This is a genomic window from Jeotgalicoccus sp. S0W5, from assembly GCF_011634875.1.
Lineage (GTDB): Bacteria > Bacillota > Bacilli > Staphylococcales > Salinicoccaceae > Jeotgalicoccus > Jeotgalicoccus marinus.
Window position 1 is genome coordinate 1 of the sequence record NZ_SIRQ01000013.1, and the last position, 43,527, is coordinate 43,527.

Consider the following 43,527-nt stretch of genomic DNA (forward strand, 5'->3'; position numbering starts at 1 on the left):
CTTTTTATTCGGAATTAAACGTTGACATATTGTCATTCAGTTTTCAATGTTCTCGTTTTTTATTGCTTAATTATCTTAACACGTTCATTTTCTAAATGCAAGAGATTCATTAAATTAATGTTAAGATTGTTATTTTTTGATTACGTCTTGTTTTGACGACTTTTATATTTTATCAAGTTAATTTATAAAGGTCAATACTTTTTCTTATAATTTTTAAAATAAAATATATAAAGCCCGTCAAACATTGTCTTGACGGGCTTTATATAAATCAATTTTTATTTCTTACTGTCACTTTTTGCAGCTCTAGTCTTATTCTTATAACCTAATTTCTTACTTGCTTTAATTTGCTTATTGTCTTTTTCTTCACGTTTTCTTTTCTCTTCCTCTAATTCTTTACGCTTTTGCTCATTAACATCTGCCCTTGTTGTACGTCCGCGTTCTTTTCTTTCACGCTCGGAGTCTTCGATATATTTAGGTAGTCTGATTAATTGATATGCGTTTGTAAGTATTACGGTAAATACTGAACGATAAATCCAATCTGTATTTTCTACTGATATAAATGGAATTAAAGTTAAAGACGTCATAAAGATCATAAAGAATAATGATGGAATAAATACATTTGTCTCTGAAATCTTATTCTTATAGTATGCAAAGAATATTCCAGCAATGACGATAATAATCGGAATCCATACATATGACCAGGTTGACTCGTGACCTGCACCTACTTGTCTAAATCTTAAGTAGAACAAGTCAAAGATTGCATACAGTATCAGTAAAAGTTGAACATATGGCCACAAGCGTCTAAAGATACCTAGACCTAATGGATTAATGAATAGATATATGTAGAAGACTACTTGACTGACTGTGGCAATTAGGAGCCCGTAACCAATTAGGAATAGAAGTCCAACGAAAAAGTCACCGAACTCACCTTGAAATAGGAAGGTTGTCACAGCATCATATTCAGTCACCAAACTAATTAGGGTAGTAATTACTGCCCCAATTAGTAAAGTGACAAAGTAGAACTTAACTAAATATTTGGAAGTCATTCTGCTGATCCTCCAATTACTTTGTCGGCCATTGCACTATAAACTCTACTGATCTCATCATCAATATAAACAGAAGGTGCAAAATCATCCTCATTCCAATTTGGTTGTCCGAGTGGCAACTGTCCTAATAGAGGTGTGTTCAGTTCATCGGCAAGTTTTTGACCACCACCTGAACCAAAAATATATTCCTTATTACCCGTTTCTTTACTTTGGAAGTAACTCATATTTTCAATGACACCAATTATTTCATGATCTGTATGCTGCGCCATGGCACCAGCTCGCGCTGCAACGAAGGCTGCAGTCGGGTGAGGTGTTGTCACAATAATTTCTTTAGAGTGCGGTAACATCTGGTGAATATCTAAAGCGACATCCCCTGTTCCCGGTGGTAAGTCTAATAGTAGGTAATCAAGATCACCCCATCTGACTTCTTCAAAGAAACTTGTTAACATTTGTCCGAGCATTGGGCCACGCCAAATTACTGGTGTGTTTTCTTCAACGAAGAACGCCATAGATATGACTTCAACACCAAAACGGTTCACTGGTATAATTGTTTCACCATCTAAAGCAGGGCGCTCAGTAATACCCATCATATCCGGGACACTAAAGCCGTAAATATCTGCGTCAATGAGACCAACTTTCTTACCTTTTTCAGCTAAGGCAACAGCTAAGTTCACAGCAACCGTAGATTTACCTACGCCGCCCTTACCTGATGCAATTGAGATAAACTCTGTCTTCCCAAGTGTAAAGCCAAGTTCCATTGCTGCGCCGCGAGTTGATCGGAATTTTTCAATTGTTTCATCTGGTAACTCTTGAAAACGTAGTCCGACACTATCTGCACCCGCTTCTTTTAACAGGTTAACAATCTTCATCTGTAAGTCTAATTGCTCTTGGCCACCTTCACGACCGATTGCGACCTTTAGACTGACATGATTTTTTTCTTCTTTTATACTGACCTCCAGCAGCCCTTCTGTGTCACTGATCGGGACATTTAAAATCGGATCATTTAACGCTCCGATAATCTCTCTAACCTTACTTTCAGTTATCATGTAAACGCTCCTAACTTCAACTTGATTCCAATACTTCTAATAATAACATAAGATCGTTACCCCTAATATCACTCAATCTTGAACTTATCGCTACAGCTCAAAGACGACCTCACCATCAATAATTGTCTGTAAGACTTGTACATCTAAAAGTTCATCTGGCTCTATTGTCATCACATCTCTATCCAATACAATGAAGTCCGCAAGAAAGCCCGGTTTAATCTGACCTTGAATATCTTCTCTATAAACAATTTTTGCTGCTTCTGTTGTGTACATTCTAAAGGCATCATAACGGTCAACAATCTCATTCGGATTGTATACTACACCATCTTTTTCACGAGTGATTAAGGCATGAATTCCTAAAAATGGATTTACCTTTTCAATTGGAGCGTCTGATGACCCACCGAGAACGAGTCCTTTATCGAGGAGGGTTTTAAATGGATACAAGTACTTCGCACGACTACTACCAATATAGTCCTCTACCCAAGGCATATCTGAGGTTAAGAATGTCGGTTGAATATCACAGATGACTGGTAGGTTCGCCATACGTTCTATAAGATCTGGACGTAGGAGACTCACATGAATCAGTCTATCGTGCTTACCTTTGGCTACTGGGTATTTTTCTATAGTATCTAGCACCATTTCAATCGCACGGTCACCAATCATGTGAACTGCAATCGCATCTTTATTTTTTCTTGCTGTCTGGACCATTTCTTCTAATTTTTCTCTTGTGTGAATTTGCAGGCCTTGGTCATCGGAATTAACATACGGTTCACTTACTAAGGCAGTTTTTGCACCGAATGCACCATCTGCAAAGATTTTCATGGCATCACGTTCGACGTAGTTCTTCTTATAGGCCTTATTTGCTTTCACGACATCTTCATAAACTTGTTCATGTGTTAGTAAATTCGCACGGAATTTAAGTTCTTTTTCACCAAGTGTTTGAAGGTAAGCGTCAAGCGGCACATTGAAGTCACCATAATAAGCAAGGTCTTCGGTATGAGCGCCAACAATACCTAGGGAATGCATATATTTAACGGCACGAGTAATATCTTCACTAATCGACTCAACTGTATCATCTACCGTTGCTGCTCTCATTTCTTCAAAGGCTTTGTCATAGACCCATCCAGTTAGTTCACCATTTTCGTCTTTTTCAAAGTACCCACCTTCTGGGTTTTTTGTATCTTTTGTAATGCCTAAAGCTTCAAATGCTTTGGAGTTCACTACACCTGCATGAGAACAAATGCGCGTAATTAAGGTTGGTTTTTCAGTTAACTGATCAAGTTCTTCAATATGAATCTTGTATTGATTATCAAAATTATTTTCATCATAACCAAGAATATTATTCCACTTATGATTAGAATCAAAATCCGCAACTTGTTGCTTCATTTCATCTATGTCAGTCACATCATCTAATGCAAGTAATGCTAATTTTTTACCAATCATAATCAGGTGCTGGTGTACATCCGTTAAGGCAGGCATCATCGTCTGGCCTTGTAAATCAATATGTTGATTTGCTAAACTTTTCAATTCTTCAAACGTACCTACAGCTTTCACTGTTGTATCTTCTACTAAGACGGCTTCAACAACTTCGTTTTCACCAGTCATCGTATAAATTTTCCCATTAAAATATAAGTCTGCCATAATTATCATCCTCAGAAAAAAATACTTTCATATATGATTATATATGAAAGTATTCTTAGTTTCATTTATCGTTCACTTAGTTTCTTGCTACGGTCTCTTGCTGAGCCCAAGGTTTTAAAAATCATTTCTTGGAGTTTGAACTCCATTAAAGTATCTAAGCCGGCTTCAGTAGTTCCAGCTTTAGAAGTAATATCTTTTCTTAAACGCTCAAACGATTCATCTCTGTTCAATAACGTTTTACCTGTCCCGATAACAAGTTCACGTGTTAACTCATGCGCATCCTCTTCTGAAAAGCCGAGTTCTACTAAACTATTCGCATATTGTTCGTATATATAGTAGAGAAAAGCAGGACCTGAACCAGTTGCTGCTGTGATGTTATCCATACCATCTTCTTCAACCACTACATTTTTCCCGAAACTTGCCATAAGTTTAATCAGTTCTTCACGTTCTAAAAAGTTATCAGAAAAGGCAATACCATTAACTGAGTGTTGAACCATCGCATTGGTGTTTGGCATAATTCTTGCAACTGGATTACCCGTTGCAAATTCTTCTTGCACAGTTTCAATTCTAATTCCAGCCATGACAGACACTAATTTCGTCTTTTCTGTTAAATGCGGACGAATTCTATCTGCAACATCTGAGAAATTTTGAGGCTTCGATGCCAGCACAATATAATCAGCATCTTCACACAGTTCCTTATCGTCATAAGAGACATTTAAACCTAATGATTCTTTAAAGGCCATAGCAGTAATTCGATTAGATTTACTTGTGATATAAATATCTTTTGCACTGACAATTCCTTTATGAATCATTCCTGTAAAGATTGCGCTGGCCATATTACCAGCCCCGTAAAATACAATTTTCATAAGACCACCCTCGGTTCTTTATTGGTACGTATTTTACCATAGTATCCGCTCATATATAGAACACAATTGCAAAATAGTGACATATTGCAGCAGCAATAATGAAGAAATGCCAAATCATATGGAAGTAGTTACGCGTTTTTTGTGCGTAAAACCATGCACCAACCGTGTAAAATACACCACCTAGTATAATCAGACTCATGAACTGCCATGACGTATCCGTAATAATAGTTGGTATGAATAGAACTGCTGACCAACCCATTACCAGATAAAATGCCAAGCTCACCTTTTCATTAACGACTGGTGCCAATACCTTATATAAGATACCAAGAATTGTCGCCAGCCATTGAATGATTAAAATAACGAGTCCAAAAGTTCCGCCTACTACTGATAAAGCAATCGGGGTATACGTTCCAGCGATAGCAACATAGATAAAACTATGGTCTAGTAAACGCATAACGTACTTGTGATTGGTATTATGCGCCATCGAATGGTAGAGGGTAGACGTCAGAAACATGAGCAACATACTAATGACAAAGATCGAACCCCCAACTGCGTGACTAATCCCACCAAGGACGTACATATAAATCGCAGTAAATGGTAAGAGGAAAATGAAAATCAGTGCTGCCACACCATGACTGACTGCATTGCCAACTTCCTCTCCAAAAGATAAGGGTACAACACTTTTTAAAGTACGTTCGATTCTAGAAGTTACATTCTCTTGGTTGTGTTTTTCTCCCATTTGTTCTGACTCCCCATACATTAAATCAACCCTTCTTCAGAAAGATCGTTAAAGGCAGTCTCAATACTATCCTTGCCCACTTTATTTTTTAGTGGGGAGAACTCACCTTTTCGGTCTACTTGAAGCGTGTTGTGTTTGCCAGCATATCTAAAGGCATCAAAGTAGAATTTTTCAAATTTCAATACTTCTTCCTTAGTCACCTCGAGATGCTGTCCTAGATGCACTAGTTTTTTTAATGCAAGGTGATATGGCATTGCACCGTCTGCAGCTTCATTTAAGAAATTCATGCTATAGACATGAATCCCTATATTCCCATTAGTGAACTGATCTTCGCTACCTTCTGGAAGTTCAGTATATTCAACAACACCTTTATAACCGTCTAAGACAGCCAATCTACCGACAGACTCTCCTTCTTTTGGAGTAATGGATTTAGATGTGACATCATTTTGATCCTGTAAATGTAGACCAATTAAAGCAGGGTCTAATACTTTTACAACAACATTATCAACGTTGTTCATGAACACATTTTTGACGCCTCTATCTACCATATCATCTAGCATGCCACTACTTTTAAGTGAACTGAAGATCCCACCATTACCATTAGGTGTAAGCATGATGTCTTTTTCTTCTGTTAATAACAATTCTCCATCTTTAGATAAAGGTGGGAAATGCTCTTGTTTGAAGAAGTGAATGTTATCTTTTGGCACTTCAAAATACAAGTGGTCTTCAAAGAATTGTAATGTTTCTTCATGATTGATATCACTCGTCATGATATACCAGTGCACAGGTAGACTACCATCTGCTTTTTTATATTTAAGAATTTCTCTTGCTTGTAATTCGAATAAAGAAACACCTTCAAAAGAGAAAGTCCCCTTTGGACCTGAGTGCTCTAAGCGAGTACCTTGTCCACCCGCAAGTAGAACAACTGCGACCTCACCGTTTTCAATCGCTGTTGTTGCAAGTCCAGAAACTGCATCTACATCAAGGTCCTGCTTTAACACGTGAGGGACTTCTTCAACTTTTGTTAAGTCCATTTCATTACTCTTTAAGTACACATCTTCATAGACATGTTTAATTAAATTTAAATCCAAAGTTTCAAATTGCGCTTTAACTTTTTCTTTATAGCTATCTTCTAATAAATTATATTGTGGGATTAATTCTTCAATCATAAGTCCACTCCTTTTATGCAGTAATAATACGTTTAATTAATTTAGTGTGTACTTCATCTTTACCGTAATGATAACTGTCTTGAACACGTTTCACAACATCATCAACACTATCCGTATTTGCTTCTAAAACAGCAAGAACATCGCCCTTATTGACCTTGTCGCCTACTTTTTTCTTATGTATAATGCCGACAGCTAAGTCGATCTCGTCATCTTTAGTCTGACGCCCTGCACCTAGGATAGATGCTGCCACACCAACGTTCTCTGCATCAATTGACTCAATAAAGCCTGACTCAGTTGCTACAACGTCAATATGATATTTCGCTTGAGCGAGGTTTTCTGGATGATCAACTAAGGAATCATCTCCACCTTGGTTTTTAACAAAGGCTTTAAATTTCTCGAGCGCCTTACCATTCTTAATGACTTCTTCTAGCATTGTTCTCGCTTCTTCAATCGTCTCAGCCTTACCGCCAACAACGACCATTTGACTTGCTAGAGTTAATGAGAGTTCTGTTAAATCTTCTGGCCCTTCACCTTTTAGAGTGTCAATTGCTTCACGCACTTCATTTGCATTGCCGACTGCATAACCAAGTGGTTCTTCCATACTTGAAATAATAGCCATCGTACGACGACCAACATTATTACCAATTTGGACCATCGCTTCAGCTAAGGCAACTGCATCCTCCTCGGTCTTCATGAAGGCACCATCGCCCACCTTAACATCTAAAACAATCGCATCTGCACCCGCAGCAATTTTCTTACTCATAATCGAACTTGCAATCAGTGGGATTGAGTTCACAGTTGCAGTCACGTCACGTAGAGCATAGATTTTCTTATCTGCAGGGGTTAAGTTTCCAGACTGCCCAATTACAGCGAGCTTGTCCTTGTTAACTAGATTTACGAAGTCATCCTGTGACAATTCTACGTGGAAGCCATCTAGGGCTTCTAACTTATCAATTGTTCCACCTGTGTGACCCAGGCCACGACCACTCATTTTTGCCACTGGTACATCTAAAGCTGCCACTAGTGGTGCCAATACAAGCGTAGTCGTATCTCCAACACCACCTGTAGAGTGTTTATCCACTTTGATGCCGTCGATATCTGCTAAATTGATTTGATCTCCAGATTCCACCATTGCCATCGTTAAATCAGCAGATTCTTCAGGTGTCATATCATTATAGAAGATTGCCATTAAAAGTGCTGAAGCCTGGTAATCAGGCACCTCACCTTTGGTATATCCATTGACGAAGAATTCAATTTCCTCTTTTGTTAAAGTGTTGCCGTCACGCTTTTTAGCGATAATGTCTACCATTCTCATGTTTAAGTACTCCTTTTACTTGGATGTTTTAGTCCATTCTTTCTTATTTCTATACTTTTTAGTATGGGCATAAATGTTTTCTGCCGCATAGTCTTCATTAGTATAAACCGTAATATCAAAATATGTCCCGTGTTCACTAAAAGTTTCGTTTAAATACGTATCTTTTAAGTGATCAAATAAGTTTTTCATTGCTGTATGATCTAAGCTCGGATATTCACGAAGTATCTTTTTTTGAAGTGCACCGTTGTTATCCATCACTTCTTGTACAACAATCACAAATGATTCATTATCCTTTAGTACATCATCAAAGATATTAGTCTGACCATGCTCTGCCATGATTCCGTCCTCCTTTGTATACAAGCATATGGATATCATGTTCTTAATATCTTTATTATACTTAAAAATAAGTTCATTTCATAATGAGAACTAAAAAATAGGAGGGAAAATTATGCAAGACTTGAATGGTAAAAATGCATTGATTACAGGTGGTTCAAAAGGAATAGGCTTAAAAACTGCTGAAGCGCTTGCCAGAGAAGGCGTCAACATCGCAATTACAGCACGTAATGAAGACACTCTAAAGGAAGCCCTTGCTATTTTAAATGAATATAAAGTGTCAACAATCGCAATTCGCGGTGATGTATCTGTAAAAGAAGAAGTAGATGAAATCGTATCATCGGTAGTCGAAGAATTCGGTACGATTGATATTCTTATCAATAATGCAGGAATCATGGGCGGCGGTAGTTTCTTTGACGACAACGAAGACATGTTCAGGCAGATGTTAGATGTCAACGTGTTCGGTATGTACTACACGATGAAAGCTGTCCTACCGTATATGCAAAAAGAACAGCGTGGGGACGTTGTCAATATCGCTTCCGTTTCTGGTCTAAGAGCATCAGAATCTAGCGCTCTTTACTCTGCTTCAAAACACGCAGTTATCGGTTTGACTGAAGGGGTCATGCGAGAAGTGAGAAAAGACAATATTCGCATGTCTTACCTCACACCATCCGCTGTATTAACAAGAGAACCTAACCTAGATCCAGAAACAATGACACATCCAGAAGACATTGCTGATATCATTGTGAACCAACTGAAAATTAATCCTAGAACCTTTGTTAAAAATAGTGAGATGTGGGCAACAAATCCGCAACCACTGGAATAGATTTGAATTGTAAGAGCTGATTTTTATCAGCTCTTTTTTGTGGTGTTGTTGTATATTGTGGGCTTTGTGCGAAGTCGTTTATTTATCGAGTTCGTGATTTCGCCTTTTCGCGAAGTCGTTTATTTTTCGAAGCCCAATCACACTTAAAAATGCTCAATTATATATTCAATTAATATAACAATCGGATTACCCAAAATGTCATCCAGTATTATCCCTATCACTAAACCCCAAATAAATAGTTTACGCTCCTCCCTTTTAGTTTTTTACTTTCATTCTCCTTGACCATTGAAAATTCCCCTTCTCTTACCAATTCACTAACGCATTCCAACATAAAATCAAACCATTTAGTATCACTTAGCCTTTCAACATTTTTCTCAAACACACTCAACATAACCTCCCTCTCTATTTCGGTTTGACTAATCCAAAAAGTTAGGGTAACCTAATATTTAAATTTATATAATCCAACAAAAGGAGAGTTTATACAGATGAAAAAAATAATAACGATGATAATAGCATTAACTTTAACGATTATCTTAGCCGCTTGTAGTACTGAAGCAAGCTCTGAAACTGACAACAATAAACAAAATCTTGTTGTCACGACGACCTTTATCAATGATATGGTCTCTGTTTTAGATGAAGGTATAGATGGCTACAATGTTGAAATGATTATTCCTGCTGGAGAGGACCCACACGTTTATGAACCTAAGGCAAGTGACCTTAGGGCGTTAGGTGATGCGGATACCGTGCTTTACCACGGTTTAAATTTTGAAGGTCGAATGGCAGATGTGCTTGAGGAAGGTGTATCGATTACTGATGATTTCAATACGGATCATTTAACGACAATGGAAGATGATGAGGGAGGCTCTGAAACTGACCCTCACTTCTGGTTTGATATCGAACTTTACAAACAATCTGTTACAAAAGTGAAGGATACTTTAATCGAGAACAATCCTGAAGCTGTGGATGATTATGAACAAAATTATGATAACTATATTAAAGTGCTTGATGAACTTAAAACTTACGTATCAGATAGAGTCGAAGAAATTCCTAAGGAATCCCGTATTCTTGTGACGCCTCACGATGCTTTCCAATACCTAGAGAAAACTCAAGATATAGATGTTCACGCACCTCAAGGTTTCTCTACTGACAGTGAAGTTTCAAATAACCAAATTGAAGAAACTGCAAATTTAATTGCTGACAACAATATTAAAGCAATCTTTGTAGAAACAACGACAAATCCAGACAGAATGACACGCCTTCAGGAAATTGTCGAATCTAAAGGTGGTTCGGTAGAAGTGGTTAACAGCAACGAAGATAAGTTGCTATCTGACTCATTAGCCGTAGAAGGTGATGCTGGCGATACCTTTATTGGTATGTACCGCCATAATATTGATACGATCGTCGATAATCTTAAATAAAGGAGGATAACTATGTCACATTCAATAATTAACGTAAATGATTTAACTGTAGCCTATAACAATAAGGCTGCAGTCCGTCATTTAAATATAGATGTTAAAGCAGGGAGTTTAACTGCGGTTGTCGGTCCAAATGGTGCGGGTAAATCAACATTAATGAAGACAATCATGAAGTTAATCAAACCCACATCAGGGACGACATTAGTTATGGATGACACTAGTAAAAAAGCACTTAAAAATATTGCCTATGTGCCTCAAAAAGGCGACGTTAACTGGGATTTCCCTGCTACTGTCTTAGACGTCGTCACAATGGGACGCTATGTTCATAAAGGTTGGTTTAAAAGACCAAATAACGAGGATAAAAGAATCGCTCTAGAAGCACTGAAAACAATTAAGATGACAGAATATAAAGACCGTCAAATCTCTGAGTTATCAGGCGGTCAACGTCAGCGCGTCTTTTTAGCACGTGCTATTGCACATGATGCGAGTATTTACCTTATGGATGAGCCGCTTCAAGGTATTGACATTACAACCGAAAAGTTAATTATCGACACCATGAAAAATTTACAAAAACAAGGTAAGACTTTTTTAGTTGTCCATCACAATTTAAATACTGTGCCTGAATATTTTGATCATGTCATTATATTAAACAAAACAGTCATTGCAAGCGGCCCGGTAAAAGAAGTCTGGTCAGAAGACAATATTAATGCCGCTTATTATGAAATGATGTGATAAGTAATGGATATTTTAACGTCTTATTCATTTATAATTGTCGCTCTCGGCACGGTCATTTTAGCAATCGCTTCAGGCGTAGTGGGTACTGTAAGCGTCTTAAAGGGACAAAGTTTAATTGGTGATGCAATCGGTCATGCAACTTTTCCAGGTGTTGTCATTGCCTTTATGATTTTTGGCATGATGGAAACCTCAGTCCTCGTGATTGGTGCAGTCATATTTGGAGTTCTTGCCTTTTGGTTTATAAACAAAATCACTTCAGAGTCAAAGACTTCCTTAGACAGTGCCCTTGCCTTAATTCTGTCTAGTTTTTTCGGTTTAGGCATGGTCTTAAAAAGCTACGTTCAAGGCAATTCAAATTTTTCAGGTACCCAAGGGATTGATGACTTTATATTTGGTCAGGCTGCCTATATGTTGAAATCTGATGTCTATATCATCATTGCTGCTGCACTGATCAATCTGCTGATATTTATTATTTCCTATCATCAATTAAGAATCTATATTTTTGATGAAACATACAGCCGTACAATCGGCATTAATAAAAACTTAATGAATGCACTGGTCTTACTCATGACAATTGTCTTAATTTCAGTTGGACTGAAGGCAGTTGGTGCCATTCTTATCGTAAATATTTTAATCATACCTGCTGTCATAGGCAGTTTATGGTCGAACCGTTTCCTTAATGTGCTCATTATCGCTGGTATTTCAGGGGGCGTTTCAGCCTTTATAGGCACCTATGTTTCAACTGCATTCACAGGCATACCGACTGGTCCAGCGATTATTTTATCACTCAGTATTCTATTTATACTATCTCTAATTGTTGCACCAAAAGGGCTCGGTGCTAAAATTATTCAAAGTAAAAAGCGAGGTGCCAACATATGATAGAAGTATTTGCAGTCCTACTCATCACGGCACTTGCAACGAGTTTACTTGGTGTATTTTTAGTCTTAAAAGGACAGGCGATGACAACCGATGCTATCAGTCATACGATTTTACTTGGTATCGTACTCGCTTTTTTCATCACCAATGATTTACGATCACCCCTACTCATCATCGGAGCAACAGTTATCGGCTTATTAACCGTCTATCTAATAGAGCTAATTTCTAACTCTAAGTTAGTCAAAGCCGATGCTTCAATCGGCATTGTCTTTACAGCTTTATTTGCAATTGCCGTCATTTTAGTGTCGAGATATGCAGATGACGTGCACTTAGATATCGACGTCGTCCTTATGGGGCAAGTCTTATTCGCCCCCTTAAATCGCATCGATATTTTAGGTTTCAGCCTACCCTATGCACTTGTTCAATTATCGATTATTTTACTAATTAATATCATCTTCGTTCTCTTGTGTTACAAAGAATTAAAAGTCACAAGTTTTGATCCAATATTCGCTGCTGTTTCTGGCTTTTCGGCAACATTGATCTACTACATTCTGATGTCACTAGTTTCTATTACAGCAGTAACGGCTTTTGATACTGTTGGTTCAATACTCGTCATTAGTTTCTTTACGGCCCCGGCCATGACTGCTTATTTAGTTTCCAAAAGACTATTTAGAATGATTTGGCTCACACTGATTATTGCGGCATTCAATAGTATAGCCGGCGGCATATTTGGGTATTTCACGGACACTTCTATATCAGGTAGTGTTGCAACGGTTTCATTCATCACATTTATACTAGTGTTTATGATTCAAAAATTCACTTTAAGCCATAGAAAACCAGTAAATTAAATTTGCCTGTTTCATAAAGTTTCTTCATAATTAGACATGAAACTTGTGAATGGAGGGTAACGATGAGCCCAACTAAAGAAGATTATTTAAAAGTGTTATTTGAACTTGGTGCTTGGAAAATACAAGTACCTAATAAAGAGATTGCAGAACGGTTAGGCATTTCACCACCGACTGTCACTGAAATGATGAACAGCCTCGTAAAAGCAGGCTGGGTCACATACATTCCATATAAGGGCAGCATGTTGACCGATGAAGGTGCGAAATATGCAAAGAAGCTCATTCGTAAGCACCGTCTTTGGGAAGTGTTTCTCGTGAAAAATCTTAACTTTGAAAAGGACGAAGTTCATGATGAAGCAGAGCTACTAGAGCATTCAACGAGTGATCTCTTAGCAGACCGCTTAGAAGCGTACTTAGATTATCCAAGTCATTGTCCCCATGGCGGTGCAATCCCCTTAGATTTAATGGAGAAACAAGAGAAAGTGTCGATTCGTCTGTCTGATGTTGAACTTAATCAACCAGTCAACATCGCACGAATGCTTAATGAGGAAAAACTCGTTCATTACTTCCAACGTGCCAATCTAAATGTAGGCGATCAGATTAAAATTTATGAGGTGGATAAAACACTCGATCTCCTATTCATTCACAACATAAGTCGTGATGAAAACGTTGAACTCAGTCAAACCATTGCACAATATCTCTTTGTTGTTATTGAGGAACAATAAAAATGACCGGTGCGTTAGAATTCTAACGCACCGGTCTTCTATATCATTTCATTAGAGCATGTACCCTAATAAACATTACTCACCTAAATAAGATTTAAGCATCCAGTTGTTTTTCTCAACATCTTGAGCAATTGCGATGAACATATCTGCTGTACGATCGTCACCAGCATCTTCTGCTGTTTTAACTGATTGATTTAATTCTGCAGATAATACTTCGAAGTCTTCAGTTAACTGTTTAACCATTTGTTTAGCATCAAGACCATATTCGCCTTCTTCAATGCTAGACTCTTCTAGTGATTCTGTAAGTTTAGCAATTGGCTCTCCACCTAGAGTAAGAATTCTCTCTGCTAGATCGTCTACATATACTGCTGTTGCATCGTATAACTCTTCAAATTTAGCGTGTAGTGAGAAGAAATTAGGTCCTTTAACATACCAGTGGTAGTTGTGTAATTTAGTCCATAATACTGTGTTGTTCGCTAATTGCTTGTTTAATACTTCGATTACTGCTGTTTTTTCTGTAACTTGTGCCATTATAAAATCACCTTTCTCTTATATAATAGTATGAGTTTGCGCAACTACTTATTTAGAATCATTATTATTTATAAACTTATTATAGCAACAATAGAATACTTAATCAAGCTCTATTTAGAATTATTATAAATAAGGCTTTAGAAGACTATTCTATCTCGCTAACAATAATCAATACCCCTACTAAATTAATATAAACATTAAAAAAATGACTGATTTATATTAAACCAGCCATCTTCAAACCTTCTACTAAGCCGTTGTCGTCTACGTGACGGGTTTGATATCGACTTACTCTTTTTGCCTCATCAACAGCATTTCCCATAGCAACACTATTTTTAACTAAGCTAAGCATCTCTACATCATTCGGTCCATCTCCAAATGCATATACCTGTTCTAAGTCGACACCCATTTTCTCTATCAACATTTCTATTCCTTTAGCTTTAGAACCGCCTTTAGGTATGACATCTGTAGCAAATTCATGCCATCTTAAGAAGTAAACATCATCATAATTGTTTTCATACGCTTCTTCTTCGCCATCGGTACAAAACAACAGCGCTTGATGAATATCATTATTATGGTAGTATGCCTGATCTTCTGTCACCTCGAAGTTTAACTTCAATGATCCGATGCCACTTTGAACATGTTTATGTTCTCTCGTGCTCACTCGTAGATCGTTCTCATCACAATATGCAATTGGATGATCATTTTTATAAGCTTGTTTAGTCAGTGCATCAAGTGTTTCATCCGAAATTGGATTCTCATAGATAACCTGACCTTCGTAGACAATATATTGACCATTGTAACTAATGTATGTTTCGATACCTAACATTTCTCTTAACTCTTTAAACATAAACGGACCACGACCTGTCGCAATTGCAACAATATGACCTTGTTCTCTGAGTTGTATTACAGCATTTCTAGCATCTTCAGGCACTTCTTTAGAAGTGTTATATAAAGTTCCGTCGATATCAAAGAATATCAATTTCTTATCTGTCATAAGGCACCTCTTTTGATTTAAATAATATACATATTCGATAAAATAATCACTGCAGCAATCAGTACAAGCCAAATTGCAATCATAAACAGATTCGCCTTATCGTAAAAAGCAGTATACAAGAGAAAATCCGTCATGATATTTAAAAGTAATTGTAAGATGATTACTAAAACTAAAGCACTAAGGCCTAAAGTGATATTTCCCGAGAAATATAAGATGATTGAAGTGATATAAACTAGGGTCATTACAATGAAGAATATTCTTTCTTTTTTCACTAGATTTAACCGCATTATCTTCGCAATCGTTTCTTCTTCATCATTAAAGTATCGTCTTTCATCGAATGAAAAATGAATTCTATCTTGGTCAAAAAATGACGTTGTCGCAAATTTAATTAATAGTCCTGCAACTAAAACAAATAAAAGTATATGCATAATTTCTCCTACTGACTTACAGCTTGTTTAGCGAGTTGGTCTGCAAGGTCGTTAAATTCCACACCTGTATGTGCTGCCACCTTATAGAAATGAATATTAATCTTCTTACTATATTCGTGCATCGTTTTAACATAATTTTGAGTGACAGAATTCTTCGCTCTCCACTCTTCATTATACCATTTTTCTAATCCTGCATAATCGTAGTGCACATATATATCACTATAGTCATGTTGAATCGCCCACTCTACTGCATAGAGAATACCTGCTATTTCTGCTGTTACGTTCCAAAGATTGACTTCAGGGTCGACCTCAGTCGGTTCACTCGCTTGGTGAATCACACGATCGTCCACTATAAACACCGCACCAAAGCCTGCCTTTTCACTTCTTTTGTCATAACTACCATCCACATAAGTCACAAGGGCACCTTTAGGAATATCTACTATTTCATTTTTTAAATTATCTATATAATTCTCAGCTTCTTGTCTTGTTTTAAATGATTTGAATTCTGCCCCACTATAACCTTTAACTGCTTTTTGACAGTCCGGCCAATTAGTGAAGATGCCTGTTTGATGTCCTTTACGCACTGCATAATATTTCGCCATAACGATACTCCTTTAAATATATAAAACCACTCATGATTGTACCATGAGTGGCAGTTTCCTTATAATAATTCGTCAGCAAGTGCAATGACGTAACGTAATTTTTCCCACTGTTCTTCCTCAGTTAAAACATTTCCGTGGTGTGTTGAAGAGAATCCACATTGTGGACTCAAACGAATTTGTTCTTTAGGCACATAATTGGTCGCTTCTTCAATACGCGCTTTGATCACTTCTTTATCTTCTAAATCACCACTTTTTGAAGTCAGTAAACCGAGCACAACAGCCGGGCCACCATCAGGAATTTCTTTTAGAGGCTCAAAATCGCCTGAACGATCATCGTCATACTCTAAAAAGAAACCATCAACATTTTCTTTAGCAAATAAGACAGGTGCAATCTTGGCGTATGATCCTTCAAATGCCCAAGTTGAACGGTAGTTTCCTCGACATAAGTGAGTAGTAATTACCATATCTTCTGGTTTCACTTCTAGGGCGCCATTTACAACTCTTAGAGCAAGATCTATAAGTTGTTCGCGGTTATAACCACTCTCTTGATACGGTTCTTCTTCAGTATTTAGTCTTGCAATATAAACATCATCTAACTGTAAGTATCGACAACCGACATCATAGAAGGCCAAGATGGCATCCTGGTAAGCTGCAATAATGTCATCTGCATATTCTTCAATATCCGGATAGATTTCCTTATTACGTACACCATAGTTGAAAAATTGGTTAGGTGAAGGAATCATTTGTTTTGGAACAGCTCTGTCTCCAACGATTTCCTTAAACAGGATAAACTCTTTCACGTGTGGATGGTTTTTATCGAAAGAAATCTTACCGATGTTTCGGATATTATAGGCTTCTGTCTTCATGCCATTGAATGAGTAACCTTCTTCAGGGATATAGCCTTCAAAGCCACCAACATGTTCCATAAAGTCAGTGTGCCAAAAACGTCGGCGGAACTCGCCATCCGTAACAGCCTTGAGTCCGACTTCAATTTGCTTATCCACAACTTTTTCAATTTCTTCTGTTTCTATTTTAAATAATTCGTCCTTACTGATATTACCTGCTTCAAAGTCTTTTCTTGCTTGATGTATTCTGACAGGACGTAATAAACTTCCGACGTGATCTGCTTTAAATGGTGCTGACATGTAATAACCTCTTTCAATATTGTTTTTAAATAAATAAAATCCCCTTCTATCTTGTTTAAGATTTAAAAGAGGAGTGCTTTACATGTCCATCTTCTCATCTTTAAGTTACAAGAACTTCAAGGAATTAGCACAGTACCCCTAAGGGTCCGCTGCTGAGGTATCGACGGGCCTTTTCCCTCCACCTCTCTGGATAAGAATTTTATTTATTTAATTGAATATTATATTAGCACTAGACATAATATTCTGTCAAATAACTTATAAATCACTAAGTGAAAACACTTTCTTTATATATAATATAGACTTTGTTTTTAATGTGTAATAGTATATCTCTTATGCTTTTAGTAAGGAGGTTAATATGAAGAATCAAGCTTCAAGACAACTTGTCATTACAATTTTTATGATCGGTGCCTTTGCAGTCGGCATGACAGAGTATGTCGTTACCGGTTTATTAACACAATTTGCTGCAGATTTAAACGTTGAAGTCTCTACAACCGGTTTACTTCTAAGTGTTTATGCACTCAGTGTTGCTGTGTTTGGTCCGGTGATTCGATTATTAACGTTGAGATTGGCTCCGAAATTACTCTTAATAATTTTAATTTCTATATTTATAGTTTCTAATATTGTTGCCGCGACCGCACCAAATTTTGAAGTACTACTATTATCGCGTTTGTTATCCGCTTCTATGCATGCGCCATTCTTCGGTGTCATGATGAGTTTAGCGATGGTAATTTCTCCACCAAATAAGAAAACCGGCGCGGTTGCCCTAGTGAATGGTGGACTCGTCATCGCAGTGATGCTCGGTGTACCATTTGGTTCATACATTGGTGCCTTGTTAGACTGGAGAATCGTCTTTTGGATCATCGTTACCCTCGGCATAATCAACTTACTTGGTCTAATATTATTTACACCAAACTATAAGACAGGTGAAGCACCGAAAATCTCTAGTGAATTGTCAGCATTAAAAGATAAGAATGTCATCATGTTAATGGTTACGATTATTTTTGGATACTCAGGTGTATTTACTGCTTATACGTTTTTAGAACCTATGTTAAGAGACATTGCTGGTATGGGAGACTTTGGGGTCACTTTTAGTATGCTAATGTTTGGTACTTTTGCAGTCATTGGCAACTTTTCGTCTGGGCGAATCCAACCCGGAAAACTAACTGGCGCAGTTACTTTGGTTATTCTGTTCTTAGCCATCGTCTTATTCGGTTTAACATTTATGTTAGAAGTTCCATATCTTTCCTACCTTGCCGCTGGACTATTTGGCTTAGGCACATTCGGAATTTCTCCAATGTTGAATTCTAAGATTATTTTTGCAGCCGTTACCGCACCCGCTTTAGCCGGAACTTTGGCCGCTTCAGTTTTCAACCTTTCAAACTCAATCGGTGCATCACTCGGTTCACTTTTATTGACTAACGGATTTTCATACCGTGAGATTACCTTCATTGCCGGTGGTATGTTAGTATTTGGCGCTTTATGCATGGTCGCCACTCACTTCATAGAAGATAAAAGCCGCTTTGAAAATTAATGTTTTATAATATCTCTATAGCTATCGGCTCTCTGTCGTGGTCACAGCGGGCCGTTATTTACTTTTCGGCTCTCTGTGATCACTACAGCGGGCCACCCGCTATCATCAACATCACAAAAAAAGCGTTGAACTCTATAAGGTTCAACGCTTTTCTTAATTATTTTACATCACTTCAGCAATTCTTTTATAACTATTAACCTTATCAGTAAAATCATGTGTAATCGTCACTATCATTAACTCATCAACACCGTAAGTTCTTTGATATGCCATCAACTTATCCCGCACAAAATCAGCATCTCCTATGATGACATTGTCACGGACCTTATTGAGCTCAGCTACTTCTTCCTCGGTCAATTCAATTGCTGAAACTTCATCAAATGAAGGTATGCCAGAAAATTCTCGCCCAGTTGATTTTAAGGCTTGATTGACCAAATAAGGTCTCGCCATTCTTTCTGCTTCCTCATACGTTCCTCCACAAAAAGCGTTGACCGTAACTATGATTTCCCCTTTATTGCTATCTGCTTTATAGGTCGATAGTACTTCGCCTGTTGACTGACCACTCATAAACTCCCCATAGCAGTAATTCAACTGATTGTCTCTTGCAAAGATCGCACTTTTTTCACTGGTACCGAGCATCCACATTTTGACTTTATGCTGGCTATCTGGCATAACCTTCAAGTTTTCTCTCTTATTCATTAACAATGCTTTTAATTCACTGACTAAGTCTGGCATCTTAAAGACATGCCCAAGATAATTATCACTTAGTGCTTCAGAGGCAACGTTATCTCCGCCCGGGGCACGACCGATACCGACGTCAATCCGATCACCATGAAGTACGAGCAGTGTATTAAAAGTTTCAGCTACTTTTAATGGTTTATAATAAGGCAGCAGTGTTGCACCGCTGCCTAGTCTAATCTCTTTAGTTATCATCCCGATTGCACCGAGCGTTACCTCCGGTGCACTTGAGGATAAACCTTTCATTCCATGGTGTTCTGCTAACCAAAACCGAGTATACCCTAATTGATCAGCAACACTTGCAAGTTTCACAGTATTACCCAGTGCTTCTTCTGCTGTCATGTGTGTTGAAATTGGTGCCTGGTCTAATATACTTATACGCATATTAATCTATGACTTTCAAAGTAATATTATACTCTCCAACATTATCTTCTTCATACAAGTTGTCTAGAGATGTTGAGAAGTTAACAATCTTCGCTTCGAATTCTTCATTATCATTCCCTGGAATTCTTACACGAAATTGTTCTTGATACAAGTGTTTTGATAAGTAGTGATAATCTTCACTCGCCACATCGAAAACGATGTTTACAGTACCCTCTTCTTTATCTCTAACGAGTTCTTTTACATCTAAAGTTAAGTCATCGAGCATGATTATATCGTACGCCATTCTATTCCATCCTTTCAATACATTAAAAAGAATAATAACATTACAACTATTCTTTTACTATTAAAATGCATACCCTTTTCTTATAAATTTAACCTTCTTTAGTCTTATCTTCAACAGGATAATTATACTGTTTTAAACGAGAAATAAACTGCTCATGATTTAGATGAACATGATTCAATTCTCTAAGTACTTCATCTCCATTTAAAAATTTAATTACAGTGATAACATCGTTCTCTATAGTGATATTTGTAATATCTTCTTTTATCAACACGTTTTCACCACGTCTAAATTTAATAATTATCCCACTTTCTGAGATATGAAGTTGATAATACTTATCTCCTTTGTCTGCCTTGAAGATAAAACCCATGACCAGGGCAACTAATACAATAATCGCTATGATGTAGGCACGATTAAAGGCACTTTCTTCAATGTTATTGAAAGTTCTGTATGACAAATCAAAGATAATGAACAATAAGTATGCACCGAGGACAATCAAGCCAAATAAGGTAAAATTAAAGCCCTTCGGATCATAATTTTTAGGCACATCTTTTCTACTTAAATAAATCACACCGTCATCTTTCATCCTGTCACCTCATTAGAATTCTTTATTTAATATACCCGAATTCAAAGAAGTTAACAGATATTTACTCAGTCACTTTATCTAAAACTTGTAAGTTTTTCTCCATTAGTGAAATGTAGTCCTCATCATTACTTATATTTTCTTCTGTTAATACTTCCATATTGTGAATGTATTCTGGCTCTGCTCCGATTTCATCCTGAACGACTTTAGATATTTTCCCAGAACTATTTTGCTCAAATAGTACATAATTTAAATTGTTTTCCTGGGCCGTCTCACTCAATTCTTTTAGTTGTTGTTGTGAAGGCTCATCACTCATTGAATAACCAGAAACCGCTAATTGTTCCACACCATAACGCGACCAATAACCAAAGGCTGCATGTGGCACGATGATTTTAGCACTTTCTTTATCATCTAAAGTTTCACTAAACTTTTCATCCAGCTCTTCTAGTTCTGATTGAAGGTTGTTAAAATTTTCTTCATAAAGAGCCTCATGTTCTGGATTTAAAGCAATCAGTTCATCTTTAAGAATGTCTCCAACTTCAATCATTTTTAAAGGATCAATCCAGATGTGCGGGTCAAAATTATCATGATTATCAATAATGATATCGGCATAATCTGTATAAATGACTTCACCGTTTTTAAGACCTTCTGCCTTAACAGAAAAGCTTTCTTCACCCGCTTCATGGTCAAATGACTCGCCTTTCATAACCGCTTCAAAGCCGCCCTCTTCAGTGACCGACCACTGAATTTCATCTACTTCATTGTCTGTTACAGTCAATTCAACAACGTCACCAGTGTGGTAGTGGTCGCTTTGACCTTCAATAACTTCCTGATCAGCTTCATCTTCAAATCCTTGATATTCTTCATGATGACCTTCAAATAGATTGTTGTATTGACCAATTTCTACTAATTCCACATCTTGGTTTTCTAAGGCACTTGCAATATTATTAGAAAATGCCTCCATGCCTTCACCGACATAGATTAGACCATCTCCATCAGCATAATGAGTCATTTCCTTTATAGTCGGTTCATAAGAATGACCGTCAGCACCAGGTGGGATAATCGATTCGGTCTCAACTGTCTCTCCACCAATTTCATTGACTAAATACTCTAGAGGATAAACAGTCGTATATATCTTTAACTTATCATTATTGGTTGCTTCACCTTGACTACAGGCACTTAACACCAATACCGTCACTATCAAAACTAAAAACTGCTTCATTGTATATCCTTTCTAGTGTTGTAACATATCTTTTTTAATCTCATCTACTGTTAGATCTTCAGGGTAATACGTTGGCCAGTGATCCACTTCTTCTAGTAAGGCTTCTCTATCATCTCCCCAGTAAAGGTGGTAATGACCAGATTTTTCTGGTGCGATAATGTGGTCAGAGAACTGAATATAATCTGGTGCATCCTCATCTCCATTCACTTGTTCGAAGATAAACCTTACACCTCTATTGCCCGCTTCATATTCTAAAATTTCATAGCCATCATATTCATACTGTCCGGTGATTGTGTCTTCTCCACTGACAAAGGAAATTGTGCCATCTTCTTTAATTTCAATTTCATTCATCGTCGTTTCATAGCCTGTATTGTAATACTCTTTATATTCTTCAGCAGTCTTATCACCGTCTTCTGCTTTATGTTCAAAAACTTCTTCAAGCTCACCTGAAGTTAGATAAGGGTAGACAGATTGCCATGTCCCTGTCCAATCTGAAATGTCACGGTCGGCAATATCTTCGTCTTCAAAGTATCCGTTATAGACATCACTATTGTGATCATCAATATGTATTTCAACCGGCTCACTTTCAGCAATTACGTTATGGTCCTCATCATAAAATGTCGCTTTTATTTTTTGACCGTCTACAGCTTCTATATTAAGTGTATCTTCAAACTCTTCTTCGATTATTACCCACTCTTCATCATCAGACTTCTGATACCAATGCCAGTGACCTTCTGTCTCTTCACCTGTTGTAACTGAAAGCTCGACTTGGTCTCCAGTATGATAGTGATCATTTAAGCCTTCGATTGTTGCCGTTTGAACTGCTTCACTGTGGTCGTGGTCATGATGATCATGATTTTCATGACTGTCCTCACTTGTTTGTTCCTCACTATCTGCATTCTGACAGGCAGCCATCATCGTTAACACTAAACTTGCACCAAACACCCATACATTCTTTTTCATAATCTCTCTCCTTTAAATCGTAATTATTACTATTCGTAATTGTTACGATTTGTATCATAGCATGAAATTTTAAAGAATGTAAACATAGATTTTATATTTAGGCATTAAAAAAAGCGGATTGACTGATTCAATCCGCTTCAAAATACATATTAAGTTATCTCCAAAATGTGTCTAAACCCTTCTTATCCTCAATATTAAAGTCGATAATCTCCTTTAATAAATCGTAATCCACCGCTTGATCATACTTTATTTTGAAGGTCATCTTTTCATGACTATAACCTGCTGCCTTGATTTTATCGCTAAATACTTCTATGCCTTTGGGTTCTGGGTTAATAGAAAAGTGATGTTTTGCCGGCTTGACCCCTATGATGAAACTACCCTCTTTTACATATAGCGGTGTACTCCACTTTACTTGGCCTTCAAAGTCAGGATAATGATTTTCAATCCAATCGTACACTTTAGTAATCGCTGCTTTTTGCTCATCGTTCAACTTATCTAAACTCTTTTTGAATATTTCCTTTACCATTTACATCCACCTCTTATATTTAAAGAATACGAGCATACCAATACTAATCAACAGCATAATACCTAGGGTAATAAAGTAACCAAACTGTAAGTTCAATTCTGGCATAAATTTAAAGTTCATGCCGTATATCCCTGTAATCAGAGTCAGTGGTAAAAAGATCGCTGAAATAATTGTAAGTACATTAATCACCCGGTTCATCTGGTAAGAATTATATGAGATATAGTTTTCTTTTATCTCGTCAATCATCTCTTCAGAGAAGGTGATAATTAGCTTCTGACGATCAATTTTTGCCTTTATTTTCTTTAATATACGCGCACTATTCTCACTGTTAAATATTTCTTCTTCCTCTGAAAACTTATCGACTAATTCCGACATCGGAACAATTACACGTTTAACACGAAAAACCTTTCGTTTTAAATCAAAAATTGCAGCATTAATTTTAGGGTCCCGTTTATTATCACCATGCCGTTCTTCAAACTCAATCACTTCATCTTCAATATCATGAAGTATTCCAAAGTATTGTTCCACTGCCTGTAGAAGGATATACAGTGCGATATCTACTTCTAAATCTTCGGTCATATTTTTAATAATCTTACCTATATCGATAAAATCCTCAAGTTGACCATTGTGAAATGTAAGTACAATATCTTTCATAACACAAATGTTAATGGCATGAGCTTGAAGTGTTTCCTTATCTATATTGTGACAGATCAACAACTGGTAATCGTCTGTCCTGTAATAAGATGGCCGATATAATTTTGTAATTTCATCTTCTAAGGTAATTGCTGTAAAGTCAAAGTCTCTTAGAAGCTGGTCTTTATCTTCAAAGCTCGAATAATCGTACCAAACGAAAGATGCATCAGCGGGTACGTCTTCTTCTTGTGTGGCATGAACAATTTGATTATCATATGTAATATATTCAATGCTTAGTGTCACTTTGTCACCTCTTTATAATCCTTACCCCAATTTGCCAACATATAATAAAAAAAGACAGCAGATTTAATCTGCTGTCTTCACTCATCACTCTTTTTCAAAGATTGTACCTTTTTTGAACGGTGAGTTTTTAAACATTGTCTTAGATATAATTGGATATGCTATAGCAGCAACAATAAATCCAATCAACCATGCGAGATCAACGAATGAGAAGGCTGCTGCAGCACCAATAATTAATGCGAGTAGAGCTGCATAGTTAAATCCTGAGAAGTAACCGCCTTTTTTGTATAGCTCTTTAATATCGATATGTTGTTTTCTCATCACATAGAATTCAATAATTAAAATTGCAATCATTGGCCCTAAGAATGCTGAGTATACATGAACGAATGTATCTAAACCTTTAGCGTTATCATCTTGTACAAGTAACCAAGGGAATGAACTCATAGCAAGCAGTCCTGTAATCGTTACTGCAATCTTGTAATTTAACTTAGTAAATAACTGAATAACGTAAGTTGGTGTGACGATGTTCGCAACCATGTTTACAGCAATCGCACCAAAGACAATAAATACAGAAATGAATAATTGCATTGCTTCGTTATCGAATAGGGCTGGTAAACCTAGTGCAGGGTTGGCATAGCCTGTCGCACTTGCAAGCATTGCACCAACAACAATAACTGAACCATAAGCAATAATGATCGGAACAAAGTAAAGTAAGCTACGTTTCCCATCTGAGTATCCAACTTTAAGTTCTCTTGAGTAGTCTGCAGCACTTAAGAATATTGCAGCATAGTTACCAAGGAATACCATGACATAGGCGAAGAATTCAACGCCCCATGTACCTTGTGTGTTAATCCATGTGTCTGCAATCGCAGCGCTATGGTCTGTTACGAGTATGTAAAATACGACAATAACAATACCCATAAGTACGATTGAAGCTACTGATTCAACCATCTTAATACTATGGAAGCCTTTCATAGAAAGTAAGATTTGAATCACAAGTAAAATAATAAATGCGACAAATACATTATCAATCGCACCATTAGAGACAATTCTAAATACCTCGTTTAATGCAGTACCACCAATCCATGACTGAATTCCGTACCAAATTACAGCAGGAACAGCACGTAGTAGTGATGAAATTAAAGTCCCTTTTTCACCAAATGACACTTTCAACTGTGAAACATACGAAATACCGTATTTATAACCAGCACGGTCATTTAGTGCAAATAATACTGAAACAATTGCGATAGCAACTAGAGCTGCTGCAATAGTTTGGTAAATATTTAATACTGCCATTCCCGCTACGACAACACTAGCACCTAGTGTCATGTTACCCATGTTGACACCGTCTCCGACCCAAAGTGACATGTAACCAGCTGCACCTAGGGTACGATCTTCTGGTCCATTAGGCTTGAGTGAATCCGTTTGAGCTGCCGCATCTGGATTCTCAAGTCCTTGGACTTCTTTATTTTCTTCTGACATGTTTACACCTCTTCAAAACATATAATTTTCAGTAATAATATCCATAAGCAATTATATATTTCTATATTCCCCATGTCTTTATCTATGATGGATAAATTTAAATCGTTTTCTCTCAATATCATACCATTTTATTATAGTTATTCACTCTTATTAATTTCTAATATCTTCAGACCGACCTGAACGGATAGCATCTCATTCGCATCCTCATAGTCCATCTGAGTAATGTCTTTGATCTTATCTAAACGATATGTGACTGTTTTATAGTGTACATAGAGTCGGTCTGCGGTACGAGAAATATTCTGTTGGTTTTGTAAATACATATCTAAGGTTTCAATGAGCTGGTCGCGTTTATTCTTATTGTAATCTAACAGGCGTCTCAAGCTGTGCGGAATATAGTCGCTGAGTGCATTGCTATCATGCTTGAACTGATACAACAATCTATATATACCCAATTCCTCAAAGCTTTGAACCCTATTGTAGTTATTTAACATGCGGTTGACCTCTTGTGCTTCTGTATGACTTCTCGGCAAGTCAAAAACAGTCTCTGCGATTGTGCCAATCCCCGCTAAAACTTTTGCATCCGAAACACTCGCCTCAAATTTTTCAACAACTAAGTTCAAAGTTCGTTTAATGTTGGCCATCTCTTTTTTTCTATCTTTTTGACCTGAGAATATCGGCCAAATTACAATAATTTGATTGAAACGCTCTCTGATGATTGCTGATTTCAGATAGTATTCAATATTATTAATTAATATATTGTAGTAGCGTTGACGAACGGTTGAATTGTTTTTACTTTCCTTAATATTTAAGGTGAATACAACAACTGCTGATCGACTATTTAAGTTAAAGTTAATATTTTGAGCACGTTCAGCAATGTCATTTTCATTTTTAATTTCACCGGATAATAAGTCATCGATAATTTCATTTTTATATTTCTTTTCCACTTCTGAAATCGCAATTTTTTTAGCTAAGTTAAGTGATAAGGCCGTAGCCGCATTTTCTATAGCCACGAAGTCAAATTCTGAAAAACCAGAGTTTATGGCACTAATGACCAACATAATCCGACTTTGATTGACGGTTGTTATCGGAATCATAATCTGTTCACATTCTCTGTCCTGTAATTTCGGATAGATAACAGATCGACGATATATTGGAAATATAGTGTTTAAGGTGTGTTTATCTTTCTCAAAGGTCTGAGTTTCATAAAATAACTCCACTTCACTATCTGTTGTGGCAAGTACTTTAAAAAGTTCATTATATATCGTAACTGGATTACCAATTAGTGATTCAAGCGTCTTAATAATGACCTCATCATCCATATTTCTAATAGAAAGTTCTGTGAATCTATGATTGATTTCTCTGAAGTATTCTAGTCGCTCGATATCTTGACTGAACAATTTACGTGTGACCCTCTTAATAATTTCTATAAAGGGCACATGTTCAGGAATGCTCACAATTCCTATATTATTTTGATGACATATGCGAGTGATAACATCTGGCAACTCCTTTATTTCCTTAGGTATCTTTGTGATAAAAACGGATATTTTTTTGTCAATTAAGGAGTTAATCCATTGTTCTAAATCTTGATTATCAAAATCCTTTACAGGATAAAAACTCGTCAACAAGGCCTCTCCGCCTTTTAACCACTGTGACACATCAGGTGCATCCATTATGGTGATGCCTGTGATATATTTAGATAGGCTTTGCTTAGTTCCTATATAATTCGCTTCTTGAATTTCTTCTAATTGCAACAATTCTCTCACTGTAAAATTCATAAGCACCTTCCTTTTTTGCTTTTATCCAACTTGGATAAGGATTTTTCTGTCATTATTCTCTATCATACCAACATTTACACGTATTTTACTAAGTGACAGCAAGAAATGGCATTCACAATTTCTTATCTATAATGGATATCTTATTTTGTACTGCTTAATGCTATGATGATATTAATATATAGAGGAGGTCATTTCATGACAAGAAAAGCATATAATACAAATACAGTCAGCAGCTCAGGTCCATACTCGCATGTCACTGATGCAGGAGAACTCCTATTTTTCTCAGGACAAACTGCCAAAAATCGCATTGATTTAAAAGAAGATTTAAAGGGAGATATTGCCCGCCAGACAGAAGTGGCTTTTAACAACCTGTTCGATGTAATGAAAGATCAGGGCGTTACTGAAGCAGATGTTGTTAAAGTTAACGTATACCTTACTACAATGAAAAATTTTGAAGCGATGAATGAAGTCTATCAGACTAAGTTTTCAGAGCCTTTCCCATCACGTACTTGTGTCGCAGTATATGAACTACCACTTGGTGCAGAAGTTGAAATTGAAATCATTGTAAAAAAGAATAAATAAGTCAGAAAGCAGCTGAATCAATTGATTCAGCTGCTTTACTTTTAAAATACATTTAAAGCAATGAATATTATAATCGGTACAGTGACTGCACTAAAAATTGTACTCATCATGACAATTTCTGCTGCGTACTCTGGATCATCACTATATTGCTGAGCAATAACAGAGCTATTGACAGATGATGGTAAGGCGGTCGATATAAAGATTGCCTGTGCAACGACGCCATCAACATTAAATAACATTAAGAGTGCAAGTGACATAGCCGGAATAATCAGTAGCTTCACCGCTGTAGCGAGAAATGCACTGGGTCGTAACTTTTTAAATTTAATTCCCGCGATTTGTGTGCCAAGTATAAACAGAACGAGTCCAATCATTGAGTCCTTCACATAAGATAAGGAAGAAATGATGGGCTCTGCTATTTCGACGTTGAAGTAATTAAATCCTAGTCCAAACAATAGACCATAGAACATTGGCATTTTAAAGTAGCCAAGTAAGGCCGCTAGTTTCCCTGTATCTTTTGAGCTTAGAGCAATGATGCCATAGGAATAACTGATAATGTTTTGAAACACCATGATAATGACCTGCACACTCATCGCAAAGGGATCACTTTTAAAAACTAGGTCGTTGACCGGCACACCGTAATTTCCAGCATTATATAAAAGACTAGAATTAGTAAAGAGCACCTTGTGGTCACGATCTACACTAGCAAATGTCGCAATCAGTTGAGAGACAATAAATGATAGCCCTGCAAATAGAAATAAGAATAACATGACGTAAAGTAACAGACTAAAATCAATATTGGATTGATATAGGTTCATAAAAATAAAAACTGGCATTATGTAGTTAATCATCAATTTACCGAGCGTCACTCTGTCGAGTTTAAGTTTAAGTTGTATGCCGTAGCCGAGCAAAACTATAATTGCTATCGGTAGCATGACGTTATATATAATAAAGATAAATTCATTCATAGTATTCATCCTCTATCGACTTATTCTTGATGCTTTGTATGTTTAGTATTGGTCGAGAACCTCGTTAAATTGAGCTTTAAAGGCTTGTCTTTCTACTTCTGTAAATGCTTTTGGCCCTTTTGTTCTCCCACCCGATTTTCTGACCATAGCACCCATATAACGACTTTCTAAAAGGTGATCCATGTTGTTTATATTGTACTCAAAACCAGTATGATGGAGTACTCGGCAACCTTTTGGAAGTAATAAGGATGCTAGACCATAGTCTTGGGTAATGATCAAATCCCCCTTTTTTACAAGCTGAACAATTTTAAAATCTGCTGCATCTCGACCAGCATCGACATAGATATGATTGACGTGACTTTGTAAATCCTTATTACTGAAATGCGATAAACTTGATACTAAAGTGACATCAATATTTCTATTGGCACTTTCAGAGATTACTATATCTTTGACTGGACATGCATCCGCATCGACAATAATTTTCAAAAACTCACCTCTTTTAGTACAGCATATCAGTTTTTATTCTTAAACACTTTTCTAGATTTTTTACTATGCCCTTGGATAATTTGTGATAAGAAAGCTAGAGTTTTTTATCTATTATCACCAAAGACATTTTATGTAAATCTATATATTATAAATAATGATTATTATAAGAAAGAAGATGTTGGGAAATGATCAATCAACTTAAAAATTTAGATAACTGGTTAGGTGGTCTACAGTGGCTCATGTATATATTCATTAATACTGTCGTTGTACCGATTACCATGGGTGCTGCCTTTAATCTATCTCAAGCGGAAATCGTCAGCACCATGCAATTTTCCTTTATTTTAGGCGGGATTGCCTGTTTACTACAAGCTTTAATCGGCCATAGACGCCCAATTATGGACGGTCCTTCTGGATTATGGTGGGGTGTCTTACTTGCCTTATCTACACTTGCAGCCTCACAAGGCATGCCAATCTCTGAAGTCGGTGGCAGTATAGCTGTTGGATTAGTCATCACTGGTGTATTAACCGTAATTATTGGCCTGACAGGTTTTGGTTATTACTTAGAGAAATTATTTAACCCAAGTGTGATGGGTGTGTTCATGCTTTTATTTGGTGTATCACTTTGTATTAGCTTCTTTAAGGGGATGGTTGGTCTACCTTTTGGTGGTGGAGAAGGCCCTACAGAGATTCAAATAGGTCCAGCAATCCTATCTTTTGTTATTGTTGCACTTGTTTTAGTCTTAACAATTCGTGAATCTAACAAACTATCACAATACGCCATGTTAATTGGTATTATAATCGGGTGGCCATCCTATGTCCTTTTATTTGGTCAGGATGCTCAACTCACTTCAGGCACATCAAGTTCTTTAGAATTATTCCTTTTCCCTCTGGGTTCTCCAGCTTGGAATATCGGAATTATATTAACCGTCATTATTACGGGGATGCTTAATCTATCAAAACAATATGGTTCAATCAAAGGCACAGATCCAATCTATCCAAACTCACCATCAACGAGTAAAGACTATAGAAACTCCTTTACGATTACTGGTATTATGACAATTTTACCTGGCTTTTTAGGTTTAGTACCTTACTCACCTTTTGTTTCTTCAATCGGATTTATTCAACAGACTAAAATTTATGACCGTATGCCGTTCATTTTTGGTGCTGTGATGTTCTTTGTTATGGGTGTCATTCCTCAAATTGGTTCATTCTTTACGATGATACCTCTAAGTGTTGGATGTGCTGTTTTATTTGTATCTTATGTTCAACTCTTTGGTTCAGCTTGGGATTGGTTTAAACTTGTTGAATTTAATAGTTTAAATATTTACCGTGCAGCAATACCAATGTTTTTAGGATTGGTTCTAATGGCAGTACCTGCCTCAGCATTTAGCAGCCTACCAGGCTATGTTCAACCCTTACTATCAAGCGGTTTGTTAATGGGAACCATCATCTCAATAGCGATGGAAAACTTATTGAACTGGGATAAGGTTGGTGCAACCATCTCAAATAATATTGGTGTAAATACTGAAAAAGAAGAGCCTGTAAATAAACTATAGCTATAAGTAAAAGCTTGGTCATCGATTCGTAGATGGCCAAGCTTTTTTCTATTCAACTTCAATCATGTTTAAATCTAAAACGTATTCGTCATTGAAGCTGATGTTAATGTAATTCGCATTATCTACAGCCGGAAGATAAGCAGGTGCAGTACTGATTTCCACTGTTTCTATAAAGCGACTGCCCCTGTAATAGCTGATCATCGCTGGTGCTGTAATAACGTAGTCCTTACTAGAATTATATTCTAAAGCTTCCGTAACAGTATACTCCTCATCATCAACAAATCTTCCACGCTCATCGATTCTTTGACCTGGAAAAACATCATCTCCACTTAGGAAATCCTGACCAAACATAATCTGACCTTGGAGATTTTCAATATCAGGCTTTCCTTGTCCTAAATATTCATCAGGTGTTGTGCTTTCTTCAGCATCGGCCGTTGCATTATCGACCGCTTCATTTCTCAGCTCCACAACATCAGCTTCTGGTTCACCAAATGAAACAATCACTTGGTCCGCTTCAGGTACACTCTCTATGAGGTATGGCCCTTCATGCCCATAATTATTCGTCTTTATAAATGAATCTCCGTAAAAATAAGAAACATATGCTGCGCTTGTTAAAGTATAGTCTTGACTGGCATCATAGGGAATAAAATCCGTACGACTCATATGACTACGGGCATCATCCACACCACTATAATTAATCCAATACCCTTCTATTATGTCACTATCCTCTATTAAATCAGTGGCTGCTTGTTCCTCAGTCTCTTTCTCTGATTCTTCAACGTCAGACTCTTGGTCTTCTACGCTATTATAATCATCGGAAGATGATGTTGAATCAGTTTCTGTATCATTTTCTGCTTCTTTAGATTCAGTGGTATTATTATCGGTTGCTTGTTCACTTTCGGTAGTTTCAGTTTGATCACTCTGATTACTACAAGCTGCTAAGGTAGTGATGCTAAACATAATAAGTAACAATACTTTCATAAGCGCCCCCCTAATATAAAATATACACCTGTTATGTATATACTTAACATTAACCTAACTATACCCTTATTTCAGGTAGTAAAATAGAGTATTTTAAATTTTCTCGAACTCGTCTGACTCTCATGTTACTGCAACCCACAAAAAATCCCTCTAGGACTGATAATTTCATCAATCCTAGAGGGAAAGCTATTATATTATGGATTATTTGACCATAAACCTGCGTGTTTTAAGACAACGCGATTATTTAGTTTCAACTGTAGAACGATAAGTTCTGCTAGGTCTTCTGCTTGCATGACCTTATCCGGATTGCCATCTGTTAAATTCAATTCTTTCGCCATATCAGTTGCAACTGTACTTGGTGTTAGGGTTACCACACGGATATTATCTTTTCTTACTTCCATCATTAATGATTCACTTAAGCCGATAACCGCCGCTTTAGATGCCGAGTAAGCACTTGTTACAGGGCCACCTTTTTGTCCGGCAGTTGATGAAATATTAATGATATCTCCACTCTGTCTTTCCACCATTTCAGGTAGGACTGCTCTTGTTGTGTAGTAGACACCTTTAACATTCACATCAACAATATTTGTCCACTCTTCTGGTGACAGCTCCATAAATTTACCAAATTTAGATATACCAGCATTGTTGAGTAGAATATCGATTGGTCCAAGTTCGCTTCTAATTGCTTCTACTGCTGATGTAATTTCATTTAAGTCTGCAACATTTGCAGTTTGCACTGACACTTTAATATCATATTCCGCTAGTCCTGACTTAACATTCTCTAAGTTTTCAAGCGTGCGACCAACGAGTCCAACATGGACACCTTCTTTTGCTAGTGCAATCGCTGTCGCACGACCGATGCCACGACCGCCTCCAGTAATTAAGGCAACTTTTCCTTTAATATCCTGCATGAATGTTCTCCTCCATTAATCAATTATCATCTATACTTTATCATTTTTATAGATAAAATTTGAATGATTCGTTCAATCTCTCCATTACAAGAATTCAAACAACTCTTTTAAATCATTCACTTCATAATTCAGTGGTACTTCATGACTTTTTTCTAGTTTGTATGGGTTATACCAACAACGATCAATCCTTGCATTATAAGCTCCGTACATATCTGAAATTAGACTATCTCCAACCATTAAAACCTCATTCGGTGAGAGCTGTGCTCTTCTTAGACTTTCTTCAAAAAAGTTCACATTCGGCTTCTCATAACCAATATCACTAGAGATATAAAGATCTGTAAAGTACTCGTATAAACCTGCAAGTTTCAATCGATTTTCCTGCATGCTTAGTTCACTATTTGAAGCTGCATATACCTTATAGCTTTTTGCCAATTCTTTAATAGCGAGGTCTGCATTCACCTCTAAAAAGTGTTGACGACCTAAGCCAGCCTGAAAATGATCTCTTATTAAATTTGGTTCTACACCTAAGTTTAATTTTTCACTCAAGATGCTAAAACGCGTATTAATAACATCATTTACGGTTATTTTTTCTTCTTTTTGTTGTTTCCATAAATCATCATTAATTTCCAAATATACCTTATAGAGATCTTCAGTGAAATCTAAATTGAAGTGTTTAAATGTATCTTTAAAGGCGCCTTCACTCGATTTCGGGAAATTTAAAACCGTATCATCAATATCTAAAAATATCGCCTTATACTTGTTACGCTTCACCATCTATCAATGCTCCTTATTTTCTATACAATGTCATCAAAATTATAGCAGAGATCTATTTATAACTTAACATAAGAACAGTAATCTAGTATTTGCCTATAAAACAGTCAAGGTATATAATTAAGTTAAATATAGTTAGACGTCTAATTATTCAATTATAAAAGTATGTTGAGGGGGAAATATTGTGTCGGAAAAAAAGATATTTGACCTTCTACACCAAATGGATACGTTCACTAATCAGATGATGATTCGATGGAATAAAATTTTTGATGAAGACCTAGGTGTTTCACATATACTCACCTTATCCTTCATACAACATAACGCACCATCTCGTCCGTCTGATGTTTCAAAAGCCTTGGGACTCACACCACCTACCGTGACCCATCTAGTGAATAAATTGGTTAAGAAAGAATTAGTAGAACGTGAAGCAAATGAAAATGATCGCCGTATCATATATTTAGTAATTACTGCTAAAGGACAAGATGTTTTAGAAAAAGCGATAGAGTGCGGACAGGTTTTACGAAAAGAAATATTTTTAAAACTAACTGAAGATGAAAGACAACAACTGCTCACCTTATATAAAAAGTTAAACCAATAAATCATATTATAAAAGAGCTAGGTAAAATGAGATTAGAAGGTAAAGTTGCGATTGTTACAGGCGGTGCACAAGGTATGGGTGCTGCTCACGTGAAACGTTTTGTCGAAGAAGGTGCTAAAGTAATTTTTACTGACATTAATGAAGAAGCCGGTAGAGCGCTTGAAAAAGACCTTGGAGAAACAGAAAATTTGTAAAGCAAGACGTGACTAAAACGAAGACCGGTATAAGGTCGTTAAAGAAACTAAGGATTCATTTGGGCAAATTGATATTCTTGTGAACAATGCTGGAATCAGTGTCAATAAGCCTTTGATGGAAATGACAGAAGATGACTACCGTAGAATCGTTGATATTAACCAAGTCTCTGTGTTTTTAGGGAAACAAGCTGTCGTTCCTTCAATGACAGAAGCTAATAAAGGATCCATCGTAAATGTCTCATCTATTAATGGTCTAGTCGGAGGCGCTGTCGGTTACACCGATACTAAATTTGCAGTAAGAGGCTTTTCTAAAGCGGCTGCCTTACAACTCGCACCACTAGGAATTCGTGTAAACTCTGTGCACCCTGGTGTTATAGAAACACCAATGATTAAACAAGGCGATGCAGCAGAGCAAATCAAAGCATTTTCAAAATTTATTCCTATGAGAAGAGTGGCTCAACCCGAAGAGGTTACTGAACTTGTTCTCTTCCTCGCTTCAGATGATTCATCCTACTCAACAGGTTCAGAGTTTGTTGCTGATGGTGGCTTGACTGCCCAATAAGATATGTAACACGTTGATATTATTATCAATGTGCTATTTTTTATTCTAAGTAATATACAAGCAGATTATTTTCTCCTCTAATTGGCCTATGCTTATAATATGGAAGTGATTGATTTAAATATTTTAGGAGGTCTCTTACTATGGAGAAGAAATATGAAGGGTTATTTCAACCTTTAACGCTTCCAAATAAGGTTACACTGAAAAACCGTTTTGTACTTGCACCAATGACACACGTTTCATCACATGATGATGGTACAATCTCTGATGTAGAATTGGAATATATAGAAAAGCGTTCTAAGGATGTAGGCTTATCTATTTCAGCAGCAAGTCATGTAACACCGATTGGTCAAGCATTTACCGGGCAACCCTCTGTCGCATTTGACAGTGATATTGACGGTTTAAAAAAACTTGCACAGGCTATGAAGAAAAATGGTGCACAAGCACTCGTTCAAATTCACCACGGCGGTGCAAAATCCTTACCTTCATTAACACCAAACGGTGATGTTGTTGCACCAAGTGAAATTCATATGCAAGCTCAGCCTCCACATAACCCTAGCAAGGTAGATGAGGATTATCACGGGAGAGAGATCACTGTTGATGAAATAAATGAAACTATAAAAGCATTCGGTGAAGCGACACGCCGCGTCATTGAATCAGGATTTGATGGAATTGAGATTCATGGTGCCAACCACTATCTGATTCATCAATTTGTTTCACCGTACTATAACCGTCGTACTGATGAATGGAAATATGATGACTTTAAATTCCCACTTGCTGTAATCGATGAAGTTGTTTCAGTTGCAAAAGAATATGCTAATGAAGACTTCATTATCGGCTACCGCTTCTCTCCTGAAGAAGCAGAATCACCAGGTATTTCTATGGAATTAACAAAAGAATTACTAGAAATTTTAGTACAAAAACCTCTGGACTATCTTCATGTTTCACTAGGAGACATTCACTCCAAAACACGTGAAGGTAAATACAGTGGAGAAAGTCGTCTTCACCTTTTACACGAGTGGATTGGCGGCAAACTTCCATTGATTGGAATTGGTTCAATTTACACAGCAGAAGATGCCCTAAGAGGATTCGAAACAGGCGATACAGAACTCATCGCACTTGGTCGCGGTATTCTTCTAGACCATGACTTTGTTGGTAAAATTAAAGATGGACGCGCAGATGAAATTACTTCAGAATTTGATCCAGACAGAGCAGACTTACATGAACTACCAGAAAGACTCTGGCATCAATTGAACGACGGACACTACGGTGTACCGAGAACTAAATAAATATAATCTTTGAATAGCCTAGAAATGTGATTGCAGCACATTTCTAGGCTATTTCTTTTTGTTGTGATAAGTCAGTCACTCTCCTCTCACTTATCACCATTTCCCCTGATTTCAGTGATAAGTCACTCTCTTTTACTACACTTATCACCACCGCATACAATTTACCTTAATTATCTATAGAAATGGATAAGTAAATATAACCACTTAATCATACTAATCAACCACTTAGACAAAACAAGTGGTTTTTGCAATACATACATGGTTTACTTTGCTTAGAAAAGGAACAAGATGAATGAAAATCACTTTTAATAGAGATCCATCGCTCAAGAAAGACGAAGTCGAAATCCGCGCTCAATCAGATAGTCCTGAAATCCAATCATTAATAAGAGAACTATCAAAGCGTATATCCAAAAAGGTAAAGGGTCGATATAATGATGAGATTTCCCTCATAGATCTCTTCGATATTTATAGTTTCAGAATTGAGGACAGAAGGCTGTATGCATATACAATCCATAAAAAGTATGCAATACAAGCGAAGTTATTTGAGGTTGAGGCTTTATCAACACACAATTTTATTCAAATATCAAAATCTGAAGTCATCAACATCGATTTTATTCACCATCTTGAGTTAGGTAAAAATGGCATCATCAAAATCATCTTTACCAACAACGATTTCACTCATTCTTCTAGACGATACTTAAAACAGATTAAGGAGCAGTTGAATTTATTAAAAGAGCATTGATGGGTATTTTAATTGGCTTATCTTCAGGACTTGTTATTTCTATTATATTTTCTTTAATATTTGCTGACGGTCAGTATCACCCTGTTTCACCCGAATCCACTTTTGGTCATTATTACTTCAGTCATTTTACCGAATTACAAACTGTCATGATCGCCGCACTTGTATGGGCATGCATTGGAATCACCTTTAGTTTAGGCACCTATATTTTCACTCATACAGACCTCACCATTGTAAAAACAACAACCCTACATTTTTTAACTATGTTACTCATATTTTTTCCGCTTGCAGTACTTGCGGGATGGTTTCCGATTAAACTCTCAGCTTTAGTGATTTTCTTCGTTATTTTCATTGTTGTTTATATCATTATTTGGTCGATTATTAGGAGACAAACAAAAAGAAAAATAGCAGAAATTAATTATAAGCTAGGAGGAAAGTAAATGATCAACGAAGGTCGATATACTGCAGTACAACAGGATAATATCACAATATTTTTGATTGGTATGCGTATCAACAAGTGGTACAAGGTCAACAAATGGTTACCTGTGTTCTTAGCGATGCCTCCGATGATGAAAGAGTTGAGTCAAGACCCATCACTCGGTTGCCTGAATACAGAGATGTTCTTTCGTTCTAGAATGAATATACTCATTCAGTATTGGGATTCAGTAGAAAACCTCCAAGCATATTCAAAAATGCCGAAACATTTAAAGTCATGGAAGAAATTCTTAAAATTAGTTAAAGACAATGATGCTGTTGCCTTCTACCATGAGACATATAATGTCGAAAATGGACAATCTGAAAATGTTTATATTAATATGCCAAACTTCGGTTTAGGAAAAGTATTTGGTGTCGAGGCAGTTGGTAAGCACACACAATCTGCAAATAAACGTCTACAAGAAGCTAGGGAGAGAAAAAGCTATGAATGAGAATGTATTTATAATTGGTGCAACAGGGACTATAGGTAGTGCTGTTGCAGAGTCTCTTAAACAATCAAAATATGAGCTTACAGCTTTAATCCACAATAATACAAACACCTTTCTAAAAAATAATGCGAACCTGGTCAAAGGTTCACTTATAAATGCCGCACTCTTAAAAGATCATCTACAAAATCACGACTACCTCTTTATTGCTGTTAATGCTGGGAATGATGCCGAAGCGATTAAACACATTGAAGAAGAAGCCGTAATCGATGTACTTAAGATTGCCGAAGATGTTGGCATTAAAAAAGTAGTCTATATTTCTGGCATGTATGCTGAAGAGAGATTTTCCAATCACCCATCTGAATCTGCAAAAGTTAATGTAGAGAAACATTTAAAAGAAAGTAACCTTCCAAACACAATCTTTAAACCAGGGTTTATAGATGTCACACTACAACAATTTGTCCAAGGTAAACAAATTATGTTACTCGGTAATCAACCTCATCCTATGCACATTGTGAAACTTAGAGAAATGGCCAATGATATAACTGATTCTTTTAGCATACCAGAGACTAACAATCAAACATATGTCGTAACAGGAAGAGAAAAACCGATACTTCTTAAAGATGCCTTAGAACAATATGGTAAAAAGTTTGATCCAGTACTGCCGGTTAAAGTTATGCCACTTTGGTTTATGAAAATTTTAAATAAGACGTTTTTAAAAGGTAAATTAACTCGTGCCATAAATACCATGAGTTTAATGCAAAAATATGGTGAGCTTGGGGATTTAGAAGGTTATCATAAAATGTTCTCAACTAAGTAAATCATCGACCAAGAAAATTCCCATAAAAAACAGGAAGGCAACCTTTATTCAGGTTACCTTCCCTTTATTACCTAACAATATTATTTCAGACTCTCAATGAATGTATAAAAATCATCGATGTTTGTTAGATTACGATTACATACTGCACTATCATTACAAATATAATCGCCTTTTTTACTATAAGTTCCGTCATTTCCCGTTTTGGATTTACTTAAAAATAGTGAGACATCGGATTCTTGATTACATATTTTACAGAAGCCTTTTACTTTCTTACGTGAAATCGTACCATAATTCTCTTTAAGCTCATCATTTTGATTTCTATAGATAAAATACTTTCTATCCGTAGATAAATCATTCCAAGCCAGGAATACAGTCGATTTAGTATCAAGCAAATCAAAATCCGGTGTTTTTAATTTCTTTACCTTTTTAAACAATTTACCGATAGCCGCTTCACTCAGTATATCAAAGCCGTCAACCTGTGCTTTTAATTTATTTAAATGTAAATCTAGTCTCTTTCTAGATAATCTCACGTCATCTATTGCCTCGATAAAGTCTATGCTATCAAGGTTATGATTATCAAGCACATCTTTAATTTTACTAAGCAACATATCCTTATGGGTCTGATGCAGTTTTATATCATTTGTCTGATACACTCTATAGAGTTCAATGGCGTCATTTTTTATTTGATTAAATTCATAAACTTTTAGTTGTGTCATTTCTATTTCCTCCTAATTTTTAGAAGTACTCTATGAAATGAATCCTATATTTCAATAAAGCACTTCTTATTATAAACGTTCAGTGCTTGTTCGTATGATTAATGACATATTGTAATGTCTCATGTAATCCACTCCTTTTACTTCCTCAAGTATACCAGATAAACTATTCTATTTTTTCTAAAACACCATCTGTCATTTTATATACTGCATCACAATATTCGGTCAGTCTTTCATCGTGAGTCACAATGATACACGTCTTGTCTCTTTCCATCGTCTGCTCTTTTAATATTTCCATAACCTTCATCGCATTTTCTGTATCAAGTGAAGCTGTGGGCTCATCGGCTAAAATAATACTAGGATTCGTATATAAGGCTTTGGCTATGGCAACACGTTGTTTTTGTCCCCCAGATATTTCACTAGGTAATTGATTTTTCACTTCAGTTAATGACAAATGATTAAGCAGTTCATCCAGCTCTTCATCAGTCATGACATCTTTTTTAGATTTCTTCAATAGTTTAAATTGTTGTCGGACAGAAAGAAATGGGACCAAATTACTGGCTTGAAGTATAAAACCAATTTCACCCATTCTGAGCTTAGCTAAACTCTTTGTATTCATACCTGTGATTTTCTGTCCATTCACGATGACCTCACCTTCAGTTGGTGTTTGCAAGGCACCTGCCATAGTTAAAAAGGTACTTTTACCAGAGCCTGATGGCCCAATCACTGCAATACAACTTCCCTTTTCGAATTCAACCGAGGTTTTCTTAACCGCTTCTATACTTTGATTCCCATCTTTAAAAGTCTTTTTCACATCTTCGAATTTAAGCATACTATCCGCCTCTCTTAACCGATTGCTTTTAATGGATCTACTTTTCTAACACTGATGACTGAAAACAGACTGCCTAGCATGGCGACAATAATTAAGACCACCATATAAATAACCATGGTTAAATAATCGAATTCTATAGGTACTGCTGGTGGTAGAAATACACCAGTTAATAAGGTAAGTCCTAAGCCAATAATCGTACCAATCAACGCGACAATCAGTGTTTGTCCTAAAACAGAACGGGCTAAATAGCCATTAGTAAATCCTTGGGCTTTTAAGACACCAAAAAGACTTGTCTTCTGTAAAGTTAACACGTATAAGAAAATTCCAATGACCGCAGATGAGATAATGAATAAGAATATTATCATAAAGTTTAAAGTTAATTGCTGTGGTGTATATCCTGGTAAGTTCTCTACAAATTCATCAATAGCCAGCACTTCAAGTTCATCATCAACATTCACATTTTCAAAATTATCATCCTTGACTACTACAGCATTGATTACGTCTTCACCTAGCATTGGATTTAATTTTTCTACTGTTTCATTACTCGTAAACAGTAACGAAGACGCACGGTACTGAGCACTATCAGTGAAACCAGTCATTTCTAACACTTCATCACTATTGGATAAATTCAACTCATCTCCTATATTAAATCCAGCTTCTTTCAGTGAATAATCTGCAACCACTTCATTTTCAGATACTGCAGCTTCACCTTCTATAACAGGAGGCATTAAGAATGAATCTTCTTCTAAGCCGAACACAAAGGCATTTTCTTCTACTTCTTCATTAGAGATAATGACAGAAAGTTCTTTTAGCTCTGCCTGTTCTTCAAATAAATTATTGATATCCTCTGTATTAATCATAGATTGTTGGATTGTTTGATTCGCATCTTCACTAATCACAATCCCATCAGCTTCCCACTGATCAATCGCTTCCTTATTAAGATTCATTAATCCGCTGGCTAAACCAGACAAAAGGAATAGTAAATAACTAATCATGACAATGACACCGATGATTAATCCGAATTTTAATTTATTTCTTCTAATTTCGTTCCAAGCTAAATACATAGCTACCCCAACTTTCATTTAACTAACTCATCCATTATAAACTACATGTTTAACTCCACAAAGAAGAAAACTTTACCATCCTTAAATTAATTGAAATTTCTGAATAATTATGGTAATATCATTATGAAAACAATTACCTTTTTAGCTATGATATGGAAATTATATCCATTTACAGAAGGGAGGTAAAAAGATGTCGAAATTTCCATGGTCGAGATTATTGTTCCTACCACTGCTAATCTTTGTATTAGTTCTAGCTTCGTGTAGCAATGAGAATAGTACAGATGAAGCTTCCACTGATGAGTCTGACACGACAACTGAGGAAACTACTGATGATAATGCTGCTACAGAAGAAAACGATGATGCAGAGTCTGCAACTGAAGAAAGTGAAGATGAAAATTCAGAAGATAGTGGTGAAACTTCAGCAGAAACAGAAGATAAGGTTACTGAATTCGAACCTGCCTTTCCTGAGCAAACAAGAGCACCTGCAGTTGAAACTGAAACTGAACTTGATATCGAAGCGATTGTAGATGGTCTAGATGTCACTTGGGGTATGGAAGAGTTTTCTACAAACCGTCTCCTAGTGACCCAAAGAGATACAGGTGAATTGCTCATTGTGAACTTAGAAGATGGATCTGTTTCAGACCCTATTGAAGGAACACCTGAAGTGTTTAATGAAGGCCAAGGTGGTCTACTTGATGTGACTATCGCCCCTGATTTTGAAGACTCAAGACAGGTATATTTAACATTTTCTGAAGAAGTGGATGATGGCAACTTAACAGCTGTCGGTAAAGGTGTATTGTCTGAGGATGAGACAGTACTTGAAGATTTTGAAGTTATCTTCCAAGCAGAACCAGCCTATGACGGTGATTTACACTATGGTGGTCGAATCATCTTTGATGAAGATGGTAACTTATTCCTAACAACAGGAGAACGTTCAGATGATCCTATTCGTGAGCGTTCACAAGATTTAGATGCTTATTTAGGTAAAGTGATTCATATTACACCTGATGGAGAACCAGTGGATACGAATCCATTTATTGAAGATGAAGATACTTTAGATGGTATTTATAGTTATGGACACCGTAATATTCAAGGTGTGGATTTTAACCCTGCAACAGGAGATTTATGGATTGTTGAATTTGGTCCTCAAGCTGGGGATGAGCTGAATATTGTTGAATCAGGTAATAACTATGGTTGGCCAGTTGTTTCGTATGGTATCGAATATTCGGGTGAATTGATTAATGAAGGTATTTCAGAACACGAGGCACAAGGCTTCGTTGAACCGAGATATTATTGGGATCCAACTAGTGCACCAAGTGGTATGTCATTCTATGATAATGATGCAATTCCTGAATGGGAAAACAACCTATTCATTGGTGGTCTAGCACCGAACTATGTCGTACGTGTTGTCATTGAAGATGACACGATTGTAGGAGAAGAACGACTCTTAACTGACGAAGGTGAACGTTTCCGTGATGTACTTGTCACTGAAGATGGTGCGTTAATTACAAGTACTGATGGTGGTAAGATTTATAAAGTGACAGCAGCTGAATAAGAAAATGCCGTTATGTAGGGACACCTATCATAACGGCTGCTTTTTTCTAATCATTCCTAATTAAATAATTTATAGCTGTTAAAAATTGAAATGAACTGTTCTTTAGTTAAATTATTATGATCCTTTGCTTTGGCATGTCTTAGTGCTTGCCTAAACTGATTTTTCGTAAAAAGAACCTTATACTTTTGGGTAATCGGAAAATAGTGTGGAATTTTTTATCTGAACCCCTCTTTTTACTAATCCCCCCGTTAACTTAACAAGGATTTACTTTTTAACGAATAAAAGCTAAGTCATCATTGGC

Annotated in this window: 47 protein-coding genes, 1 pseudogene and 1 riboswitch; of the genes and pseudogenes, 17 read left to right on the plus strand and 31 right to left on the minus strand. The window is 36.6% G+C overall.

What is annotated here, in order from left to right; translation table 11 throughout:
- Positions 1-275: 275 nt before the first annotated feature.
- The 8 genes from EYB29_RS09250 to EYB29_RS09285 all read right to left on the minus strand — a co-directional run bounded on the left by EYB29_RS09250 (position 276) and on the right by EYB29_RS09285 (position 8,158).
- Positions 276-1,046, minus strand: coding sequence for a KinB-signaling pathway activation protein (locus tag EYB29_RS09250; protein ID WP_026865729.1), 771 nt, complete (start codon positions 1,044-1,046; stop codon positions 276-278).
- On the minus strand, positions 1,043-2,092 hold the full coding sequence (locus tag EYB29_RS09255) for an Mrp/NBP35 family ATP-binding protein (protein ID WP_166627107.1): 1,050 nt from the start codon (positions 2,090-2,092) through the stop codon (positions 1,043-1,045). The genes EYB29_RS09250 and EYB29_RS09255 overlap by 4 nt, the downstream gene beginning before the upstream one ends.
- A gap of 90 nt (positions 2,093-2,182) precedes the next feature.
- Positions 2,183-3,733 carry an amidohydrolase gene (locus tag EYB29_RS09260; protein ID WP_166627108.1) on the minus strand — a complete coding sequence of 517 codons (1,551 nt, stop codon included), beginning with the start codon at positions 3,731-3,733 and terminating at the stop codon, positions 2,183-2,185.
- 65 nt (positions 3,734-3,798) lie between these two features.
- Positions 3,799-4,599: a pyrroline-5-carboxylate reductase gene (proC, locus tag EYB29_RS09265; protein ID WP_026865732.1), complete on the minus strand. Its 801-nt coding sequence runs from the start codon at positions 4,597-4,599 to the stop codon at positions 3,799-3,801.
- A 49-nt stretch (positions 4,600-4,648) separates the two neighbouring features.
- Complete coding sequence (gene trhA, locus EYB29_RS09270) at positions 4,649-5,338, minus strand: PAQR family membrane homeostasis protein TrhA (protein ID WP_166627109.1); 690 nt, start codon at positions 5,336-5,338, stop codon at positions 4,649-4,651.
- A gap of 20 nt (positions 5,339-5,358) precedes the next feature.
- Positions 5,359-6,507, minus strand: coding sequence for a UTP--glucose-1-phosphate uridylyltransferase (locus EYB29_RS09275; protein WP_026865734.1), 1,149 nt, complete (start codon positions 6,505-6,507; stop codon positions 5,359-5,361).
- 13 nt (positions 6,508-6,520) lie between these two features.
- The gene (locus EYB29_RS09280; protein WP_166627110.1) at positions 6,521-7,822 is read right to left on the minus strand and encodes a pyrimidine-nucleoside phosphorylase; all 1,302 of its coding nucleotides are present in this window, start codon (positions 7,820-7,822) and stop codon (positions 6,521-6,523) included.
- Between the two features lie 15 nt (positions 7,823-7,837).
- Entirely contained in the window at positions 7,838-8,158 is a 321-nt protein-coding gene (locus tag EYB29_RS09285) for a hypothetical protein (RefSeq protein ID WP_166627111.1), read from the minus strand.
- A 112-nt stretch (positions 8,159-8,270) separates the two neighbouring features.
- Here EYB29_RS09285 and EYB29_RS09290 point away from each other — a divergent pair, with 112 nt between their 5' ends.
- Entirely contained in the window at positions 8,271-8,981 is a 711-nt protein-coding gene (locus EYB29_RS09290) for an SDR family NAD(P)-dependent oxidoreductase (RefSeq protein WP_166627112.1), read from the plus strand.
- Between the two features lie 220 nt (positions 8,982-9,201).
- Here the strand turns inward: EYB29_RS09290 and EYB29_RS09295 are convergent, their stop codons facing one another.
- The gene (locus EYB29_RS09295; RefSeq protein WP_166627113.1) at positions 9,202-9,363 is read right to left on the minus strand and encodes a hypothetical protein; all 162 of its coding nucleotides are present in this window, start codon (positions 9,361-9,363) and stop codon (positions 9,202-9,204) included.
- Between the two features lie 103 nt (positions 9,364-9,466).
- Here EYB29_RS09295 and EYB29_RS09300 point away from each other — a divergent pair, with 103 nt between their 5' ends.
- The 5 genes from EYB29_RS09300 to EYB29_RS09320 all read left to right on the plus strand — a co-directional run bounded on the left by EYB29_RS09300 (position 9,467) and on the right by EYB29_RS09320 (position 13,577).
- Complete coding sequence (locus tag EYB29_RS09300; protein WP_166627114.1) at positions 9,467-10,399, plus strand: metal ABC transporter solute-binding protein, Zn/Mn family; 933 nt, start codon at positions 9,467-9,469, stop codon at positions 10,397-10,399.
- 12 nt (positions 10,400-10,411) lie between these two features.
- Positions 10,412-11,128: a metal ABC transporter ATP-binding protein gene (locus EYB29_RS09305; protein ID WP_166627115.1), complete on the plus strand. Its 717-nt coding sequence runs from the start codon at positions 10,412-10,414 to the stop codon at positions 11,126-11,128.
- 6 nt (positions 11,129-11,134) lie between these two features.
- Positions 11,135-12,010, plus strand: coding sequence for a metal ABC transporter permease (locus EYB29_RS09310; protein ID WP_166627116.1), 876 nt, complete (start codon positions 11,135-11,137; stop codon positions 12,008-12,010).
- Positions 12,007-12,855 (plus strand): metal ABC transporter permease, encoded by an 849-nt coding sequence (locus EYB29_RS09315; protein ID WP_166627117.1) that lies wholly within the window; start codon positions 12,007-12,009, stop codon positions 12,853-12,855. Before EYB29_RS09310 ends, EYB29_RS09315 begins: the two co-directional genes overlap by 4 nt.
- A 62-nt stretch (positions 12,856-12,917) precedes the next feature.
- On the plus strand, positions 12,918-13,577 hold the full coding sequence (locus EYB29_RS09320; RefSeq protein ID WP_026865741.1) for a metal-dependent transcriptional regulator: 660 nt from the start codon (positions 12,918-12,920) through the stop codon (positions 13,575-13,577).
- 75 nt (positions 13,578-13,652) lie between these two features.
- Here EYB29_RS09320 and EYB29_RS09325 read toward each other — a convergent pair whose 3' ends face one another.
- The 5 genes from EYB29_RS09325 to EYB29_RS09345 all read right to left on the minus strand — a co-directional run bounded on the left by EYB29_RS09325 (position 13,653) and on the right by EYB29_RS09345 (position 17,277).
- A complete protein-coding gene (locus EYB29_RS09325; protein ID WP_026865742.1) occupies positions 13,653-14,108 on the minus strand; it encodes a Dps family protein in 456 nt (151 codons plus the stop codon).
- A 214-nt stretch (positions 14,109-14,322) separates the two neighbouring features.
- Entirely contained in the window at positions 14,323-15,102 is a 780-nt protein-coding gene (locus EYB29_RS09330; RefSeq protein ID WP_166627118.1) for a Cof-type HAD-IIB family hydrolase, read from the minus strand.
- A gap of 17 nt (positions 15,103-15,119) precedes the next feature.
- Positions 15,120-15,530 carry a hypothetical protein gene (locus tag EYB29_RS09335; RefSeq protein WP_166627119.1) on the minus strand — a complete coding sequence of 137 codons (411 nt, stop codon included), beginning with the start codon at positions 15,528-15,530 and terminating at the stop codon, positions 15,120-15,122.
- 8 nt (positions 15,531-15,538) lie between these two features.
- Positions 15,539-16,132, minus strand: a complete 594-nt coding sequence (locus tag EYB29_RS11620; RefSeq protein ID WP_166627120.1) for a ribonuclease H1 domain-containing protein — start codon at positions 16,130-16,132, stop codon at positions 15,539-15,541.
- 59 nt (positions 16,133-16,191) lie between these two features.
- The gene (locus EYB29_RS09345; protein ID WP_166627121.1) at positions 16,192-17,277 is read right to left on the minus strand and encodes a 5-methyltetrahydropteroyltriglutamate--homocysteine S-methyltransferase; all 1,086 of its coding nucleotides are present in this window, start codon (positions 17,275-17,277) and stop codon (positions 16,192-16,194) included.
- 91 nt (positions 17,278-17,368) lie between these two features.
- Positions 17,369-17,474: riboswitch (SAM riboswitch) on the minus strand.
- Positions 17,475-17,632: 158 nt separating this feature from the next.
- Here EYB29_RS09345 and EYB29_RS09350 point away from each other — a divergent pair.
- Positions 17,633-18,808 carry an MFS transporter gene (locus tag EYB29_RS09350; RefSeq protein WP_166627122.1) on the plus strand — a complete coding sequence of 392 codons (1,176 nt, stop codon included), beginning with the start codon at positions 17,633-17,635 and terminating at the stop codon, positions 18,806-18,808.
- A 162-nt stretch (positions 18,809-18,970) separates the two neighbouring features.
- On the opposite strand, the gene EYB29_RS09355 is transcribed toward EYB29_RS09350, so the two are convergent.
- The 9 genes from EYB29_RS09355 to EYB29_RS09395 all read right to left on the minus strand — a co-directional run bounded on the left by EYB29_RS09355 (position 18,971) and on the right by EYB29_RS09395 (position 27,691).
- A complete protein-coding gene (locus EYB29_RS09355; protein WP_166627123.1) occupies positions 18,971-19,927 on the minus strand; it encodes an MsnO8 family LLM class oxidoreductase in 957 nt (318 codons plus the stop codon).
- A gap of 1 nt (position 19,928) precedes the next feature.
- Entirely contained in the window at positions 19,929-20,210 is a 282-nt protein-coding gene (locus tag EYB29_RS09360) for a DUF3219 family protein (RefSeq protein ID WP_026865749.1), read from the minus strand.
- A gap of 88 nt (positions 20,211-20,298) precedes the next feature.
- The gene (locus EYB29_RS09365; protein WP_026865750.1) at positions 20,299-20,793 is read right to left on the minus strand and encodes a hypothetical protein; all 495 of its coding nucleotides are present in this window, start codon (positions 20,791-20,793) and stop codon (positions 20,299-20,301) included.
- Positions 20,794-20,854: 61 nt separating this feature from the next.
- Positions 20,855-22,012 (minus strand): metal ABC transporter solute-binding protein, Zn/Mn family, encoded by a 1,158-nt coding sequence (locus EYB29_RS09370; RefSeq protein ID WP_026865751.1) that lies wholly within the window; start codon positions 22,010-22,012, stop codon positions 20,855-20,857.
- Positions 22,013-22,024: 12 nt separating this feature from the next.
- Entirely contained in the window at positions 22,025-22,975 is a 951-nt protein-coding gene (locus EYB29_RS09375) for a ZinT family metal-binding protein (RefSeq protein ID WP_026865752.1), read from the minus strand.
- Positions 22,976-23,129: 154 nt separating this feature from the next.
- The gene (locus tag EYB29_RS09380) at positions 23,130-23,501 is read right to left on the minus strand and encodes a DUF1801 domain-containing protein (protein WP_026865753.1); all 372 of its coding nucleotides are present in this window, start codon (positions 23,499-23,501) and stop codon (positions 23,130-23,132) included.
- A complete protein-coding gene (locus tag EYB29_RS09385) occupies positions 23,502-24,437 on the minus strand; it encodes a CorA family divalent cation transporter (RefSeq protein ID WP_026865754.1) in 936 nt (311 codons plus the stop codon).
- An 84-nt stretch (positions 24,438-24,521) separates the two neighbouring features.
- The gene (locus EYB29_RS09390; RefSeq protein ID WP_026865755.1) at positions 24,522-25,916 is read right to left on the minus strand and encodes an NCS1 family transporter; all 1,395 of its coding nucleotides are present in this window, start codon (positions 25,914-25,916) and stop codon (positions 24,522-24,524) included.
- A 137-nt stretch (positions 25,917-26,053) separates the two neighbouring features.
- Positions 26,054-27,691 (minus strand): PucR family transcriptional regulator, encoded by a 1,638-nt coding sequence (locus tag EYB29_RS09395; protein ID WP_026865756.1) that lies wholly within the window; start codon positions 27,689-27,691, stop codon positions 26,054-26,056.
- A 195-nt stretch (positions 27,692-27,886) separates the two neighbouring features.
- Between EYB29_RS09395 and EYB29_RS09400 the strand changes: the two genes are divergently transcribed.
- Complete coding sequence (locus tag EYB29_RS09400) at positions 27,887-28,273, plus strand: RidA family protein (RefSeq protein WP_026865757.1); 387 nt, start codon at positions 27,887-27,889, stop codon at positions 28,271-28,273.
- A gap of 41 nt (positions 28,274-28,314) precedes the next feature.
- On the opposite strand, the gene EYB29_RS09405 is transcribed toward EYB29_RS09400, so the two are convergent.
- Positions 28,315-29,238 carry an AEC family transporter gene (locus tag EYB29_RS09405; RefSeq protein WP_026865758.1) on the minus strand — a complete coding sequence of 308 codons (924 nt, stop codon included), beginning with the start codon at positions 29,236-29,238 and terminating at the stop codon, positions 28,315-28,317.
- A gap of 42 nt (positions 29,239-29,280) precedes the next feature.
- Positions 29,281-29,724, minus strand: a complete 444-nt coding sequence (locus EYB29_RS09410; RefSeq protein WP_026865759.1) for a YaiI/YqxD family protein — start codon at positions 29,722-29,724, stop codon at positions 29,281-29,283.
- 185 nt (positions 29,725-29,909) lie between these two features.
- Between EYB29_RS09410 and EYB29_RS09415 the strand changes: the two genes are divergently transcribed.
- Positions 29,910-31,280: a uracil/xanthine transporter gene (locus tag EYB29_RS09415; RefSeq protein WP_051220426.1), complete on the plus strand. Its 1,371-nt coding sequence runs from the start codon at positions 29,910-29,912 to the stop codon at positions 31,278-31,280.
- Positions 31,281-31,328: 48 nt separating this feature from the next.
- Here EYB29_RS09415 and EYB29_RS09420 read toward each other — a convergent pair whose 3' ends face one another.
- The 3 genes from EYB29_RS09420 to EYB29_RS09430 all read right to left on the minus strand — a co-directional run bounded on the left by EYB29_RS09420 (position 31,329) and on the right by EYB29_RS09430 (position 33,946).
- Positions 31,329-32,261, minus strand: a complete 933-nt coding sequence (locus tag EYB29_RS09420) for a hypothetical protein (RefSeq protein WP_026865760.1) — start codon at positions 32,259-32,261, stop codon at positions 31,329-31,331.
- Positions 32,262-32,455: 194 nt separating this feature from the next.
- A complete protein-coding gene (locus EYB29_RS09425) occupies positions 32,456-33,172 on the minus strand; it encodes a 3-ketoacyl-ACP reductase (protein WP_166627124.1) in 717 nt (238 codons plus the stop codon).
- 84 nt (positions 33,173-33,256) lie between these two features.
- Positions 33,257-33,946 carry a YjjG family noncanonical pyrimidine nucleotidase gene (locus tag EYB29_RS09430; protein ID WP_026865762.1) on the minus strand — a complete coding sequence of 230 codons (690 nt, stop codon included), beginning with the start codon at positions 33,944-33,946 and terminating at the stop codon, positions 33,257-33,259.
- Between the two features lie 181 nt (positions 33,947-34,127).
- Here EYB29_RS09430 and EYB29_RS09435 point away from each other — a divergent pair, with 181 nt between their 5' ends.
- From EYB29_RS09435 to EYB29_RS09465, 7 genes and pseudogenes are all read left to right on the plus strand, one after another.
- A complete protein-coding gene (locus tag EYB29_RS09435) occupies positions 34,128-34,541 on the plus strand; it encodes a MarR family winged helix-turn-helix transcriptional regulator (RefSeq protein ID WP_026865763.1) in 414 nt (137 codons plus the stop codon).
- 26 nt (positions 34,542-34,567) lie between these two features.
- A pseudogene (locus tag EYB29_RS09440) lies at positions 34,568-35,297 on the plus strand (glucose 1-dehydrogenase).
- 140 nt (positions 35,298-35,437) lie between these two features.
- Positions 35,438-36,583, plus strand: a complete 1,146-nt coding sequence (locus tag EYB29_RS09445) for an NADH-dependent flavin oxidoreductase (protein ID WP_166627125.1) — start codon at positions 35,438-35,440, stop codon at positions 36,581-36,583.
- Between the two features lie 292 nt (positions 36,584-36,875).
- Positions 36,876-37,325, plus strand: coding sequence for a LytTR family DNA-binding domain-containing protein (locus EYB29_RS09450; RefSeq protein ID WP_166627126.1), 450 nt, complete (start codon positions 36,876-36,878; stop codon positions 37,323-37,325).
- Positions 37,325-37,762: a DUF3021 domain-containing protein gene (locus EYB29_RS09455; RefSeq protein WP_240921858.1), complete on the plus strand. Its 438-nt coding sequence runs from the start codon at positions 37,325-37,327 to the stop codon at positions 37,760-37,762. The genes EYB29_RS09450 and EYB29_RS09455 overlap by 1 nt, the downstream gene beginning before the upstream one ends.
- Positions 37,763-38,248 carry a DUF4188 domain-containing protein gene (locus tag EYB29_RS09460; RefSeq protein WP_166627127.1) on the plus strand — a complete coding sequence of 162 codons (486 nt, stop codon included), beginning with the start codon at positions 37,763-37,765 and terminating at the stop codon, positions 38,246-38,248. It begins immediately after the preceding gene.
- Positions 38,241-39,062 (plus strand): NmrA family NAD(P)-binding protein, encoded by an 822-nt coding sequence (locus EYB29_RS09465; RefSeq protein WP_166627128.1) that lies wholly within the window; start codon positions 38,241-38,243, stop codon positions 39,060-39,062. The genes EYB29_RS09460 and EYB29_RS09465 overlap by 8 nt, the downstream gene beginning before the upstream one ends.
- A gap of 80 nt (positions 39,063-39,142) precedes the next feature.
- Here EYB29_RS09465 and EYB29_RS09470 read toward each other — a convergent pair whose 3' ends face one another.
- The 3 genes from EYB29_RS09470 to EYB29_RS09480 form a co-directional block, all read right to left on the minus strand.
- Positions 39,143-39,778, minus strand: a complete 636-nt coding sequence (locus tag EYB29_RS09470; protein ID WP_166627129.1) for an FBP domain-containing protein — start codon at positions 39,776-39,778, stop codon at positions 39,143-39,145.
- Positions 39,779-39,941: 163 nt separating this feature from the next.
- On the minus strand, positions 39,942-40,607 hold the full coding sequence (locus EYB29_RS09475; RefSeq protein WP_166627130.1) for an ABC transporter ATP-binding protein: 666 nt from the start codon (positions 40,605-40,607) through the stop codon (positions 39,942-39,944).
- Positions 40,608-40,621: 14 nt separating this feature from the next.
- Positions 40,622-41,671 carry an ABC transporter permease gene (locus tag EYB29_RS09480; protein WP_166627133.1) on the minus strand — a complete coding sequence of 350 codons (1,050 nt, stop codon included), beginning with the start codon at positions 41,669-41,671 and terminating at the stop codon, positions 40,622-40,624.
- 190 nt (positions 41,672-41,861) lie between these two features.
- On the opposite strand from EYB29_RS09480, the gene EYB29_RS09485 reads away from it, so the two are divergent.
- On the plus strand, positions 41,862-43,226 hold the full coding sequence (locus EYB29_RS09485; RefSeq protein WP_166627131.1) for a PQQ-dependent sugar dehydrogenase: 1,365 nt from the start codon (positions 41,862-41,864) through the stop codon (positions 43,224-43,226).
- Positions 43,227-43,527 lie beyond the last annotated feature (301 nt).

Coding starts and splice junctions, on each gene's coding strand:
- EYB29_RS09455 (WP_240921858.1), top strand. CDS start 37,325: ATGGGTATTTTAATTGGCTTATCTTCAGGACTTGTTATTTCTATTATA.
- EYB29_RS09255 (WP_166627107.1), bottom strand. CDS start 2,092: ATGATAACTGAAAGTAAGGTTAGAGAGATTATCGGAGCGTTAAATGAT.
- EYB29_RS09280 (WP_166627110.1), bottom strand. CDS start 7,822: ATGAGAATGGTAGACATTATCGCTAAAAAGCGTGACGGCAACACTTTA.
- EYB29_RS09250 (WP_026865729.1), bottom strand. CDS start 1,046: ATGACTTCCAAATATTTAGTTAAGTTCTACTTTGTCACTTTACTAATT.
- EYB29_RS09350 (WP_166627122.1), top strand. CDS start 17,633: ATGAAGAATCAAGCTTCAAGACAACTTGTCATTACAATTTTTATGATC.
- EYB29_RS09445 (WP_166627125.1), top strand. CDS start 35,438: ATGGAGAAGAAATATGAAGGGTTATTTCAACCTTTAACGCTTCCAAAT.
- EYB29_RS09290 (WP_166627112.1), top strand. CDS start 8,271: ATGCAAGACTTGAATGGTAAAAATGCATTGATTACAGGTGGTTCAAAA.
- EYB29_RS09360 (WP_026865749.1), bottom strand. CDS start 20,210: ATGGCGTACGATATAATCATGCTCGATGACTTAACTTTAGATGTAAAA.
- EYB29_RS09395 (WP_026865756.1), bottom strand. CDS start 27,691: ATGAATTTTACAGTGAGAGAATTGTTGCAATTAGAAGAAATTCAAGAA.
- EYB29_RS09425 (WP_166627124.1), bottom strand. CDS start 33,172: ATGCAGGATATTAAAGGAAAAGTTGCCTTAATTACTGGAGGCGGTCGT.
- EYB29_RS09405 (WP_026865758.1), bottom strand. CDS start 29,238: ATGAATGAATTTATCTTTATTATATATAACGTCATGCTACCGATAGCA.
- EYB29_RS09335 (WP_166627119.1), bottom strand. CDS start 15,530: ATGCATATACTTTTATTTGTTTTAGTTGCAGGACTATTAATTAAATTT.
- EYB29_RS09365 (WP_026865750.1), bottom strand. CDS start 20,793: ATGAAAGATGACGGTGTGATTTATTTAAGTAGAAAAGATGTGCCTAAA.
- proC (WP_026865732.1), bottom strand. CDS start 4,599: ATGAAAATTGTATTTTACGGGGCTGGTAATATGGCCAGCGCAATCTTT.
- EYB29_RS11620 (WP_166627120.1), bottom strand. CDS start 16,132: ATGGCGAAATATTATGCAGTGCGTAAAGGACATCAAACAGGCATCTTC.
- EYB29_RS09315 (WP_166627117.1), top strand. CDS start 12,007: ATGATAGAAGTATTTGCAGTCCTACTCATCACGGCACTTGCAACGAGT.
- EYB29_RS09470 (WP_166627129.1), bottom strand. CDS start 39,778: ATGACACAACTAAAAGTTTATGAATTTAATCAAATAAAAAATGACGCC.
- EYB29_RS09285 (WP_166627111.1), bottom strand. CDS start 8,158: ATGGCAGAGCATGGTCAGACTAATATCTTTGATGATGTACTAAAGGAT.
- EYB29_RS09450 (WP_166627126.1), top strand. CDS start 36,876: ATGAAAATCACTTTTAATAGAGATCCATCGCTCAAGAAAGACGAAGTC.
- EYB29_RS09355 (WP_166627123.1), bottom strand. CDS start 19,927: ATGCGTATAAGTATATTAGACCAGGCACCAATTTCAACACACATGACA.
- EYB29_RS09345 (WP_166627121.1), bottom strand. CDS start 17,277: ATGTCAGCACCATTTAAAGCAGATCACGTCGGAAGTTTATTACGTCCT.
- EYB29_RS09325 (WP_026865742.1), bottom strand. CDS start 14,108: ATGGCACAAGTTACAGAAAAAACAGCAGTAATCGAAGTATTAAACAAG.
- EYB29_RS09475 (WP_166627130.1), bottom strand. CDS start 40,607: ATGCTTAAATTCGAAGATGTGAAAAAGACTTTTAAAGATGGGAATCAA.
- EYB29_RS09430 (WP_026865762.1), bottom strand. CDS start 33,946: ATGGTGAAGCGTAACAAGTATAAGGCGATATTTTTAGATATTGATGAT.
- EYB29_RS09420 (WP_026865760.1), bottom strand. CDS start 32,261: ATGAAAGTATTGTTACTTATTATGTTTAGCATCACTACCTTAGCAGCT.
- EYB29_RS09380 (WP_026865753.1), bottom strand. CDS start 23,501: ATGGTAAAGGAAATATTCAAAAAGAGTTTAGATAAGTTGAACGATGAG.
- EYB29_RS09485 (WP_166627131.1), top strand. CDS start 41,862: ATGTCGAAATTTCCATGGTCGAGATTATTGTTCCTACCACTGCTAATC.
- EYB29_RS09260 (WP_166627108.1), bottom strand. CDS start 3,733: ATGGCAGACTTATATTTTAATGGGAAAATTTATACGATGACTGGTGAA.
- EYB29_RS09330 (WP_166627118.1), bottom strand. CDS start 15,102: ATGACAGATAAGAAATTGATATTCTTTGATATCGACGGAACTTTATAT.
- EYB29_RS09275 (WP_026865734.1), bottom strand. CDS start 6,507: ATGATTGAAGAATTAATCCCACAATATAATTTATTAGAAGATAGCTAT.
- EYB29_RS09305 (WP_166627115.1), top strand. CDS start 10,412: ATGTCACATTCAATAATTAACGTAAATGATTTAACTGTAGCCTATAAC.
- EYB29_RS09460 (WP_166627127.1), top strand. CDS start 37,763: ATGATCAACGAAGGTCGATATACTGCAGTACAACAGGATAATATCACA.
- EYB29_RS09465 (WP_166627128.1), top strand. CDS start 38,241: ATGAATGAGAATGTATTTATAATTGGTGCAACAGGGACTATAGGTAGT.
- EYB29_RS09375 (WP_026865752.1), bottom strand. CDS start 22,975: ATGAAAAAGAATGTATGGGTGTTTGGTGCAAGTTTAGTGTTAACGATG.
- EYB29_RS09300 (WP_166627114.1), top strand. CDS start 9,467: ATGAAAAAAATAATAACGATGATAATAGCATTAACTTTAACGATTATC.
- EYB29_RS09480 (WP_166627133.1), bottom strand. CDS start 41,671: ATGTATTTAGCTTGGAACGAAATTAGAAGAAATAAATTAAAATTCGGA.
- EYB29_RS09400 (WP_026865757.1), top strand. CDS start 27,887: ATGACAAGAAAAGCATATAATACAAATACAGTCAGCAGCTCAGGTCCA.
- EYB29_RS09310 (WP_166627116.1), top strand. CDS start 11,135: ATGGATATTTTAACGTCTTATTCATTTATAATTGTCGCTCTCGGCACG.
- EYB29_RS09390 (WP_026865755.1), bottom strand. CDS start 25,916: ATGTCAGAAGAAAATAAAGAAGTCCAAGGACTTGAGAATCCAGATGCG.
- EYB29_RS09370 (WP_026865751.1), bottom strand. CDS start 22,012: ATGAAGCAGTTTTTAGTTTTGATAGTGACGGTATTGGTGTTAAGTGCC.
- trhA (WP_166627109.1), bottom strand. CDS start 5,338: ATGGGAGAAAAACACAACCAAGAGAATGTAACTTCTAGAATCGAACGT.
- EYB29_RS09415 (WP_051220426.1), top strand. CDS start 29,910: ATGATCAATCAACTTAAAAATTTAGATAACTGGTTAGGTGGTCTACAG.
- EYB29_RS09320 (WP_026865741.1), top strand. CDS start 12,918: ATGAGCCCAACTAAAGAAGATTATTTAAAAGTGTTATTTGAACTTGGT.